We start from the raw sequence: 55,054 nt of genomic DNA, 5'->3' as shown, positions 1-55,054 counted from the left end.
GCGTCCTCGGCGGAGGAGCCCCGCACAGTGACGTCGCACTCCACCGGCATCTTCCAACAGATGTCCGAGGAGGCCCGTGAGGTCGCGGCCGAGGAGCTCCAGCCCGGTGACGAGTCCCGGATGTTCTACAGCCAGGCCACCTGGAAGAAGATCATCGTGATGCTCGGCGGCCCGGCGATGAACGGGCTGCTGGCCCTGTTCCTCACCGCCGGGACGGTCTCTCTGCACGGCATGAACGAGACGGTGCCGCGTGTGGTGGAGGTCTACGAGTGCGTGGCGGCCTCCCAGGAGCTCGCTGAGGAGCAGGGGGACGAGTGCGCCGCCGATGACCCGCCGGGCCCCGCCTACGAGGCCGGGCTGCGGCCCGGGGACGAGATCGTCGAGTTCGGCGGCCAGCCGGTGGAGGACTGGGACCAGCTCACGCTGCTCATCCGGGAGGCAGCGGGTGAGGACACCTCGCTGGTCTACGAGCGGGACGGTGAGACCCACTCCACCGCCATCACCCCCATCGAGACCGAACGGCCCGTCTACGATCAGCTCAACCGGCCTGAGCGGGATGAGAACGATGAGCTCATCACCGAGCAGGCCGGATTCATCGGCATGGGGGCGGACCAGGAGCTCGTCCGCCAGCCGCCCTGGGAGGCCGGGCCGATCGTCTGGGAGCAGACCAAGGCGATCAGCCAGGTCGTGGTGACCCTGCCGGTGCGGCTGTACGACGTCGCCGTCACCACCTTCACCGACGCCGAGCGCGACCCCGACGGGCCCATGTCCGTGGTGGGCGTGGGCCGGATCGCCGGTGAGATCTCCGCGCAGGAGCAGATCCCGTGGGAGTCCCGGTTCGCCACCCTGATGTCTCTGGTGGCCGGGGTGAACGTGGCCCTGATGGTGTTCAACCTCATCCCGCTGCTGCCGCTGGACGGCGGGCACGTGGCCGGTGCCCTCTACGAGTCGCTGCGTCGCCGCCTGGCCAAGCTCTTCGGCCGCCCGGACCCGGGTCCATTCGACATCTCCAAGCTGCTGCCGCTGACCTATATCGTCGCGCTCTGCATCATCGCGATGGGCGCCATGCTGATCTTCGCCGACATCGTCGATCCGATCAGACTCTTCCCCGACGAGTAGGAGAGGCGCGACGTCGGGAGGCTGGCTTCCGGCGTCGTACCATGGATGCGATGACTGCTATCAATCTCGGCATGCCCGCCGCACCCCCGCCGGTGCTGGCGCCTCGCAGGAAAACCCGGAACTTCCAGGTCGGCGACGTCGGCGTCGGCAGCGACCACCCCATCTCGGTGCAGTCGATGACCACCACCAAGACCCACGACATCAACGCGACCCTGCAGCAGATCGCCGAGCTGACGGCCTCGGGCTGCGACATCGTCCGGGTGGCATGCCCCACCGACAAGGACGCCGAGGCGCTGCCGATCATCGCGAAGAAGTCCCAGATCCCGGTGATCGCAGACATCCACTTCCAGCCCAAGTACGTCTACGCGGCCATCGAGGCCGGCTGCGGCGCGGTGCGGGTGAACCCCGGGAACATCCGGAAGTTCGACGACCAGGTCGGTGAGATCTCCAAGATGGCAGCCGACCACGGGGTCAGCCTCCGCATCGGTGTGAACGCCGGCTCCCTGGACAAGCGTCAGATGGAGAAGTACGGCAAAGCCACCCCGGAGGCGCTCGTTGAGTCCGCCGTGTGGGAGGCCAGCCTGTTCGAGGAGCACGGCTTCCACGACTTCAAGATCAGCGTGAAGCACTCCGACCCGGTCATCATGACCCAGGCATACCAGCTGCTCGCCGAGCGCGGAGACTGGCCCCTGCACCTGGGCGTCACCGAGGCGGGCCCCGCCTTCCAGGGCACCATCAAATCTGCCACCGCCTTCGGGGCCCTGCTGTCCCAGGGCCTCGGCGACACCATCCGCGTGTCCCTCTCCGCCCCGCCGGCGGAGGAGGTCAAGGTCGGCAATCAGATCCTGGAGTCGCTGAACCTGCGCCCCCGCAAGCTCGAGATCGTCTCCTGCCCGTCCTGCGGCCGCGCCCAGGTGGACGTCTACACCCTGGCAGACGAGGTCACCGCCGGCCTGGAGGGCATGGAGGTGCCGCTGCGCGTGGCCGTGATGGGCTGCGTGGTCAACGGGCCGGGCGAGGCGCGCGACGCGGACCTCGGTGTGGCCTCCGGCAACGGCAAGGGCCAGATCTTCGTCAAGGGCGAGGTCATCAAGACCGTTCCCGAGGACCAGATCGTCGAGACCCTCATCGAGGAGGCCAACCGGATCGCCGAGGACATGGGGCTCGAAGCCGAGGGAGAGGACGCCGGCCCCGGTGCCCCTGTGGTCTCCGTCAGCTGACCCGGCAGCGAAGATCGCCCGCGCCACCGGCGGCGCGGTCCGCCTCCTCCACGCCTCAGACACTCCTGCGCTCCACGCGCTGCTCTCCCAGGACCCGGTGGGCAGCGTCTCGGCGTCCGCGGCGGTGCGGCAGCGAGGAGGCGCGGCCCCCTCGAAGAGCCGCACAGGCGCCCTGGTGGTCGGCATCGACGGGCCTGATGGCCGGGGGCCCCGCAGGGGCGGGCTGGGGGCTGCCTGTTGGCTGGGGTCCAACATCATCCCGATCAGCGCCGACCCCGAGTCCGCGGGGCTGTTCGGACAGGCGGCAGCGGCGCTGAAGCGCAGGGTCTCCTCGATCTACGGGCGCGCCGAGGCCGCCCTGCCCCTGTTTGAGGCCACCGGGTGGGCGAACCAGCGGGAGGTCCGTCCGAACCAGCCGCTGATGTCCATCTCCGGTCCGCCCGCCGTCGACCCGCTGCCGGGTGTGCGGCCCTCCCGGGTCGAGGAGTTCCGGGCGGTGGAGAAGGCCTGTGCGGCGATGTTCGCCGAGGAGCTGGGCTTCAGCCCCTACACCCAGGGAATCAGCCAGTACCGGGAACGGATCCGCGGGCTCATCCGGGCGGGCCACTCCCTGATCGCAGTGGACCCGCAGACGCGGCAGATCATCTTCAAGGCTGAGTTCGGCGCGGTCACCGACCAGGTGGTCCAGGTGCAGGGCGTCTGGGTCCCGCCCTCGCGGCGCGGTGAGGGCCTGGCCGGCCCGGGCATGGCCGCCGTCGTCGAGTACGGGCTGACGCTGGCCCCCACGGTGAGCCTCTACGTCAATGACTACAACACCCCCGCCGTCCGCGCCTACGAACGCGTCGGGTTCACGCAGGTGGGCGCATACGCCACAGTCCTGTTCTAGCTCGGGGGCGGCGCGTCCCACCGCCCCTCTCGGCCAGCCGCAGAGGTGGTAGCCTTCGCGTTCGAAGCCTTCGATAGTGTGGCCCGTATGGAGGAGCTGCAGGCGGCGCTGAGTGCTGGGGACTTCACCGCTGCGCGCCGGCTGGCCGCAGAGGCTGTTGAGTCGGGGGAGTACGACGACGCTCTGGCGGCCCTCGCAGCCCAGGCCAAGGAGGATCAGGCCGCGGCGGAGGTGCTGATCGAGGCGCTGGACTCCTCCGGCGTCGTGCGCCGGTTTGCCGGTGCGGCCCTGCTGGACCAGACGGCGGTGGACGACGTCGCCCAGGACTCGCTGATCAGCATCGCCGGCTCCATCAGCTCCTACGACGGCCGCGGCAAGGTGACCACGTGGGTGCACAGCATCGTGCGGCGCCGCGTGGTGGATCATCTGCGCCGGCAGCGTCAGGAGGTCCCGCTGGAGGACGACGCGGGCCCGGCCGCCCGGATCAGCTCGATGATCGCGACCCGCACCACCGTCCGCGACGCGCTGGCGGCGCTCCCGGAGCTCTACCGGAACCCTGTGGTCCACCGGGACATCGAGGGGCTGAGCTACAGGGAGATCGCGCAGCGGCTCGGCCGTGCCGAGGGAACCGTGAAGGCCCAGATCAGCCGGGGCCGGGCGATGGTGGCCGCCCAGCTGAAGGAGGGTGCCCAGGATGGGTGAGCGGGTGGGCCGCTACCGGCTCGAGGAAGTCATCGGTGTGGGGTCCTTCGCCACCGTGCACCGGGCCTCCGATGACCTGCTGGGCGACACCGTGGTGGTCAAGCTGCTCGCGGAGAACCACAGCCTCAACCCGGAGATCCGGGAACGCTTCATCGCGGAGGGACGCTCCCTGCGGAAGATCCACAGCCCCGCAGTCGTCACTGTTCATGACATGGGGGAGTCCCCGCGCCAGCAGCCGTACCTGGTGCTGGAGTTTGCGGACCGCGGCACGCTCGCGGACCGGGTGCGGAAGCTGTGGGCGGAGGGCTGGCGAGCCACTCGTGAGGACATGCTGGCCTTTGCGCGGCCCCTGGCTGAGGCGCTGGAGGCGGTGCACCGCGCCAAGCTGGTGCACCGCGATCTGAGTCCCGGCAACCTTCTGCTGGCTACGGCTCCCGGTGCTGAGGGGATCTCCGGGGCGGGGAGCACGAGGCTTCTGGGGTCGGACGAGCGGCTGCTGCTCGCGGACCTGGGCATGTGCAAGGACTTGGCGGTGAATTCTGGGCTGACCGTCTCCGGCGGCACGGCCGGCTTCCGGCCCCCGGAGCAGAACGGGCCTGGGCTGGTGGATACGCGGGCGGACATCTGGTCAATGTCCGCGGTGCTGAAGTGGCTTGCTCAGCAGTCGGATCTGCCGCAGACCTTCTACGAGGTGCTGGGCCGCGGGATGCGGACCGATCCGAGCCATCGGCTGCAGGATGCCGGGGCCTGGCTGGCTGAGGTGGAGCGGGCGCTTGCTCCGCCGGAGCCTGTCCCGCAGGCGCTCGCAGCGGATGAGAGCGACGACGCTGAGCCTCCCGTGACCACGGGCCCGTACTATCCGCCGTACACCTCGGATCAGCCTACCCAGATGATCTCCCCGCAGAGGCCTCTGCCCACCACGGACGGCGGCACGGGCAGAAAGTCCAAGCGGCGCCGTCCGCTGCGCAGCGCCCTGGCGGTGTGCGCCGTCGTCGCGCTGGCAGCGGTGGTCGGACTGGGCGCGGGGTGGTTCCTGCGCGGCCCGGGCGGGCTGCCGGCGGAGACCGAGAACGCAGCCCTGTCCATCAGCGGACCCGAGGAGGTCCAGGTGGGGGAGACCGCCACCTTTGAGGTCCGGGAGAGCCAGGTGGAGGACTGGGTCTGGCTGCTGCCCACCGGCACCTACCAGACGGCGGAGGAGGTCTCCGTGACGCCGACGGCACCGGGCTGGGCGGAAGTGGTCCTGCGCGGCCGGGCAGCGGACGGGACAGAGCTGGAGGCCCGCCGCACCATCCGAGTGGTGGAGTGACGGACCTCCAGGTCAGCTGAGCAGCGGCGGGGTTCAGTCCACCTTCACGACGTCGCCGGAAGCGACGTCCACGTAGACCTCCACGTCGTTGACGAACTCGATCTCCCAGACGACCACGCCGTCCTCGGTGTCGAGCTCGGCCTCGTCGAAGGTCGGGTCCTCGCCGGCCTCGCCCTCAGCGGTGTCGAGGGCGTCGAGGAAGCTGATCTCCACGGCTTCCGCCTTCTGCTGATCGTCGCTGTCGAGGGTCTCCTCATCGTAGTCCCACATCTCGAAGGTCTCAGGGTCGATGTCGAACTCGTACTCGGTGCCGCTGCCGAGGTCGAAGATCTCGACCTCGAAGTAGCCGCCCTCGTCCTCGATCTCACCGATCTCACCGTCGGGGTACTCCTCGGCGAGGAACTCGGCGACGGCGCGGACCTCGTCCTCGGCGGCCTCAGCCTCGTCTGCCTCAGGCTCCTCGGCAGTAGTGGGCTCGCCCTCGCCGTCCTGAGCCTCAGTGCCGGCGTCGTCGCTGTCTGTCTCGCCGTTGTCCTGGGCCTCGTCCTCAGTGCCGGCGGTCTCGGCCGCGTCATCGTTCTCCTCGAACTCGGCGTCGTCGGGGGAGCAGGCGGTCACGCCCAGGGCGACGACGGCGAAGGCGGCGGCGGACTTGGTGAACAGGCTGGTCTGGATGCTCATCGGAATCTCCTTCGGATGCTGCGGAATGTGTTGGCACCAGTAAGTCGCAGCTCGGTGCAGGAAAGTTGCATGGACTGGGAAACTCTCTTCGGGCGGGCTCCCATGCCTGCCATGACGGGGCTCTGCTCCTGCTAGCCCTGGACTGCTGCACATATCACGTGTCACGATCGCTGCAGCCTAAGGGCCTGGAACGATGTCGCGAACATGGCTGCAACTTTCTTGCACCCCCTTACGACTTACAGGTGTCCGAGTACAAAAGAATCATGAAGGAGAGCACCATGACGCCCCGCAGAACTCTCGCCCGCTCGGTGACGGCGTTCGCCGCCGCGGCAGCCCTGACCCTCACAGCATGCGGCCCGGAGGACGACGCCGAGTTCGAGGAGAGCGGCAACGGCGAAGACGCCGAGCAGACCTCCGAGACGGAAGAGACCGACGGCGGCACCGATGCCGACGACGAGGACGATGCAGCCGGGGATGAGGATGCTGAGGAAGACGGCGGCACCGACGCTGGTGCCGATTCAGGGCCGGTGGACCCGGAGGATGCGGTGGAGACCGTCACCTACAGCATTCCGAACCCGGACATCGACGGTGAGATCACAGTCGGCTTCCACCACCTGCGGACCCGCGAAGACACCATGGAGCTGCTGCTGACCATCACCCCGGAATTCGGTGAGCACGAGGCTTACAGCCTCTACAACCTGCATGACGGTCGCTTCAGCCCGCCTCGGCTGAGCGACCGGGAGAACCTGAAGCAGTACACGGTCCTCGGGGCCCAGCACGGGTCTCCGGGGTGGGCGACGGACGGCACTCCCAGCGGGGCCGACATCAATGACGGGGCCTCGCTGACCTACTGGGCGAACTACCCGCTGCCTGAGGATGACATCGATACGATCAGCGTCTCTGTCCACGAGGCTGCCCCGGAGTTCGAGGACATCGAGATTGACTGGCAGGACGCTGAGCCTGCTGACCACGGCGGCGACGGATCCGACCCGGAGGCTGATGGGAATGGCGATGACACCGAGGACGAGGAGTGATCATGCGTCGGTCGCTTGCCGTACTGCTGGCTGCGGGCGCGCTGAGCATCGGCCTCGTGCCAGCGGCTTCCGCTGACGAGGACGACCTTCACGAGCAGCCTGAGGAGCCTGACCTCAGCAGCAGCGATTTCGCTGACGCAGTGATCCGCTATAACCCAGCGGATTCTCTGATCACCTATGACCGGGAAGTTTCGATCGATGACCTGGGCGGGGGAGAGCCCGAGGAGCAGAACGTGATTTCTCTTGAGACAGACATCCTCTTCTCGCCCATGGAATGGGAGCTTCCTGGCAATGCCGGTGCTCGCATCGCTGATCTGGTTGAGGAGGTGCCCGACGGCGCCGCAGTGGATGTTCACGGCCACACTGACTCGAACCCAGTGCCGGATGAGTACGACTTCGACAACGACGAGCTCTCCGAGAACCGAGCCCAGGCGGTGGCGGACGTGCTGGAGGATGAGCGCCCGGACCTGACCCTGAACGTCGAGGGCTTCGGCGACTCCCAGCCGGCTGAGGCGGAGGACCCGGAAGATCCTTCAACGTTCGCGGCCAACCGCCGCGTCGAGATCCGCCACGGGAGCTGAGGCTCACCGGCGTCGTGCTTCATCTCACGTGCTGTCCCCCGGCGCGTACGCACCGCCGAGGGACGCCTCTGCCGGGATACTTGAAGGAATGCGAACACCGGCCGCCCTCATCCCCGCGCTGACCGCGGCACTGCTGCTCGCCTCCTGCGCCGAGGAGCCCGCAGGGCAGGACGGGGAAGCAGGGGCAGGCCTACCCGACGGAGCCCCCACCGGGCAGGCCGAACAGACTCTGGCCACCGCGCCCGACCCCACCGGCGAGCAGCTCGACCACGAGGAGATGCGCGAAGCCCTCGACACGCACGTCTCCGGCAGCATCACGGACACCGATGACTACTGGGAGCGCATCCGCGACCTCAACACCGAGCTGCAGCGGCTCGCCGTGGACCCCAACGACTGCAAGCCCTACGTGACCGCCTCCGCCCTGCCCGTGCCCTCGTCAGCGCTCGCCGCCTTCGCCGAGGACGACCAGCAGCACACCGCGATCTACACCTTCCCCGACGCCGATGCCGCCCAGGCCTACATGGACAATGAGCAGCGGGGCGCCGGGCAGTGCGGCGAGCACACCGTCACCCGGGAGCTCGACAGCGCCCAGATCGAAGCCACCACCGAGATCGACGAGGTCGAGGTGCTCTCCGCCGCCGACGCATCCCTCGGAGTGCGGCAGGAAGTCAGCGACGCCGACGGCGCCGAGCACGCCATCGGCGTCGTCCTGCGCCACCAGGCGCAGGTGGTCGCCGTCAGCCGTTCCCTCAGCGAGCCCCTGGACGGGGAGGAGGCGGAGGAGTCAGCGGTCGAGCTGGAGGCTGAGGCTGCCGCCATCCTCGAAGATCTCACCGGTGCTGACCTTGAGCCCCCGGAGCCCGAGCCGGAGGAGGACGATGACGAGGACGAGGGCGAAGAGGGCGAGTGACGATGACGGTCGGCATTAGCCGGGCGGCGTCGTCGTGCTTACACTGGCATGTTGACGCCTGAACTGATCTGACTGGAGACACCAGCTGTGCCGACTCTGCTCGAGAAAGTCCTCAAGACTGGGGAGAAGAAGATCCTCAAGCGGCTGCACGGGTATGCCGACGCCGTGAACCTGTTGGAGGACGAGTTCCGCGACCTCACTGATGCGGAGCTGCGCGAGGAGACCGAGCGCTTCAGGGAGCGGGTCGCCGACGGCGAGTCCCTGGACTCCCTGCTGCCGGAGGCGTTCGCCGCCGTGCGCGAGGCTGCTGACCGGACCCTGGGCCTGAGGCACTTCGACGTGCAGATCATGGGCGGGGCCGCCCTGCACCTGGGCAACATCGCTGAGATGGGAACCGGCGAGGGCAAGACCCTCGTCGCCACCGCCCCCGCCTACCTCAACGCCTTGACGGGCGAGGGTGTGCACGTCATCACCGTCAACGACTACCTCGCCAAGTACCAGGCTGATCTGATGGGCCGTGTCTACCGGTTCCTGGGCATGAGCACCGGCACCATCACCAACAACATGAAGCCCGCCGCCCGGCGCGAGGCCTACGCCGCTGACATCACCTACGGCACCAACAACGAGTTCGGCTTCGACTTCCTCCGGGACAACATGGCCCAGTCCCTGGACGATCTGGTCCAGCGCGAGCGCCACTACGCCATCATCGATGAGATCGACTCCATCCTCATCGACGAGGCCCGCACCCCGCTGATCATCTCCGGCACGGCCAGCGGCGACATCTCCCGCTGGTACACCGACTTCGCGAAGCTGGTGCAGCACCTCAAGCTCGACGAGGACTACGAGGTCGACGAGAAGAAGCGCACCGTGGGCGTGCTCGAGTCCGGCATCGACAAGGTCGAGGACTACCTGGGCATCGAAAATCTCTACGAGACCCAGAACACCACGCTGATCCAATACCTCAACAACGGGCTCCGCGCCAAGGAGCTCTACAAGAAGGACACCGACTACGTCGTCGTCGACGGCGAGGTGCACATCGTGGACGAGCACACCGGCCGCATCCTCAAGGGCCGCCGGTACAACGAGGGGCTCCACCAGGCCATCGAGGCCAAGGAGGGCGTGAGGATCAAGCCCGAGAACCAGACTCGGGCCACTGTCACCCTGCAGAACTACTTCCGCGGCTATGCGAAGATCTCCGGCATGACCGGCACCGCCGAGACTGAGGCGGGCGAATTCATGTCCACCTACAAGCTCGGCGTCGTCCCGATCCCGCCGAACCGCCCTCGCCAGCGCACCGACCACAACGACCTCGTCTACAAGAACGAGATCGTGAAGTTCGACGCCGTGGTGAGGGACATTGTGGAGCGTCACGAGGCGGGCCAGCCGATGCTGGTGGGCACGGAGTCCGTGGAGAAGTCCGAGTACCTCTCCAAGCAGCTCGCCAAGCGCGGCATCCGCCACGAGGTCCTCAACGCGAAGAACCACGAGCGGGAGGCCGCCATCGTTGCCCAGGCCGGGCGCAAGGGCGCAGTCACCGTGGCCACCAACATGGCCGGCCGAGGCACCGACATCATCCTCGGCGGCAACGCCGAGTTCAACGCTGTGCAGCAGATGCAGCAGCTGGGCCTTGACCCGGAGGAGGACGCCGAGGAGTACGAGGCCAGGTGGAACGAGGTCTTCGACGCCGCCAAAGCAGCCACCAAGGCTGAGGCTGAGGAGGTCCGCGCGTTCGGCGGACTCTACGTGCTGGGCACCGAGCGGCATCAGTCCCGCCGCATCGACAACCAGCTGCGCGGCCGTTCGGGCCGTCAGGGCGACCCTGGCGAGTCCCGGTTCTACATCTCCCTGACCGATGACCTGATGCGCCTGTTCAACCAGGCCGCCGCTCAGCGGATCATGAGCTCTCCCGCCATGGACGAGGAGACCCCGGTGGAGCACAAGATGGTCTCCTCGGCGATCGCAAACGCCCAGCAGCAGCGGGAGTCGCAGAACACTGAGCAGCGCAAGAACGTGCTCAAGTACGACGATGTGATGAACCGTCAGCGCGAGGCGATCTACTCCGACCGCCGCCGCATCCTCGAGGGCGATGATGTCCACGAGAAGGTCCAGCACTTCATCGAGGACGCCGTGGGCCTGATGATCGATGAGAAGACCGTTGCCTCATCCCCGGAGGATTGGGACCTTGAGAGCCTGTGGGAGGAGCTCGGCGGCCTGTACCCGGTCTCCCTGGAGATCGAGGACCTGATCGAGGATGCCGGGGGCGTGGACCAGCTCAGCGCCAAGCAGCTCAAGCGCGAGATCACCTCCGATGCCAAGATCGCCTACGAGCAGAAGGAGGACGAGGTCGGCTCCGAGGCGCTGCGCGCCCTCGAGCGCCGGGTGATGCTCTCCGTCATCGACGAGAAGTGGCAGGAGCACCTCTACGAGATGGACTACCTGAAGTCCGGCATCGGCCTGCGCTCCATGGCCCAGCGCGACCCGCTGGTGGAGTACCAGCGGGAGGGCTACCTGCTCTTCCAGGGCATGGCGGACCAGATCCGGGAGGAGGCTGTCCGCAAGCTCTTCGCCGCCGAGGTCACTGCCGTCGCGCCCCGAGCGGCGAACGTCAGCCTGCCGGGGGTCAAGGACGGCCGGATCGCAGCCGCCGGCACCCAGATCAAGATTCCCGGCGTCCGTGACGCCAAAGGGCAGCGATAGCCCGCGCTTCAGGCGGGAATGCCGCTGCTCCGGCCGGCTCAGCCCATCTCCATCGCGACCACCTGCCAGCGGCGGCGATGCGCTTTGAGGCGGAGTGCGCAGGCCCGCACGCGTCGGGCGTCGGCGAATACCACGGAGACCTCCCACACGCCTTGACGGACTCTGCAGGGCCGGACTGAGCGAAAGTGGAGCCGTGCGGCCCTGGTTCCGGGGTTCGGCTGCAGATGCGCCACCAGCTCGGCCCGCTCCACGATCTTCTCGTGCACCGCGGGAGCCAGCCATCGCTCCATCTGGTGGGCCGGCCGCAGTCCGGCGAACGTCTCCACCGCCGCCTGGCAGACCACCTTCGCCATCGCCTGGATCTGGCGTCCCTCCTCCGCCTCCGCGGCAAGCTCCACCGGCCGGCGTCCGTCGGCCGCCCCCTCAGCGGTGACAGCGACATCCGTGTGTCCCATGGCTCGCAGCAGCCGGGGCACATCGGCCTCTCTGCGCAGCCGGAACCGGCCGGGACTTCGCATCGTCTGCGGTGCGGCAGGGGGTGCGGCGGGGGCTTGAGCAGTCATGGCAGTGGTCATTCTCCGTCTCCGTTCCTTCAGGTCTTCAGGTCTTCGGGCTCTGCGGCGGGGCCGGCCGTCACTCGGTCCCCGCCGGATGATGATCGACGATCTCCTCAGCGATTCGGAGCCGGCGGGCGCAGCAGCGTCCCCGGCAGCAGCATCCCCGGGTCCGGGCCGATCCGGTCCCGGTTGTCCCGGTACCAGCGGGGCCACTCAGCGGCGATCTCCCAGGCTGCGGCCCGGCTGCCCAGGTGGGCCGCAGCGATGCTCCACAGTGAGTCGCCCGGCCTGACCACCACCTCTGCGGCGTCCTCCGTGCGGCTGGGCACCCCCTGATGCCGTGCCGAGGCGGAGTTGGGCTGATTGGGCGTAAAGCGTCTCTGCATCGTCCCCTCACAATCTGTTCATTTGATCGCGTTTGGTGCGTGATGAACTCTTCAGATCATACATAGGATCGGTTGAGGTGCGAACGGCGTGCTAGCTTCATGACATTCGAGGGCAGGAGAGGTCTATGCGATGGGATGCGCTGTTCGATGACCTGGAGGCGCAATTGGAGTTCCAGCGCCACCAGCGGCTGGCAGCAGAGGCGGAGGAGGAGTCGGAGCTCCAGCGGCGGCGGATGACCCTGGCCCAGCGCCTGCGAGCCCACCGCGGGTCGCAGGCGCGGGTGCGTCTGTCGGGGCTGGGAAGTGTGGAGCTCACCGTCGGGGCGGTGGGAGAGGGCTGGTTCGCAGGGCTGGCGGGAGCGCAGAGCTGCCTGGTGCTCTCCTCAGCTGTCGTGGCCGTCGAGGGGCTGAGCCTGAGGGGTCGGCCCGAGGAGGGGCGGGCGAGAGCCTCCCTGGGGCTGAGCGCCGCACTGGTCGGCCTGGCCCGTGATCGCGCGGAGATCAGTGTGCACACCTCCGAGGGGGAGGCGGCCAGGGGAGTCCTGGGGGCAGTCGGGGCTGATCACATCGATGTGCTGGTCCGGGAGACGGGTGCGGGAGGCGCGCTGCGGCGCACGGTGCCTCTGGATGCTGTGCTGATGCTGCGCAGTGCGGCCGCGGACTTCGTGGAAGGCTGAGCGGTCCCTACCGGGTCTCGGCGGTGCGGCGGCGCTGCTGCTCGCCCTGCCGCGCCTGCCGCTGCAGCTCGTACTGGCGGTCGATGTACTCGTCGAGCTTGGTCTCCTCGATCCGCCACTGTCCGCGCCCGCCGATCTGGATGCCCTCAATGTCACCGCTGCGGATCAGGGCACGGGTCTGGGACATGGAGATGTTCAGCGCCTCTGCCACATCGGGCAGGGTGAGAAACTTGCGCACAGACGATCTCCTGACGTCGCATTTGGTGATGTTTCGTCACAGTCTGGCATCTTCGGCGGCTCTGGACTAGTGTTCTGCTCGCCTGGCGTGCTGACGGAGCCGCCGGGGAGCAGGGCTGACGGCCTGCGGAACGGATCTTTCATTCTCTGCGCGGAGGGGCGCCATGACTTTGCACACCCACACGCCTGCGTCCGAACACCTGGACTCGGCTCCTGCGGCACGGCTGCGTCCGCCGTCCTGGCGGGACCCGCGCCTCATCCTCGGCCTGATCATCGTGCTCGTCTCCGCTGCCGGCGTCGTCGCGCTGGTGGCCAGCCAGGATCGTACGACGCCGGTCTATGCGGCAGACCGGACCCTCAGCGTGGGGGAGAGGCTCACTGAGGAGTCGCTGCGCACGGTGGACGTCCAGCTCGGAGAGGGTGCTGAGGGGTATCTGGTGCCGGGCGAGGCCTTGGAAGAGGCACTGATGGTCAGCCGGGTGGAGGAGGGCGAGCTGGTGCCGATGCGCGTCCTGGGCGAGCAGGACCCAAGGGGCAGGCAGCCGATCACTGTGGAGATCGATCACGAGCTGTCCCGAGCCGTGGTCCCGGGGGCGGCCGTGGACGTCTGGGCCTCAGCGCCTGCGGAGTACGGGGCCGACGGCGACGTCTCCCGCCTGGTTCCCTCCGCGGAGCTCGCCGATGTCCGGGAGCGGGAGTCGGCGTTCGGCACCCAGGCGGCTGTCACTGTGGAGCTGCTCATCGGTCACGATGACGTGGCAGGCATCCTGCGCGCGGTCAGCGAGGGCCGGGCGATCTCGGTGCTGCCCGCTCAGCCGGAGCCTGATGAGCCCCGTGAGGAGAGCGCCCCCGAGCCCCCGGGCGAAGCCGGCGAGGAGCAGCCGGGCGCGGAGGACGAGCAGTGAGGCACCGATGCTCGGTGGTGACCACTGGGCGCCTCGAGACTGACCACATCGCTGCTCTGGAAGCGCTGCAGGGGCCGGTCACAGTGGATCGCCGCTGCGAGACTCCGGCAGAGCTGCTGGCCGTGGCCCGCCACTCTCATGCGGATGCCGTCCTGATCATCGGGCATCCGGAGATCCTCACCGATTCCCTCGCTGCACAGATGCACGCCCAGGGCCTGACCGTCGTCGCCGTCACAGATCTGCCGGCCGAGCGGGAGCGGCTGCGACGGATCGGCGTTCTCGGCCTGCCGGATGACACCCCGGCGAGCGTCCTCGCCCAGGCGCTGCAGGGAGCGGCGGGGGACAGCGGCGAGCAGCCGGGCGCCGGCTCCGTGTTATCGCAGCTGGCCGGTCGGGATCTCATCGCTGAGGATGCGCAGTTCGCCGCGGTCGAGGGCGATCCGATGCCCCAGCTCCCCCCGCCGCCCCGGCGTGAGAGCGACAGTGCCCCGGGCTCAGAGGCGAGTCTCGTGCCTGAGGGAGTAACCGTGGTGTGGGGCCCGCACGGAGCTCCCGGCCGTACCACTGTGGCCATCACCCTGGCCTCCGAGCTGGCGCTCCGCGGGGCGGCGGTCCTGCTCGTCGACGCCGACAGCTGGGCCGCCTCGGCGGCCACGCACCTTGGGCTGCTGGAGGAGTCCGCGGGGCTCGCCCAAGCCTGCCGGGCTGCTGAGCGAGGAGGCCTCGACGTCGTGCAGCTGGCCCGGCTGGCACAGACGGTCCGGACTGCCGGCGGCAGCTGGGATGTGCTGACGGGGCTGCCTCGGCCTGACCGATGGGCGGAGCTGCGCAGCCGGGCCGTGGAAAGGGTGCTCAGCCTTGCCGCGGAGCACTACACCCACGTCATCGTCGACGTCGCCGCGCCCATCGAGCTGGATGAGGAGCTCAGCTTCGACACGGCAGCGCCGCAGCGGAGCTCAGCGACCGTGGCCAGCCTTGAGGCCGCAGACCAGGTGCTCCTGCTCGGCGGCGCCGACCCGCTCAGCTTCTCCCGGCTTGTCCGGGCCGCTGCGGACTACCCCGAGAGGATCCCGGGCGCAGCGGTCCCCACTGTGGTGGTCAACCAGCTGCGCAGCGACGTCGTCGGCCGCTCCCCGCAGCGCCAGCTGGCGGAAGCATGGGCCCGGTATGCGGGAGGAGGTGCGGTCGCCGGCAGCATCGCGGCCTGCCTGCCGTATGACCGTGAGGCCTGTGACACCGCCCTGCGCCGGGGAGAGGTGCTGGCAGAGTGCGCCCCGGAGTCGGAGCTGCGCCGGGCGGTCGCGGCGCTGGTCGGCGTCACCCTCCCGCGGCGACGCCGCTGGGGCCGGAAGAAGTGAGATAGTGAGCGGTATGGACCTGCACCAGCTGCTGCGCCCGTACTACTCGCACATTGCCGAGGAGGACCTCGCCCCCATCCCGGAGCAGGAGCGGCTTGAGCGTCTGCGGTCCCATGTCGAGACCGCTCAGAGCTTCGCCGAGGGCGAGCCCGCGCTGGCGGTGCGGACCATCGGCACGCGCAGCATCGTTCAGCTGGTCACCCGAGACATGCCCTACCTGGTGGACTCCGTGACGGTGGAGATCGCCCGGGCGGGCCATGCCATCGCCCTGGTGGTCCACCCGATCCTCCTCACCGAGCGCGACGACGCCGGCCAGCTGCTCGACGCCCGGGAGATCCCGTCCCAAGGGCGGTCGCTCTCCTCCGGGGATACCCAGACGATGCCGTCCCTGGCCGCGGTCACCGCCGGCAGCGGGAAGGCGTCGGTGGAGTCCTGGATCGCCGTCGAGCTGGACGCTGTCCTGTCGGACGAGGCAGCCGAGCAGCTGCTGGCCGGCATCCGCGCGGTGCTCGAGGATGTGGAGGCCGCCCATCGGGACGCTGAGGCGATGCGGCTCCAGGCCCACCAGGCTGCCGCTCAGCTGCGCCAGCAGGACCGCATCACTGAGCGCACCGAGTCCGCCGAGCTGCTGGACTGGATGGCGCAGGGGCACTTCCTGTTCCTCGGGTACCGGGAGTACAGCCTCACCGAGTCCGGCCTGGAGCCGATCACCGGCACCGGTCTGGGCATCTTGGCCGACATCGACGGCCGGCCGCGCCCGAAGCGCAGCTCTGAGCTCGCCTCCTCCGGACCCAGCCAGGAGAAGGCGCTGGTCATCACCAAGGCCGATGCCCGGTCCACAGTCCGGCGCCGCACCTACATGGACTACATCGCGGTGAAGACCTACGAGTACGACGGCACCGTGCTCAACCTCACCGGTGAGCGCCGCTTCCTCGGCCTGTTCAGCCAGCGGGCCTACACCAGCTCGATCACCACCATCCCGCTGCTGCGCTCCCGGGCCAAGCAGCTGCTGGCCCGCACAGGGTTCAGCCCGGAGTCGCACTCCGGGTCGGATCTGATGCAGATCCTCGAGACCTATCCGCGCAACGAGCTGCTGCAGATGGACATCGACGAGGTCGAGGAGACGGCTTGGCAGATTCTGCAGCTGCAGGAGCGTCGCCGGGTGCGCCTCTTCCTGCGCGAAGACCATTACGGCCGGTTCATGACAGCCCTGGTTTTCCTGCCGCGCGACCGGTACAACACCGGGGTGCGCCGCCGCTTGGAGGCGGTGCTCGCCGAGCACATCGACGCCGCCTCCATCGACTTCACGGTGCGCCTCTCCGACTCGGTGCTGTTCCGGATCCGGCTCAACGAGGAGCCCGAGGCGCTTGATGTCAGCACCCAGCAGCTGCAGGAGGAGCTGGCCCGTGCTGTGCGCTCCTGGAGCGAGAGCCTGGCGGCTGAGGCGGCGGCCCGGTACGGCCGCCGCCAGGCTGACCGGATCGCGCAGCGCTGGGCGGAGGCGTTCCCGGAGGACTACCGGGTCATCTATGAGGTCACTGACGCGCTCGACGATGCCGCTGAGTTCGAGACCCTCGAGGCAGAAAGCCGGGCCGGGCCCCGCCTGGCCTTCGCTCCTCCCCAAGAGGCGGACCCTGCGGATCTGCGGCTGAAGATCTATCTCGCCGAGCCGAAGACGCTCACCGACACCCTGCCGATCATCGATGACTTCGGCCTCGCGGTCCTCGACGAGCGGGCCTACACGGTGACCACCGCTGACGGTACGAGTCTGCACCTCTACGACCTGGGGCTGCGCTATCCGGACGGAGTGGACCCGCAGGCGACCCTGCCGCTGTTCAAGGAGGCCTACCGGAAGGTGCTCACCGGGCAGGCGGAGTCCGACGTCTTCTCCCGGCTTGTGCTGACCCTGGGCCTGAGCATCCTCCAGGTCACCGTCCTGCGCGCCTACGCGAAGTACATGCGGCAGCTCGGGAGCGTGCACTCCTACGACTTCCTCGCTGAGGCGCTCGATGACCACCCGGAGGCCGCCCGGGCGCTGATGTCCTACTTCACCGCCCGATTCGACCCAGACCTCTCCGGCCCCCGCGACCACGCCGAGCAGGCCTGCCGGGCCACGGTGCTGAACGCCTTGGAGGAGGTGAGCACACTGGACGCGGACCGGGTCCTGTCCGGGTTCCTGAACCTGATCGAGGCCACTGACCGCACCAGCCTCTACCAGGGGCACGAGCGGGTCAGCTTCAAGCTGCGGCCCCAAGACATCACCGCTGCCCCGCATCCCCGTCCGGCCCACGAGATCTGGGTGTACTCCACCCAGGTGGAGGGATCGCATCTGCGCTACGACGCGATCTCCCGCGGCGGGCTGCGCTGGTCCGACCGTGCTGAAGACTTTCGCACCGAGGTGCTCGGTCTGGTCAAGGCCCAGATGGCCAAGAACGCCGTCATCGTGCCCTCCGGGGCCAAAGGGGCGTTCTATCCGAAGCAGCTGCCGGAGTCCGCTGCCCGTGAAGAGATCTTCGAAGCAGGGCGCGAGGCCTACAGGACGTTCATCCGTGCCCTGCTGGACATCACCGACAATCAGAAGGAGGGCGACGACGGCACCCGGGTCCTGCCTCCGGAGCGGGTTGTCCGTCAGGACGGGGATGACCCCTACCTGGTGGTCGCCGCGGACAAGGGGACGGCGACCTTCTCCGACACCGCCAACGAGATCAGCGCCGAGTATGGGCACTGGCTGGGGGACGCCTTCGCCTCCGGAGGCTCCGCGGGCTACGACCACAAGGCGATGGGGATCACCGCCCGGGGCGCATGGGAGTCCGTGAAGGCTCACTTCGCCACCCTCGGCCACGACACCCAGTCCCAGGACTTCACAGTCATCGGGATCGGGGACATGGGCGGGGACGTCTTCGGCAACGGGATGCTGCTCTCCGAGCACATTCGGCTCACGGCGGTGTTCAACCACCTGCACATCTTCATCGACCCGGACCCGGACCCCGCGGCCAGCTTCGCCGAGCGCCAGCGGCTCCTCACCGCGGAGAAGCGCGGCTGGGACGCCTATGACGCCTCCCTGATCTCTGAGGGCGGGGGCGTGTTCTCCCGGCAGGCGCGCAGCATCGGGATCACCCCGCAGATGCGGGATCGCTTCGGGATCGCTGAGGATGTGGAGGCCCTCACCCCGCCCGAGCTCGTCCGAGCCCTGCTGACCGCCCCCGCTGACCTGCTCTACAACGGCGGGATCGGCACCTACGTGAAGGCGGTGCATGAGACCCACGAGCAGGTCGGGGACCGCGCCAACAACCTCATCCGCGTGGACGGGGTCGAGCTGCGGGCCCGGGTCGTCGCCGAGGGAGGAAACCTGGGCCTGACCCAGGCAGGGCGCATCGAGGCGGCCCAGCACGGGGTCCTGCTGAACAACGATGCCGTGGACAACTCCGCCGGCGTCGACTGCTCCGACCATGAGGTCAACATCAAGATCCTGCTGGATCGGCTGGTCGCCTCCGGGCACCTCCAGGAGCGGGAGCGGAGCCCGCTGCTGCAGGAGATGACTGATGAAGTCGCCGAACTGGTGCTCGCCACCAACCGGGACCAGAACGTGCTGCTGCTGATCGACCGTCAGCGCATCGCCGACTGGTCTCCCAGCTTCGGCCGGCTGATCGGGTGGCTCGAGGAGACCGTCGGACTGGACCGGCAGCTGGAGGAGATCCCCGCCGCCGCTGCGATGGAGGAGCGGGCCGATGCCGGTGTCCCGCCGCTGACCGCCCCTGAGCTCTCCGTGCTCCAGGCCTACACCAAGATTCAGCTGAAGCAGGCGCTCGCCGCGTCCGAGCTGCCCGCCGACCCCTGGTTCGAGGAGACGCTGGCCGCCTATTTCCCCGCCCGCATCAGAGAACGGTTCGGCGAGCAGCTGATCCGCCATCCACTGGCGCACCGCATGATCGCCACCATCCTTGCCAATGATGCGGTGAACATGGGCGGATCCACCTTCGTCTTCCGCACCATGGAGGAGACCTTCGCGCCCGAGGACCAGGTGCTGCGGGCCTTCGTGACAGTCCGGGAGCTCTTCGGCCTCGATGAGTACGACGCCGCCCTGCGCCGGATGCAGGTCTCCCTGCCGACCGGCCAGTTCACCCGGCTCTATATGGATATGCGCCGGTTCGTGGACCGTGCCGTCCGCTGGTTCCTCGCCCGACCCCAGACCGGACGCCCGATCGCCGAGGAGATCGAGGCGTACAAGGGCTGCATCTCGCCCCTCTACCAGCACCTCACCGACTACCTGGGCAGCCCCGATGTGGAGCGGCTCGCCGCCGAGCGGACCGAGCTGATCAGCCTCGGGCTGGACGCGGATCTGGCGGCCTGGACCGCTGAGCTGTTCGAGTCCTTCCCGCTGCTCGACGTCGCGACCCTCACCCAGGAGGCCGGCGCCCAGCCGCAGGAGGCCGCGGCGGTCTACTACCGGGTCTACACCGAGTTTGAGGTGGAGGCGGTGCTGCGCCGCATCAGCAGCCTCCCGCGTCAGGACAAGTGGCAGGCTCTGGCCCGAGGCGCGCAGCGCGACGAGCTCTACTCCGCGATCCGGGAGATCGCCGAGGCCGTGCTCACCACCACTGATCCCTCCCAGGCCGAGGATCCGGCCGCCGACGCAGCAGAGCGGCTCCGCACCTGGAAGCAGGCCCACCGCAACCAGCTTGAGCGGGCGCAGCGGCTCATGGCGGACCTGCAGGACGGCGAGGACTCTCTGGCCTCCATCACCGTGCTGCTGCGGCACCTGCGCGGACTGGTGAGCAGCTGATGAGCCACTTCGACGACCATCTGCGCCACCACCCCCACCTCAGCGACAGCGACGTCGAATGGCTCCACGCCCTCGTGGGCGACTGGCAGGTCATCGCCGACCTCTCCTACTCCGACCTGGTCCTCTGGGGGCCCCACACCCCGGAGGGATACCTCTCCGCGGCGGGCCGCTCCTACGTGGCGCTCTCCCAGGCGCGGCCGTCGACGACCCAGACCATCATCCACCGCGATGTCGTCGGTGACCGGATTCGGGCCGACCTCAAACCTATGGTGGAGCGGGCCTGGACCTACCAGGTGGAGACCAACTCCTCAGACCAGGGCCAGCCCTTCCCGTCAAAGACCCGCGTCAGCGCGGTCCCGCTGGTCCGCCGCGACGCCGCCGGACAGCGCCGCACCGTCGGGGTCATCACCCTGCACTTCGCGGTCTCCGCGCTGCGCTCGCCGTCGCGGATGGAGCTGACCTACCGCCGCTGCGCCACCGAGATGCTCGAGATGGTCTCAGCCGGCGCCTGGCCGGACCCCTCCCAGGAGTACACCGGCTACTCGGGGGCCCCGCGTGTGGGGGATGGGCTGCTGCGGCTGGACGCGGAGGGGAAAGTCACCTTCGCCAGCCCCAACGCGGTCTCCGCCCTGCTGCGCCTGGGAGTCAACGAAACGCTGGAAGGCCGGTCCCTGGCAGGGATCGGCGCGGAGCTGCAGCGGGCCACCGGGGTTGCGGTGGACGAGTCGCAGCCGATGATGCTCACCGGCCGACGCGCCCAGCGCAGCGAGCTGGAGGCTCACGGGGCCGCCGTCACGCTGCGCACCATCCCGCTCAGCCGGGGGCTGGTGCGCGGGCAGGGGGAGCGGTTCGCCGCCCTGGTGCTCTGCCGGGACGTCACCGAGCTGCGCCGCCGCGAGAAGCAGCTGATGAGCAAGGACGCCACCATCAAGGAGATTCACCACCGGGTGAAGAACAATCTCCAGACCGTGGCGGCCCTGCTGCGCATGCAGTCACGCCGCATGGACTCCCCGGAGGGCAGGGAGGGGCTGGACCGAGCGATGCGCAGGGTCCAGACCATCGCCGTGGTGCACGACTCTCTTTCTCAGGGCCTCGAGGAGAGCGTCGACGTGGACGAGCTGATGCGGCGGCAGCTGCGGCTCGCCGCCGAGATGGCACAGTCCGAGAAGCACGCGGCCACCCGGCTGGAGGGCAGCTTCGGGCAGCTGCCCGCAGATATGGTCACCCCCCTGGCGCTGGTGGTCACCGAGGTGGTCGCCAACTCGGTTGAGCACGGCTTCGCGGAGGGTCAGACCGAGCTGACCGTAGTGATGAGCGTGCATCGGCACACTGATGCCGCCGGCAGGGAGCGTCTCGATGCGGAGATCGCTGACGATGGCGTGGGCCTGCCGGAGCAGGACTGGGAGCCGGGCCTGGGCCTGCAGATCGTCAAAACTCTCGTGAGGGGAGAGCTCTCCGGCTCCATCGAATGGCAGCCTGCAGACACAGGAAGGGGCACGAAGGTAGTCCTCCGTGCCCCGATCCTGGGATAAGTCTCAGCTCGCGCGGCGGGCGCGGGCGGCGCGGCGCTTCAGAGCGCGGCGCTCGTCCTCGCTCATGCCGCCCCACACGCCGGAGTCCTGGCCTGTGTCCAGGGCCCACTGCAGGCAGGTGTCCATCACCGGGCAGCGGCGGCAGACGCTTTTGGCCTCCTCGATCTGCAGGAGGGCAGGGCCGGTGTTGCCGACGGGGAAGAAGAGTTCGGGGTCCTTGTCGAGACAGGCTGCTCGGCTGCGCCAATCCATGGCGATCACTGCTCCTTGGGGGCCGCCGCGGCGGGCGGGGCCGGATGCTCGGGTGCGTTGCGGGTGATGCAGACGTCTTCCCGGCCTCTTCATCAGGTGCGTGCATAAGTGGTGAAGCGAGGTCGGCAGAATGCTCATGCCGAGGGGAAGAAATCCATTACCCGCCTGGGTACGCATTCCAGGCTGACATGTTATACGGAGGTAAACAAGACCTATCAGAGGATCAATTTTCGCCGTATGGGGTGATTCTTATCACACTGGTGCGGGTGGGAGGTTCAGCGGCAATCCGCTCTCCAGCGCCGGATCGGCGGCGATGGGCGCCCTGACAGCAGCAATTGCCCTGGTGCTCGAAGATGAGACGTCAAAGAGGCACGGATGAGAGAGTTCTCAGCCTTCCGGCGGTGATTCAATGGAAGCATGTCTGAGACCTCAAAGCCGCGCCGGCCGCTGCCGGTGCTGTTCATCTACCTGATCCTCTTCCTGCAGGGCGGGTTCATCATCGTCGGGGCCGTCGCTGAGGTGGTTCTCAGCGAAGCCGCCGTGCTCGATGCCGCGGGCGTCGTTGCGCTGCTGGTGCTGATGGTGCTCACCGGGGTGATCCTGATCCTGCTGGGCTTCCAGATCTTCCGGGGGTCCGCAGCCGCTCGTGCCCCCGCTATGGTCCTGCAGCTGATGATCGTGATCCTCTCCGCGTCGCTGATGTTCAGCGGAGGCCTCGGCGTGGGCGCCTCCGGCCTGGCGCTGGTTCCTGCCGCGGCGGCTCTGATCCTGCTGTTCATCCGCCCCACCCAGGAATGGCTGGAGGGTACGGCCGAGCCCGACCCCAAGGACGCATGAGCTCATAGAGCCTTGCGCAGTCGGCCTGCGACGCCTGCCTTCTGGGGCGGAGGGCGCCGGACGGAGGCAGCTGAGGGAGGCGGAGGAGAAGCTCTCGACCTTCCGCTCTCATGAACTTCTCATGGAACGTGAGAGGCGCCCCTGCCCGGAGTCGGGAGGGGCGCCTCTCACCAGCGAAGTGCGTCTGCGCTCAGGCGGCAGCCTTCGGCGCGTTCACGTCTGAGGGGAGGCCGTTGCGGGCGGTCTCGACGAGGGCCTCAAAGGTCTTGGCGTCGGAGACGGCCAGCTCGGCGAGCATACGGCGGTCAACCTCAACGCCTGCGGCCTTCAGGCCCTGGATGAAGCGGTTGTACGTCATGCCGTTGGCGCGGGCCGCAGCGTTGATCCGCTGGATCCAGAGGCGGCGGAAGTCGCCCTTGCGCTTCTTGCGGTGCTGGTAGTTGTAGGTGTAGCTGTGGAGCAGCTGCTCCTTGGCCTTGCGGTACAGGCGGGAGCGCTGTCCCCGGTAGCCGGAGGCCCGGTCAAGGACCTTGCGGCGCTTCTTGTGCGCATTCAGTGCGCGCTTCACACGTGCCATGTCGTCGTTCTCCTGAAGTTCTTAAGAAAAAGTCTTATGCCGGTGCCGGCTGGTCTCAGCCGAGCATCTTCTTGATCCGCCGCTCGTCACCCTTGGTGGTGACGATCTGGTCCTTGGCCAGGCGGCGGGTCAGGCGGGAGGACTTGTGCTCCAGGTAGTGGCGGCGGTTGGCCTGCTGGCGCTTGATCTTGCCGGAGCCGGTGAGCTTGAAGCGCTTCTTGGCCCCGGAGTGGGTCTTGTTCTTCGGCATAGTGCCGTACTCCTTACATCGATCGGACCTGCAGCACCTGTGCAGCGGCGTGAAAGTCCGCGGCGGCGGTGCAGAGGTGGATCAGCCCGCCCAACGGGTGGCCGGCGATCCCTTTTCATGCGGGCGCTCACTGTGCTTGCCCCTCAGGGCGCAGGGGTGAGCAGACCCAGCGATTCAGTCTACGGGAGCACAGGACAGATCGCTAAATTCCGCTGACGCAGGGCGACTCAGAGGTTCTTCAGCTCGTCCGGGAGGTAGTCGGCCATGGAGTTGGAGAGAGGCTTGGCGTCCTCAGGCTCGGTGGAGACCTTCTCCTGGCGCTGCTGGGTCTTGCGGGCGCGGCCTTCCTTCTTGGCGCGGGCCTGCGCCTTGTTCTCCTCGTTGTCGGAGGGGGAGTCGGAGTCCTGCTGCTTGGCCTGCTGGGCCTTGGTGCGCAGGGGGCCGACCACCATCACCATGTGGCGGCCGTCCTGCCGGGGGCTGGACTCCACCTGGCCGAGGTCGGCGACATCCTCGCTGAAGCGCTCAAGCAGACGAACACCCATCTGGGGGCGCTGCTGCTCACGGCCGCGGAACTGGATCATGGCTTTGACCTTGTCCCCAGCCTCCAGGAAGCGACGGGCGTGGCCGACCTTGGTCTCGTAGTCGTGGTCGTCGATCTTCAGGCGGAAGCGCACCTCTTTGAGGGCGGTGGTGGCCTGGTTCTTCCGGGACTCACGGGCCTTGACGGCGGACTCGTACTTGAACTTGCCGTAGTCCATGAGTTTGCACACCGGCGGCTTGGCCTGCGGCGCGACTTCCACCAGATCCAGATCAGCCTCCGCGGCCAGCCTCAGGGCATCGTCGATCTTGACGATGCCGACCTGTTCTCCATTGGGTCCGACAAGCCGGACCTCGGGCACGCGGATGCGGGTATTGATACGTGGTTCGCTGATCTGTCCTGCTCCTGCTTCGGGTTCACAATAAAATACGCTGCGCGGCCAGCACTATTCGCCGACCCCGCTCAGACTGTGAGAATCTTACCAGCATGGACACGCCCGAAAATAGCCCCGCCTCCGCCTCCCCCAGCCCTGAGGCGGAGCGCCTTGCCGCCGCCGTCGGAGGCCAGGCCCGCGACATCTCTGATGTGCCCGCCGTCGAGCTCATCAACACCGTCTCCGTGCACCTGATGAGCGCCGCCGCCGTGAAGGTCGGCCTGGCTGAGGGGCCCGACGCCGCCGGCCTGAAGGACCTGGACGAGGCCCGCAAGCTGATCACCGCCCTGGCCGGGCTTGTCACCGCGGCCGCCCCGGAGGTCGGATCCACCCACGCCGCTCCGCTGCGCGACGGCCTGCGCTCCCTGCAGCTGGCTTTCCGCGAGGAGTCCGCCATTCCCGACGCCCCGGGCAAGGGCCCCGGCGAAAAGTGGACCGGAGCAGTGAACTGAGCGATGGCCGATGATGATGTGCTGAGCAGCCCGAAGTCCGAACGCGTCCGCAAGGCTGCGTCCCTCGCCTCCGCCAAGGGACGCCGGCGGGCCGGGCTGTTCCTCGCGGAAGGCCCCCAGCCAGTCCGGGAAGCGCTCAGAGCCTGGCTGGCCGCGCATGAGACGAGCGGTGAGGCGGGGTCGGACATGCCCGCGGGCCGGAGCGGCCCCGGTGAGAGCCCGCCGTCCATGTGGATTCCCCAGCTGGACGCTCTGTACTTCGATCCGGAGGCCCTCGAGCGGCACCGGGATGTGCAGACGCTGCTGGACCGAGTCCGCGGCGTGCTCTTCGATCCGCAGGCCGACCTGCCGCAGGGCGCGCGCATCTTTCTGCGCGAAGCCACTCCCGAGGTGCTCACCGCCATGGGCGACGCCGAGACCTCGCAGGGCATCATCGCGGTCTGCCGGATCCCTCAGCCGCAGGAGCTCCCCGAGGGCGCCGCCCTCGCCGCCGCGCTGCTGCGCGTTCAGGACCCGGGCAATGCGGGCACCATCATCCGAGTCGCCGACGCCGCGGGCGCCGACGCCGTCCTGCTCACCCCCGGAAGCGTGGACCCCTGGGCGCCCAAAGTGGTCCGCAGCGCGGCGGGCTCCCACTTCCACCTGCCCCTCATCACCGGCATGGAGGCCGGGCCGGCCACAGCCGACGCAGCACGCCGCGGCATGCAGGTGCTCGCCGCCGACGCCGCAGGGGAAACCTCCCTGGACCAGCTGCGCGGCACCCCGAGCGAGCCGGGGGAGGGCACCATCGGCGGCGTGCCTCCGCTCGAGCTCGAGGACACGGTGAAAGGCTCCGCGCCCACCATGTGGCTCTTCGGCAACGAGGTGCAGGGGCTCGCCGCCCAGGAGCGCGAGCTCGCCGACGTCGTCGTCTCCATCCCCCTCTACGGACAGGCCGAGTCGCTGAACGTCGCCACCGCCGCGGCCCTCTGCCTCTACACCACGGCGATGGCTCAGCACTGACCCGCGCATCGATGGGCAGCTACGCGCCGAGCTCCCGCAGGGCCGAGAACACAGGCTTCGCCTGCGTGCACTGCGGGCAGTCGATCCCCGCCCACCCGGCAGGCTCCTACCGAAACCACTGCCCCCGCTGCCTGTGGTCCCGTCACGTCGACCTCGTGCCGGGCGACCGGGCGGCCGACTGCCGAGCCCCCATGGAGCCGGTGGGCGTGGACCACTCCGGGAAGAAGGGATACATCCTCATCCACCGGTGCACCGCCTGCAGCGCCCAGGACCGCAACAAGCTCGCCCCGGACGATGACTTCGACATCGTCGTCCAGCTGCAGAAGCCCGCCCTATGAGCGGCTGTCCCGCACGAATGGGATCGCCCAGTAGCTGAAGCGGCGGCGCTGATAGGCACGTACAGCGCCGATGATGGACAGCACGATGTTCACAATCGCCATCACGAGGAGACCCAGCCAGAGCCCGGCGTAGGCCGCAAAGAAGGTCGCCCCGGGCCCCTCCCCGGCTGGGCCGCTGAGCCCCACCCCGAGCATGATCGCGACGATCGCCCCGATCCAGACCACCCCCAGCAGGATCAGGGTGATCTCCCAGTTCAGCGCGCTGCGGCCATGATCCTGGATCAGGCGGCTGCGGCGTCGGAAGATCAGCCAGATCACCAGCGGGACGATGATGGACAGGCCGAAACCGCCCAGCAGAAACCTGCCCAGGTGGATCGCCACGCCCCAGCCCTGCTCCTCGCCCGGCCGCAGCGGCGGCTCCGGCTGCTGAGCGAACTGCGGGTCCATCGCGTAGTCGCCGGACGGGGCATGGTGCGGCGGCTGCTGAGGTCCCTGCGGCGGCTGATCCGGGGCCCATCCCTGTTCTGCGCTCATAGAGCCAGAGTACCCACTGTCAGCACCTGGAGGCATGACTCGCCCTGACGCGATACAGTGCCGCGGTGACACTTTGGGAAGCCGTGCTCCTGGGGGCTATCCAGGGCCTGTTCATGTTCGTTCCGGTGAGCTCCTCGTCCCACCTGGTCATCGCTGAGCACTGGCTCACTGACCAGGGCTCTCCGCTCCCCGGGCCCGACAGCCCGGAGATGATCTTCTTCAACCTCGTGGTCCACCTGGGCACCATGGTCTCGGTGGCGGTGGTGATGTGGGCGCCGCTGCGCCGTCTGATCACCGGGACCGTCCGTGAGCTTGGCCTGCTGGCACGACGCCGCACCCTGCGTCACCTCATCCACATCCGGCTCATGCTTCTCGGCGTGGTCACCGTCGGCATCACCGGCAGCCTCGGGCTCATCGTCCGCGAATTCGGCACCGGCCTCTTCGCCGTGCCGTGGGTGGTGGCCGCCTTCCTGTTCATCACCGGCGGGATCCTCTGGTGGACCGACAGCGTGAAGGGAACCTGGCGCGGAGCCGGGCAGATGACTCTTTGGGTCGCCGTCGTCATCGGCCTCGCCCAAGCCGTCGCCCTGTTCCCCGGGATCTCCCGGTCGGGCATCACCATCGCCGCCGCCCTGGCCCTGGGAATGCACCGCAGGATGGCCGCGCAGTACAGCTTCTTCGTCGCGATCCCCACCATCGTCGCCGCCACCGGCGTGCAGTCCATCAGCCTGCTCGGCCATGAGGGCGGGCTCACCATCGGTGCGGAGGCGTACTGGGCCGCGTTCGTCGTCTCCGCGGCGGTCGGCGCGGCGGCCCTCTGGGCCGTGCTGAAGCTGCTCTACCGCGCACGCTTCCGGGTCTTCGCGGTCTATGTGGTCCTCTTCGGCGTCTTCATCCTGATCTTCCAGCCCGATCTCTCCGACCCGCCCGCCGTTGACGAGATCCCCGTCGAGGAGGAGCAGATGGACCTGCAGGAGCACACGGACCTCTACGAGCAGCTCGAGCCGATGCCCCCGGAGGTCCTGGACCAGTAGTCTGGCCCCATGATGTGGCTCTACTTGGCAGCCTTGGCTCTCATCGGCGTGATCATCGTGGTGCTCGTCGGCAGCTGGAAGGGCGCCCATCCTCCTGCTGAGGAGACGCCGGGCACGCCTGACGACGTCGAGGAGCTCCTCTCGAGGGCCTCCGAGGAGGGCCGCCGGCTCACCGCCGAGGACCTCGGCGCCGTGAGGCTGCGGCCCGCCGTCCGCGGATACCGGATGGACCAGGTCGACCGGCTCATCGATGCTCTCCAGGCGCAGCTCGAGCAGGCCCAGCGGCCTTAGCGTGACACGTTCGCCGTGTGAGGTGGATAATAGAGGACGTCAGCAACGGACGACTCTGAGAGGGAAGCAACTCGATGGCTGCTATGAAACCGCGTACTGGCGACGGTCCGATGGAGGTCACCCGGGAAGGCCGCAGCCTGATCATGCGCGTGCCCATCGACGGCGGCGGTCGTCTGGTCCTCGAGATCAACAAAGAGGAAGCCGAGTCCCTGAAGCAGTGCCTCATCGAGGCTGTGGGCGAGTAGGGGGTCGTCTCCGCCGCGGCGCTGCCTGCGGGGAGCCCTGGGGGGCTCTCCTCCTCGCTGCGGCTCAGTCAGTCAGCCCGCTCTGACGGCTGCGAGGAGGCCGGTTCCGGTGGGGATGAGGGCTGAGAGCAGCCGCTCATCCTCCTGGATCCGGCGTTCCGCGGCCCGCATCTGCTGAGTCCTGTCCGCGCGGACTGCGGGCTTGGGCGTGCGGTCCGCGTCGAGAGCGTCGCTGATCAGCAGCATCCCGCCGGCGCGCAGCATCCGCACCGCTTCATCCAAGCACAGCCCCAGCGTCTCGGCCGGGGCGTGGAAATGCACGACATCATAGGAGGCGGACGCCAGCCGGGGCAGCACATCCTCCGCCCGGCCCGGAATGAAGCGTGTCCTCGCCTGCCGGGGCGCCGCCTGGGCGCACAGGGTCCGGGCGGCCGTCAGGCACTCCGGGTCCGGCTCGATTCCCGTGAGCACCGCGCTGCTCCCGGCGCCCGAGGCTTCCGCCCCGCGAAGCAGAGCGTGCGCCGCCAGCCCCACCCCGCTGCCCACATCCACCAGGGTCCGGGCCCGGCCCGCTGCGGCCAGCACTGTCAGTGCGGCCGCGGTGCCGGGGGTCACCGGCTCAACACCCAGCTCCGCTGCCAGCAGGCGCGCCTGAGCGGCCGCCGCGGGCTCTTCAGCGTGCTCCTCGGCGTAGGCCCAGCTGGTGTGCTTGCTGCTGGGGGACCCGGCGGTCATGACCCCACCCCTTCAGGCTTCAATATTCTCAGAAAAATTTCAGGTTCTTTCCAGGCAGTGCAAGCATACTGTCGCCGATGCCACGTGACGACGGCGAGAAGCAGGCCGCACCGCACACCCTGAACGGTGACTCTACTCCCACCGCTGGGGTCCTGCGCCCCCCGGGGCGCCGCCGCCTCTCGTTGGGCAGAGTCGCCCTGATCTTCACCGGATGCCTGACTGCCGTCGCGGCCGCCGCCGTCTTCGCCGCCTGGATCCTCGGTGGCCGTGCCGCCGGTCCGCCCCAGGACGTCCAGGCCCTCATCCCTCCGCCGGAGCCCGCCCCGGAGACCACCGCGGCCTTCGAGTTCGTGGAGGCGCAGCCCGGGGAGGGCGAGGCGGCCTCCGACGCCCCGGTCAAGGGCGAGGTCGCCGCGGTGCTGCCGGGGGCGCGCCACTCCGCAGATATCTCCGAGATCCCCGTCGACAGCCTCACCCACCTGAAATCCATGGGGTGGGCCGTGCCCTACATGGAGCGCACCGATCTGTCCGCGGAGTACGCAGAGACCGGCGTCGTCGAAGGCGTTCGCACCATCCGGCTGCATCTGTCCAACGGCGAGCACTGGATCAACGTCTCCGAGACCCGCTCCGAGGAGGAGGGCAGGGATCTTGCGCCCATGAAGGAGAAGGTCGCCGCCGTCGTCGACTTCGACGCCGTCGAGCAGCGGGAGCTTCCGCTGAGCACAGGCCAGACAGGCAGGCTCTTCCTCGGTGAGGACTCCTGGACCTCCGGGGTGGAGCAGCCCGAGGTGCAGTATGTGATCAGCTCCGACTTCCCCGAGGAGCGAGCCGCGGAGATCACCTCCTGGGTGCTGACCACTGACCGCTCCCGCCTCCAGGTGATGCCGTACGACCCCGGCGCGGGGGACCGGCTCGAGCGCGGATTCGATGAGCTGGTGTCGTGGTTCGGCGACTGAGAGGCACTCCCGGAGCCAGCCTGACCGCGCGAGCCGGATAGGGTAGCCCCGTGCCCGGGATCAACGCCTACGAATTCCTCGTCCTCCTGCTCCTGGCAGTCATTCTGCTGGGGCCGGACCGGCTGCCCCAGTCCGCCCGGAAGCTCGGCGAATGGGTCCGGCAGGGGCGGCGCATGGCTGAGGAGGCCAAAGTCCGCTTCCGGGAGGAGACCGGCACCGATTTCGACCAGGTCGACTGGGAGAAGTACGACCCGCGCCAGTATGACCCCCGCCGCATCATCAGGGAGGCCCTGGCCGAGGAGACCGAAGAGCTGACCAGCGCCGGCCGGGAACTCCAGAGGGCTGCGGACCCGCGCGCCGTGTTCGGCCCTGGGGCGAAGAGCCCCGCGGCCAAGAAGACCGGCGGTGCGATGGCCGCGGGGATGGCCGGAGCCGCCACCGCCGGCGCCGCCTCCGAGCCGCAGGCCCAGCACGCGGACGTCGACCCGCTGGAGTCCGATCCGGCTCCGTTCGACGTCGACGCGACCTGACCAGTCCTGGAGCTAGACGCTCAGGGGGAGCGACCTTCCGCTCAGTCCGCGGCCTCGGGCGGCGAGCTCGGCGGCGATGCTTCGAAGCGCAGACCCGGCGGGAGAGCCTGGGCTCGAGACGGCCACGGGTGCGCCGTCGTCGCCGGCCTGCCGCAGGCCGGTGTCCAGCGGGACGGAGCCCAGCAGCGGCACTTCAGCGCCCAGCTGCTTGCTGAGGCGGTCGGCGACGACCTGCCCGCCCCCGGAGCCGAAGAGCTCCAGCACGGACCCGTCCGGCATCGTCATCGGCCCCATGTTCTCGATGACTCCGGCGACCTTCTGCTCCGTCTGGGTGCTCAGCGCTCCGGCGCGCTCGGCGATGTCGGCGGCGGCGGCCTGCGGGGTGGTCACCACCAGCAGCTCGGAGTCCGGCAGCAGCTGCGCCACGGAGATGGCGATGTCGCCGGTGCCGGGCGGCAGGTCAAGCAGCAGCACGTCGATGTCCCCGAAGTAGACATCGTTGAGGAACTGCTCCACCGCTCGGTGCAGCATCGGTCCGCGCCATGCCACTGCCTGGTTGCCGTCCACGAACATCCCGATGCTGATGGTCTTCACGCCGTAGGCGACCGGCGGCAGGATCATCTCGTCCAGCCGGGTTGGCTTGGCGGTGATCCCCATGAGTCCGGGCACGGAGAAGCCGTGCACGTCAGCGTCGACGACGCCGACCTTCAGCCCCTGCTCCGCGAGTGCGCAGGCCAGGTTCACCGTGACCGAGGACTTCCCGACGCCGCCCTTCCCCGAGGCGACCGCGTACACCTTGGTCAGCGAATCGGGCTGGGAGAACGGGTTGGTCTTCCCGCCGCCGGCACGCAGCTGCTCCTTCAGGGCGGCTCGCTCCTCCGGGCTCATCACGTGCAGGTCCACCTCCGCTGTGGTGACCCCCTCGGCCCGGACCGCGGCTGCGGTGACGTCCTGAACGATGCGGCTGCGCATGGGGCAGGCCTCGATGGTGAGCTTGACCTGCACCTCGGCGGCGCCGCCCTCATCCACGCTGATGTCGCCCACCATGCCGATCTGGGTGATGGGGAGGCGCAGCTCCGGGTCGATGACCTCATCCAGGCGGCGGCGGATGCGATCGATCACCGGTGATGAAGTCTCAGACATGGCACCCATTGTCTCAGCCGGTGCGAATCCGGGGCGCCGAACCTGAAACAATGGGCCGCATGAGTGTTCAGCCCACCCCGGCCGGTGCTTCCGGCGGCCTGCCCACCGGAGAGCTGCTCGGCCGGTACCGCACCTATGAGGACGCCCAGAAGGTGGTGGACCATCTGGCCTCCGCCGACGGGTTCGACATCAAATCGCTGAGCATCGTCGGCAATGACCTGCGCAGCGTGGAGCACATCCGTACCCGGCTCTCCTACCCGCGGGTGGCGCTGGGCGGGGCGGCTCAGGGTGCGATCTTCGGCGGCTTCATCGCGATGATCTTCTACCTCTTCACTCCGGAGACCCCGCTGGCGGAACTGGTCTCGATCGTTCTGCTGGGTGCCGGAGTGTGGATGATCGCCGGCACCATCGGCTACGCGGTGCGGAAGGGGCGCCGCGATTTCGCCTCCGTCTCGCAGCTGACGGCCACCACCTACGACGTCGTGTGCGACTTCTCCGTGGCAGGCCGAGCCCGTCAGCTGGTCAAGGAGTCGGGGACGGTGAGCCTGAACGCGCACAACGACCCCACCGGCCGCTCCGGAAACCTCGGCGGGGAGCGCACGACGGCGCCGCAGCAGTCCGCCTCGCCCTCCCGCAGCCGGCCCGGCGCCCAGAGCGACCATGCCTCGCCGGAGTCCTCATCCCAGGAGCAGGCCCGGCAGCGGGCCGCACAGTGGGAGACCGAGGACGGGCGCCCCCGATACGGGGTGCGGCGGGAGGAGGCTGAGCCTGCCGGGGGAGGCTCTGATGAGTCCGAAGAGACGGAGGCTGCTGAGCCCGAGGGCGACTCCCGCTCGTAGCGGGAGAATGGAGGGGTTTCCCAGCGCCTCAGGGCAGGCATCCCCTCCAATCTTGCGTTGAGCCCGGCTGCGAGCCCGGTGGCGCACCTTTCAAGGGGCACTATTGCCCGGTGCGCAGACGCGGCCCCTCGAAAGGTGCGCGCGGCTCAGTCCCTCAGCCCGCGGACCCATCCCTCGATGGCGTCAGGGGTGCGGGGCAGGGCCGCTGAGAGATTCTCGCACCCGTCCTGCGTGACGAGGACATCGTCCTCGATCCGCACACCGATGCCCCGATACTCCTCGGGCACGGCGAGGTCCTCATTCTTGAAGTAGAGGCCGGGCTCGATGGTGAAGACCATGCCCGGCTGCAGCTCCCCATCGAGGTAGAGCTCCCGCTTGGCCGCCGCGCAGTCGTGGACGTCGAGGCCCAAGTGGTGGCTGGTGCCGTGCGGCATCCAGCGACGGTGGTGCTGGCCCTCGGGGGAGAGGGCCTCCTCAAGGCTGACGGGCAGCAGGCCCCACTCGTGGAGGTGCTCGGCAAGGACCCGCACCGCGGCGGTGTGGATGTCCCGGAACTTCGCGCCTGGCCGCACCACCTCGAAGGCGGCGTCGGCGGCGGCGAGGACTGCCTCGTACACGCGCCGCTGCACGGGGCTGAACGTGCCGGAGACGGGGACGGTGCGGGTGATGTCGGCGGTGTAGAGCGAGTCGACCTCCACCCCGGCGTCGAGCAGCAGCAGCTCCCCGGGGTTCACCGCGCCGGTGTTGCGGATCCAGTGGAGGACGGTGGCGTTGTTCCCTGAGGCGGCGATCGTGTCGTAGCCGAGATCATTTCCCTCCAGCCGGGCCCGGGCGAAGAAGGTGCCCTCCACAATCCGCTCTCCCCGGGCGTGCTCCAGCGCCTCGGGCAGCGCGCGCACCACATCCTCGAAGCCGCTGATCGTCGCGGCTGCGGATTCGCGCAGCTGGCCGGCCTCGTAGTCGTCCTTGACCAGCCGCATCTCTGAGAGGAACTGGGTGAGCGTCGAATCCTGCTGGGCAGTCTGCTCGGCATCGACGCCGTGCTCGGAGCGGGCGGCGTCGATCAGCGCATCCACCTGCGGGTCAGCGTCGCGCAGCACCCGGATTCCCACGGTGCCGGCGTCCTTGCCTGCCGCGGCCGTGAACTCGTCGAGATCGCGGGCGGTGATCCCCAGGCGGGCCTGGAACTCCGCCAAGGTGGGGCGGGGGCCGATCCAGAACTCGCCGTGCTTGGCGCTGGCGTAGAACTCCTCGGTGTCCCGGCCGGCCATCGGCTTGAAGTAGAGCACAGCCTCGTGCTCAGCGTCCTCAATCGGCTCGAGGACGAGCACGGCGCCGGGCTCATGGTCCACGCCCAGCCCGGTCAGGTGCGCGAACGCCGAATGCGGCCGGAACCGGTAGTCGGTGTCGTTCGACCGGGTCTTCAGCGGTCCGGCCGGCACGATCACCCGCTGCCCGGCGAACGCCTCAGACACACGACGACGCCGCTGCTCGGCGTACGCGGCTGCCGGGTCCGGCCCCGGCAGCTCGCCGGAGGCGGGCGCCCAGCTCGAGCCCATGAAGTCCTTGAAGGCCGATGATGCTGGCCGCTGGGATCGGGAGGAAGTCTGCTGCACGTCGTCGTCGCTCATGCTCACCACAGTAGGGTAAGAGGCATGTTCGACCTGCACGTGCACTCTGACGCTTCGGACGGCACCGAGCCGCCGGCGCAGGTGGTGGCCGCCGCGGCCGCCGCGGGTCTGAAGGGCCTGGCGCTGACCGACCACGACACCACCGCCGGCTGGCAGGAGGCCTCTGCCGCGGCACGTGAGCATGGTCTGATGCTGATCCCCGGGGCGGAGGTCACCGCTCAGATGGGCCCGGTGAGCGTGCACATCCTCAGCTATCTGCATGATCCTGGCTGCCCGGGCCTTTCCGAGATGTTCCGCACGGCCCGGTCCGGCAGGCTCGAACGAGCCCGGCAGATCGCCGCGAACCTGGGGGAGGACTTCGACCTCAGCTGGGCGGACGTGCTCGCCCATGTGGCTCCCGAGGCCACCGTGGGCCGCCCGCACATCGCCGATGCGCTGGTGAGCGTGGGCGTGGTGGCCGACCGCACCGAGGCCTTCGCCCGGCTCCTGCACAAAGGCACCAAGTACTACGTCCCCCAGCAGAGCCCCACCCCGGCCGAGGCGGTCGCGCAGATCCGCGACGCCGGGGGAGTCCCGGTCATCGCCCACGCCATGGCCTCGGCCCGGGGCGCCACCCTGAGCACCGACCAGCTGGAGGCGATGGTCGAGGCCGGCATGCTCGGAGTGGAGATCCACCACCGCGACAACACAGAGACCGGCAAGCGCCTGCTGGCCGAGCTTGCGCACCGACACGGGCTGATCGTCACCGGTTCCTCCGACTATCACGGCACCGGCAAGCCCAACCGGCTGGGGGAGAACACCACCGCCCCGCAGATGGTCGAGCGGATCATTGAGGCAGGCACCGGGGCCCAGGTCATCGGCGAGGTGAGCCTGTGAGCTCCCTGCCCGCCCCCAAGCGCCGGCTGCCCCGGGCCCAGCGGCGGCTGCAGCTGCTCGACCGTGCCCAGCAGGTCTTCGTCGCCAAGGGCTTCCATGCTGCCTCCATGGACGACATCGCTGAAGCGGCCGCCGTCTCCAAGCCTGTCCTCTACCAGCACTTCCCCGGCAAGCACGAGCTCTTCCTGGACGTGCTGGAGACCCACCTGGCCCAGCTCACCGAGGAGCTGACCGCTGCGCTCGCTGGGGAGAAGGACAACCGGGAGCGAGTGCAGGACACCGTCACGGCCTTCTTCGCGTTCATCGCGCGGGAGGATGAGGCCTACCGGCTGGTCTTCACCGCGGGCATGGACCACGACGACGCCGTGGCCGAGCGGCTCTCCCGGTTCCACTCCCGGATGGCCGCAGCGATTGCGGAGCTGATCGTGGAGGACACCGGCCAGCCCATGGCGGAGGCCACCATGCTCGGCCACGGACTGATCGGGATGGCGACCCAGTCGGCCCGGCACTGGATCCGGCTCTCGGAGCGTCCCCCGATGGAAGTTTCTGCGCAGCTTGCGGGCCGGCTGGCGTGGAAGGGCATCAGCGGGTTCCCGCGGGAGGAGGACGCCGCGGTGCAGGGTGCTGAGGCTCCGACCCCGGAGGACTGATGCCGGTGATTTGCGCCTGAGCGTTATTATCGGGGGAGCATACGCACAGGTTCAGCGTGCCTGCACGCCTGGCGCGCCCGTTGAAGGAAGTGGCATGGAAGTACGCATCGGAGTCCAGAACGTCGCCCGCGAGATCGTCGTCGAGACCGAGTCCACGCATGAAGAGGTCGAGAAGACCATCGCCGAGGCCATCGAGTCCGACAAGCCGCTGTTCACCCTGACTGACCGCCGCGAGAAGCGGATCGTGGTCCCCACCGCTTCCATCGGCTATGTGGAGATCGGATCCGACACCAAGAAGAGCGTCGGCTTCGCGGCGCTCGCCGAATGAAAGAACGCATGACAGACACAGAGCAGGCCCCCGCAGCAGCGGAGAAGACCACCACCTTCGCGGACTTCGACGTCCGCCCCGAGATCGTCGGCGCCCTCTCGGAGAAGGGGATCATCCAGCCCTTCCCGATCCAGGCCGAGACCCTGCCGATCGCCCTTGCCGGCAGTGACATCATCGGCCAGGCCAAGACCGGCACCGGCAAGACCCTCGGCTTCGGCATTCCCGCCCTGCAGCGGGTCACCGCGCCCGGTGACGAGGGCTATGACCAGCTCTCTGCCCCGGGTGCGCCCCAGGCCCTGATCGTGGCCCCCACCCGTGAGCTGGCCGTCCAAGTGGCCGGTGACATCATCACAGCCGGCGCGAAGCTCGGCGTGCGCATCGCCACGATCTACGGGGGCCGCGCCTACGAGCCCCAGATCGAGGAGCTCGAGCGAGGTGTGGAGATCGTGGTCGGCACTCCCGGTCGTCTGATCGACCTGCACCGCCAGAAGCACCTGAGCCTGAAGAACGTCCGCATCGTGATCCTCGATGAGGCCGATGAGATGCTCGACCTGGGCTTCCTCCCGGATGTGGAGAAGCTGCTCTCCCACGTGCCGGAGGTCCGACAGACCATGCTCTTCTCCGCGACCATGCCAGGGCCGGTGGTCTCCATGGCACGGCGCTTCATGACCAAGCCGACCCACATCCATGCCGCTGACCCCGAGGACGACGGCGTCACCAAGAAGGACATCCGGCAGGTCGTCTACCGGGCCCACTCGCTGGACAAGGACGAGATGATCGCCCGCATCCTGCAGGCTGAGGGCCGCGGACGCACCATCATCTTCACCCGCACCAAGCGGCAGGCCGACAAGCTCTCCGACGAGCTGATCTCCCGCGGGTTCGCCGCCGGCGCCATCCACGGCGACCTCGGCCAGGGCGCCCGCGAGCAGGCCCTGCGGGCCTTTCGCAACGACAAGGTGGACGTGCTGGTCGCCACTGACGTGGCCGCCCGCGGCATCGACGTCACCGACATCACCCACGTCATCAACCTGACATGCCCGGAGGACGATTCCACCTACCTTCACCGCATCGGCCGCACCGGCCGTGCCGGCAAGAAGGGGACCGCGGTGACCTTCGTGGACTGGGAGGACATCCACCGCTGGAGCCTCATCAACAAGGCGATCGGCCTGGACATCCCTGAGCCGGTCGAGACCTACTCCTCATCCCCCCACCTGTTCGAGGACCTGGACATCCCCCAGGGGACCAAAGGCCGCCTCCCCCGCCACAAACGGTCCAAGGCCGGGCTGGACGCTGAGAAGCTCGAGGACCTCGGCGGCCCGGACGGTGATCGCGGCAGCCGCTCAGAGGGCGGACGCGGAGGTCGTTCAGGCGGCGGACGCAGCCGGGACCGGCGCGGCCAGGCGCCCGCCGGCCAGGAGAAGGCGCAGAACGGCGGCCCGAAGGCCGAGGGCGGAAAATCCGGCGACCAGCGGCGTCGTCGCCGTCGTCGTCGCAGCGGAAGCTCATCCGAGAGCTGAGACGCGCGGCCATGGCTGAGCAGTTCTCGATCCTGGCGGTGTGCACCGGCAACATCTGCCGTTCGCCTGCTATGGAGCGGCTCCTGGCGCATATGTTCGCCGCGGATGAGGATGTCGAGGTGGCCTCCGGTGGCACCTTCGCCCACAGCGGGTGGGACATGCAGCCCGGCACCAGGGAGCGCCTCCGGGCAGCGGGGGCGGAGACCGACGGATTCGTGGCCGAGCAGACAACCCCTCGAATGCTGCGTGAGGCGGACCTCATCCTCGGGGCCACCCGGGAGCACGTCCGCGACATGCTCACCGACGCGCCCGAGGCCGGACCGCGGACCTTCACCGTTCGGCACTTCGGCCGCATCCTCGCCCACATTGAGGAGGGTGAGCTGCCTGAGGGCTCCTCCGCCGAGCGGCTCAAGGCCCTGGTCGCCCTGGCGGACCAGCGGCGGGACCGCACCGGCTCCCTGCGGGGCGAGGACGACGTCGTCGACCCCTATATGCTTCCCGAGGATGTCTACGACCAGGCCTTCGACGAGATCTGCGAGCCTCTTGAGGCCCTCGCTGCCAAGCTGGGCACCCCATCTCCGCCCGGGGCGGGCTTCCGCGCATGATGGATTAGCACTGTGCTTGATCGAGTGCTAATCGAGTCATATAGTTTGGGTTAGCACTCATCGTCACTGAGTGCTAAAGCCGAAGGATGAGCCGCCGGCACCCGCGACGACGGTCGGTCACTCCTGAGGCGTGCAGCAGTCCAAGCATTCACACCATGTGCAAAGGAGAGAGCTGAGAATGTCAGTCTCTATCAAGCCCCTCGAGGATCGTATTGTTGTCCGCCCCCTGGAGGCCGAGCAGACCACCGCTTCCGGCCTGGTGATCCCGGACACCGCCAAGGAGAAGCCCCAGGAGGGCGAGGTCGTAGCAGTCGGCCCCGGCAAGTTCGACGACAAGGGCGGCCGTCTGCCCGTGGACGTGGCCGAGGGCGACGTCGTCATCTACTCGAAGTTCGGCGGCACCGAGGTCAAGGCCGGCGGCGAGGAGCTTCTGGTGCTCAACGCCCGCGACGTGCTGGCCAAGGTCGAGAAGTAAACCCCTTACCCGCTCGACTCTTCTAGAGGAGTACATCCATGGCAAAGCAGCTGCTTTTCGGCGATGATGCCCGCAAGGCCCTCGAGGCCGGCATCGACAAGCTCGCCGACACCGTCAAGGTCACCCTGGGGCCCAAGGGCCGCAACGTGGTCCTGGACAAGTCCTGGGGCGCCCCCACCATCACCAACGACGGCGTGACCATCGCCCGCGACATCGAGGTCACCGACTCCTACGAGAACCTCGGCGCCCAGTTGGCCAAAGAGGTCGCCACCAAGACCAATGACGTCGCCGGCGACGGCACCACCACCGCGACCGTGCTGGCTCAGGCCCTGGTCAAGGAGGGCCTGCGCAACGTGGCCGCAGGCGCGGCTCCGGGCGAGATCAAGCGCGGCATCGAGGTCTCGGTGGACGCCGTGACCCGACGCCTGCGGGAGAACGCCCGCGAGGTCGAAGGTCAGCAGACCGCCAACGTCGCTGCCATCTCCGCCCAGAACGACGAGGTCGGCGAGCTCATCGCCCGTGCGTTCGAGGCGGTCGGCACCGACGGCGTCATCACCATTGAGGAAGGCTCGACCACCAGTACCGAGCTGGACATCACCGAGGGGATGCAGTTCGACAAGGGCTTCCTCTCTCCGCACTTCGTCACTGATGCTGAGCGTCAAGAGGCCGTGCTGGAGGACCCCTACATCCTGATCCACCAGGGCAAGATCTCCAACATGCAGGAGTTCCTGCCGGTGCTGGAGAAGGTCCTGCAGACCAAGAAGCCGCTGTTCATCATCGCGGAGGATGTTGAGGGCGAGGCCCTGTCCACCATGGTGGTCAACAAGCTCCGCGGCACCCTCTCCGCCGTTGCGGTGAAGGCTCCCGGCTTCGGCGACCGCCGCAAGGCCATGCTGGAGGACATCGCGATCCTCACCGGCGGCACGGTGATCACCGAGGACCTGGGCCTGAAGCTGGACCAGGTCGGCCTCGAGGATCTCGGCACCGCCCGCCGCGTGACCGTCACCAAGGACGAGACCACCATCGTCGACGGCGCCGGCTCCAAGGAGGACGTCGACGGCCGCGTCCAGCTCATCAAGGGCCAGGTCGAGGCCACCGACTCCGAATGGGACCGTGAGAAGCTGCAGGAGCGGCTGGCCAAGCTCGCCGGCGGCATCGGCGTCATCAAGGTCGGCGCCGCCACCGAGGTGGAGCTGAAGGAGCGCAAGCACCGCATCGAGGATGCTGTCTCCTCCACCCGCGCGGCCCTGGAGGAGGGCATCGTCGCCGGCGGCGGCACCGCGCTCATCAACGCGCTGTCCGTCCTCGACGAGGACCCCGAGGTCACTGATCTGCAGGGCGACGCCGCCGCTGCGGTGGGCATCGTGCGCCGCGCTCTGGTGCAGCCCCTGCGCTGGATCGCCCAGAACGCCGGCCAGGACGGCTTCGTGATCACCTCCAAGGTCGCTGAGCTGGAGGCCAACCACGGCTTCAACGCCAAGACCGGCGAGTACGGCGACCTGATCGCCGCCGGTGTGATCGACCCGGTGAAGGTGACGCGCTCTGCCCTGCAGAACGCCTCATCCATCGCAGCACTGGTGCTGACCACCGAGACTCTCGTGGTGGAGAAGCCCGAGGAGGACGACGCCTGATCGTCTGATCTCCTCTCTGCAGAGGGCCGGTCCGGAGCGCATCCGGGCCGGCCCTCTGCGTGTGCGGTTCTCGCGCGGAATGGCGGGGCCATTAGACTTGTTGCGCTGATGCCTGAATCCACGCCCGAGACGTTTTGGGAGACACTTTGACCGATACTCCAGCCGAGGGTCACGATCCCTTCGCCCTGACCGGCCTGACCTATGACGACGTGCTCCTGATGCCGGGTGAGACGGACATCATCCCCTCCGAGGCGGATACCTCCACCCGGTTCTCCAAGCGGATCACGCTGAACTCCCCGGTGGCCTCCGCGGCCATGGACACCGTCACTGAGGCGCCGATGGCGATCGCCCTGGCACGGCTGGGCGGCATCGGCATCATCCACCGCAACCTCTCCATCGAGGACCAGGCCAAGCAGGTGGACCAGGTCAAGCGGTCCGAGTCCGGCATGATCAGCGACCCGGTGACCATTTCTCAGGACGCCACCATCGCCGAGCTGGACGACCTCTGCGGCCACTACCGGATTTCGGGGCTCCCCGTAGTGGATGAGCAGGGAACCCTGCAGGGCATCATCACCAACCGAGACATCCGCTTTCTGGCTGACGACGCCTATGCCACCACCAAAGTCTCCGAGAAGATGACCCCCGCCCCGCTGATCACCGCCCGGGAGGGCGTGACGCGTGAGGAGGTGATCCGGCTCTTCAGCAGGAACCGCATCGAGAAGCTGCCCCTGGTGGACGAGGCTGGACGGCTCACGGGGCTGATCACCATCAAGGACTTCGACAAGGCGGACAAGTACCCGCAGGCCACCAAGGACGAGGAGGGCCGGCTGCGCGTGGGCGCTGCGGTGGGCTTCTTCGGCGATGGGTGGGAGCGGGCCATGCGGCTCGTCGAAGCCGGCGCGGACGTGCTCGTGGTCGATACTGCCAATGGGCACACCCGCGGAGTGCTGGAGATGATCGCTGCCCTGAAGAAGGAGCCGGCCGCCGCGCACGTGGACGTCATCGGCGGCCAGGCGGCGACCCGCGCCGGCGCACAGGCGCTGGTGGACGCGGGCGCTGACGCGATCAAGGTCGGCGTCGGGCCGGGCTCCATCTGCACCACCCGCGTGGTGGCGGGGGTGGGCGTCCCGCAGATCACGGCCATCCACGAGTCCTCCAAGGCCGCCGGCCCCGCCGGTGTGCCGCTGATCGCCGACGGCGGTCTCCAGCATCCCGGCGACATCGGCAAGGCTGTGGTGGCCGGCGCGAACTCCGTGATGCTCGGCTCCCTGCTGGCCGGTGCGGCCGAGTCTCCCGGGGACCTTGTCTTCTACAACGGCAAGCAGTTCAAGGCATACCGAGGCATGGGATCCCTGGGCGCCATGCAGACCCGCGGGAAGAACACGAGCTTCTCCAAGGATCGCTACTTCCAGGCAGATGTTCCGGATGATGAGAAGCTCATCCCTGAGGGCATCGAAGGCCAGGTGCCCTACCGGGGTCCGCTCTCCGCCGTGCTGCACCAGCTCACCGGCGGTCTGCGCCAGACCATGTTCTACGTCGGCGCGCACACCGTCGATGAGCTGAAGAGCAAGGGACAGTTCGTCCGCATCACCTCAGCGGGGCTGAAGGAGTCCCACCCGCATGACGTGATGATGACGGTCGAAGCCCCCAACTACAGGACCAAGTGATGAGCACCGAGATTCCCATCGGACTGGCCAAGAACGGCCGCCGCGCCTGGGCGCTGGACGATGTCAACGTTGTCCCCACCCGCCGGACCCGTGCCCCCCAGGACGTTGACCTGTCCTGGCAGATCGACGCCTTCACCTTCGACGCGCCCGTGGTGGCTGCCCCTATGGACTCGGTGATGTCTCCGGCCACCGCCATCGCGCTGGGCCGCCTGGGCGGTCTCGGAGTGCTGAACCTGGAGGGCCTCTGGACCCGGTACGAGAACCCGGAGCCGGTCCTGGATGAGATCGCGGCCCTGGAGGCGAAGGAGGTCTCCCCGGAGAACACTCGCCGGCTTCAGGAGCTGTACTCCGAGCCGATCAAGTCCGAGCTGATCTCCGCCCGGCTGGCGGAGATCCGGGAGGCCGGCGTCGTCGTCTCCGGGTCGCTGACTCCTCAGCGGACCCAGGAGTTCTACCGCACGGTGATCGATGCCGGGGTGGACATGTTCGTCATCCGCGGCACCACCGTCTCGGCGGAGCACGTCTCCACGCAGACGGATCCGCTGAACCTCAAGGAGTTCATCTACGAGCTCGACGTTCCGGTGATTGTGGGCGGTGCGGCCGGCTACACCCCGGCCCTGCACCTGATGCGCACCGGTGCCGCCGGCGTGCTGGTGGGCTTCGGCGGAAGCTCCGCCTCCACGACCCGCCGGGCCCTTGGCATCCGTGTGCCGATGGCGACGGCGATCAGCGACATCGCCGCGGCCCGGCGGGACTATCTGGACGAGTCGGGCGGCAGGTATGTGCACGTGATAGCCGACGGCGGCCTGGGCACTTCGGGCGACGTCGTGAAGGCCCTGGGCATGGGCGCCGACGCGGTCATGCTGGGTGCCACCCTGGCGCGGGCTGAGGAGGCTCCCGGCCGCGGGTGGCACTGGGGCCTCGAGGCGGTCCACCAGGAGTTCCCGCGCGGGCACCGCACCAAGGTGGGCACGGTGGCGCCGCTGGAGGAGCTGCTGTGGGGCCCAGGTCACCACACCGACGGCACCTCAAACCTGATGGGCGGGCTGCGCCACGCGATGGCGGCCACCGGCTACGTGGACCTGAAGTCCTTCCAGCGGGTCGAGGCCACGGTGAGCCCGCGCGCCGCCGAGCAGTAGCTCTCCCCTCCTGCCCCTGCAGAGCATCTCCTCTTCCTGATGTTCGGGAGGGGAGCTGCTCTGTGCTTCAGCCGTGGGGGCCTCGGAGCCCTGTCTGTCCCGGGACGTCAGTTTGGTGAGTGACGCAGCCCTTCCATGAAGACCGCGACCATCCGCTGGTTGTAGTCTGCGCCGATGTCGGCAGCCGGGACGGGCTGGCCGAGCAGGCCGATGGCGTAGAGCAGCTCGCGCGCGTCCAGTCCGGCAACCATCTCGTCTGCGTCAAGCGCGTCCGCGATGAGCTCGGTGACCACGGGCTCCAGGCGTTCGGCGACGTCATCGCGCAGGCCGGCGAAGGCCTGATCGTCCGAGTGCAGAGCCTCGGCGAGTCCGCGTTTGGTGCCCACCAGTTCCACGTAGCGGGAAACCCACTGACGCAGTGCCTCGTAGGGAGTGTGCTCGGCGCGCATTGCCGCGGCTGCCTCGGCGCATGCGTCAATCTCATGCCGCAGGACGGCGACCACCAGATCTGCCCGCCGCGGGAAGTGGCGGTACAGCGTTCCCACGCCCAGTCCGGCGTTGTCAGTGATCTCCTTGGCCGGGGCATGGACGCCTGAGGCGGCGAAGACGGCCTTGGCCGCATCCAGGAGCGCGCTCAGGTTGCGTTCGGCGTCGGCGCGTCTGCGGCGGGCCCGGCCCTCCGCGGGCGGCTGCGCGGCCGTGCTGTCGATCGGTGTCACGGCACCAGTATGCCTTGTGCCCTTGCGAAGCGGAAAATCATTCCGTATTGTTCCGGAAAGGCGTTCCGCTTAGGCGTCTTCTCTGCACCCTCCATCCTCACCAAGGAGATCCATGAAATACCGCACTCTCGGCCAGACAGGCATCCAGGTCAGTCCCTACGCCCTGGGCACACTGATGTTCGCCACCGCCATGGGCAACGAGCCCGAAGAATCCGGACGGATCATCAACAAGGCGCTGGATGCCGGCGTCAACCTCGTCGACTGTGCCGACCGGTACGGCGACGCCGAAGACGTCCTCGGCAAGGCGATCAAGGGCCGCCGCGACGAGGTGGTCCTTGCCACCAAGGTCGGCATGCCGATGGGGGAGGACCCCAACCGCCAGGGCGGGTCACGGCGCTGGATCACCACCGCCGTCGAGGACTCCCTGCGACGACTGGGCACCGACTACATCGACATCTACCAGCTCCACCGGCCTGACCCGAACACCGATCTGGAGGAGACCCTCTCAGCGCTCACCGACCTGGTCCAGGCTGGCAAGATCCGGGCCATCGGCTCCTCGACGACGCCATCCTCGATGATGGTGGAGGCCCAGTGGGTGGCCGAGCGGCGTGGGCTGCAGCGCTTCCGAACCGAGCAGCCCCCCTACTCCATCCTCAACCGCGGCGTGGAACGAGAGGTCCTGCCCGTGGCTCAGCAGTACGGGATGGGAACGCTGGTATGGGGCCCATTCGGCCAGGGCCTGCTCACCGGGCGCGTCCGCAAGGGCGGCACCAACGACCTCAAGCGCGCACAGTTCTCCCGGCACCTCACCGACGAGCGGCGCCTCGACGTGGTGGAGCAGCTCATCCCCATCGCGGAAGAAGCCGGATTGCCCATGACACACCTGGCCATGGCGTTCACCATCGCTCATCCCGGGGTCACCAGCGCGCTGCTGGGCCCGCGCACCATGGCCCACCTGGACGACCTGCTGGCGGGGGCCGACGTCGTGCTCTCGGACGAGGTTCTCGACAAGATCGATCAGATTGTGCCGCCCGGCACCGACGTCAGCGCCCTCGATCAGGAATACCAGCCCCCGGCCATCCAGACACCCCATCTGCGCCGGCGCCCGGCCGCCGAGCGCTCCGCGGCCTGACCTAGGAGGCCGCGCCCGCCGCAGATGCGGTGCGCACGCGGCAGGCATCCCCGCGAGCAGCCCGCTGAGTTCCTCTCCGGTGAACAACTCAGCGGGCTGCTCTGTGCGTCGGCTCCGTGCCTTGCCCGCAGTAGTGGAACCTCCTGCGCCTCCGGCATCTGCGGGACACCGGGAAGCACCCGGACGATCCTGTACTGGGCGCCCTGGTGGGGGAGCCGTCCATCCATAGCCCGGAGTTTCGGAAGCTGTGGGCGCGCAACCGTGTGCGGCAGCGCACCACGGGCATCAAGAGCTATCACCATCCACTGGTGGGTGACCTCACCATCACCTACCAGGCGCTCCCCCCGGCCGACGATGACGATCAGATTCTGTTCATCTACGATGCCGACACCGGGTCGGACTCCGTCGATGCGCTGAGACTGTTGGCCACTGGGGAGGCGAACGGTGCGCCGCCGGCCGGAATCAGTCGAAGAGCTCGAGGTCCTCGCGTGCGCGGAGGGCGATGAGGGCTGCTCCGGCGCCGAGGAGGACGAGGGCGGCGAGGAGGATGCCGCCGATGGTGAAGCCGGTGCGGGCGAGGCTTCCGGTCTGCTGCTCGGTCTGGGGACCGCTGTCGGAGGCACCGGGGGGGGCAGGTGAGGCTTCGGTGACGGTCAGCTCCGCGGAGCCGGTGATGCCTGATTCCTGTCCCGTCACCTCCACGGTGTAGGTCCCCGGTGCGACCTCCTCGGGGATGGTGATCTGCGCTTCGGCGGTGCCGCTCTCGTCGGTGCTCGCTTCGCTGAGGGCGGGGTTGAAGACGATGAGGAGCTCCTCATCGGCTCCGAAGCCCTCAGCGGTGACGGTGATGGAGTCGCCGGCCGCTGCCGTGTCGGGGGAGAGGCTGACGCTGCCGGTGCTCAGCTCGTCCTCGTCCTCCTCGTCGGGCGAGTCACCCGGTGTCGCGGTCTCAGTGGGGGACGGGGAGGGCCCGGCGCCGCTCTCCGGCTCTTCGCTGAGGGTGATGTCGGCGATGATCGGCTCGTGGTCGGAGGAGCGCCAGGGGTCGAGGCGGAAGAGGTCCGAGGCGCTGGAGTTGTATCGGCTGTACTCCAGGGCGATGGGCTCGACGGCGTTGATCTGCCAGATCTGCGTCCGCTCGACCGTCTCGGCGGCGCTGGAGGAGGAGATGAGGTGGTCCAGGGAGCCGACCTCGGCGTCGAACATGTAGGAGTGGTGGCCGGTCTCGGCGGAGAGGTTGGTGTAGCCCTGGTCGAAGAAGACCTGCAGCGGGTCCTCCCGCTCATAGGAGTTGAAGTCGCCCATCAGGTGGACGTTCTCCACCCCGGTGTGCTCGCTGAGCGCGTCGGCGAAGGCCTGCACGCCCTCGGCCTGGTGGATGCGGTCGTAGTTCCAGGGAGATTGGCCGTCGCCCTGGTCCGCGTTGGGGGAGTCCTCGGAGACGCCGGATGCGCCCTTGGACTTGAAGTGGTTCACGATGGCGAGGAACTGGTCCTCCTCGCCCCCTTCAGCGGGCTGGAACTGGACGGCGAAGGGCTCGCGGGCGTTGGAGTAGATGTCCGCGAGGTCGCGGTCCAGGCTCTCGAAGTGCTCGCCGTCGAGCTCTTCGATCCCCTCATCGAAGAGGATCCAGGAGTCCACCACCTCAAGGGCCTCGGGCTTGTAGATGTAGCCGTTGCGGATCACGTCCTCCTCGCCCAGAGGCGGGACGGCGTCGGGTTCGGCGACGTAGTCCCAGGCCTCGTAGCCGAGGTCTTCGTTGAGGGCCTCCACCAGGCGGGCGTGGGCGTAGTCGCGGTCGCCGTCGGGGCTGAAGTGACCGGAGTTCTCGACCTCCTGCAGGGCGACCATATCGGCGTCCATGGCATTGATCGCGGAGACGATCTTGCCCTGCTGGCGCTCGAAGGACTCGCTGCTCCAGGCGCCGCGGACGTCGCACCAGTCAGCGGTGGTCGGGCTGCCCTCGCGGTCCTCGTAGTAGTCGCAGCCGGGCTCATCCTCGCCGAGATGCACGAAGTAGTTCAGCACGTTGAATCCGGCGATGCGCAGATCAGCAGCTCGGGGTGCGGGAGCCTCACTGCCCTCCCGGGTGTTCTCGAAGCTGGCGGGGGTGGCCTCGTCCTCGGGGCCGTCGAGCCGATCTGTGGGCTGCAGGCGGTACTCGCCGAAGTCGTAGTCGACGATGACCGGCTGCTCCCAGGTCACCTCAGCGCCCACTCGCACGGGGCTCTCGGCGGTGATGTAGGGCAGCTCCAGGTCGCTGTTCTGCAGGTTCGCGGTGGAGCCGTCGTCGAGGTAGAACAGGCGTTCGCTGTTATGGGCGCCCCGGGCCTCGGCCTCGGCGCCGGGGGAGACCACGCTGGTGGGGTTGTAGAGGGGGTGCTCGCCGGCGACGATGCCGATCTCCCCGTACTGGTGCAGGGTGTAGTGGTCGGTGACTGTGTAGGTGCCCTGCGGCTCGATGAGCATGCCCATGATCGCGTCCCGCTCCTCGGATGACTCGGGGAACGCGATCTCGGCAGGGGTGACCTCCCCGGGAGCGTCCTCGATGACGGCCAGCTCGTGATGCGGGGTGTCCTCGGAGCCGGGGAAGAGGCTGATCTGGGGCTGGTCGTTGTAGGTGCCGGCGTCGCCGGTGATCTCCACGTAGTCCCCGGCCTGAACGTCGCCGTCGACGCTCCAGGGGGAGTAGACGAAGATCGCCTCAGAGTAGTCCTGCTCAGCGGGGTCCAGGTCTTCGCCGGTGCCGGCGGCCTGGATGTAGAAGCCGCCGAAGCTGCGCTCCTCCGGATAGACCGCAGTCACCACGCCGGAGGTGGTCACGGCCTCATCCTCAGCGCCGCCGTCGATCAGCTCATTGACCTCCGGGATGGGTGTGCGCCCGGGGTCGTTCTCGGTGGGCTCGGGGTCGTCCGTCCCGGTCGGGTCCGGGGGCTCCGACTCTGTGCTGCTGGGGGAGGGAGACTCGTCGTCGTCCGTCCCTTCGGAGCTGGCAGGCGAGGAGGTTCCGTCTGCTGGCTCAGTGGTCTCCGTCTCTGTGGCTGCGGGGGCGGCAGGGGTAGGGGACGGGTCTTCTGTCTCCTCGGCCGATGCGGGGGCCGTGCCGAGCAGGGCGGCTGCCAGGGCGGAGGCCGTCAGGCCGGAGAGGAGACGCGAGCGCATAGGGTCAAGAGTACCCAGTGCGGTGCGAAGTTCGGGGAGCCTCGGCGGAACCTGCACAAGTATGACCTGGGGCGCAGAAAGAGGGGCTCCGGGCACTAAAGAGCCCCACGCGCACCTGCCAGAGCCCGCCTACCCTTGCTACCTTCCGGTCCTGGGGGAGTTCGGCAGGATGGCACCACGCGTGGGGCCAGGATCAATCGTACCTGCCGCGGATGGGGTGAGGCGAACCTGATCCGCCGATAAGATGTGCAGCGATGCTTGAGAACCTTGCTGCCGCGTCCGTGCCCGAGACCGCCCAGCCCCTGGTCAATATTCGTGACCTGGGCGGGATCAAGGTCGACGACGGCGTGGTGCGGCCGGGCTGGCTGTGGCGCTCCGACGACCCCACCCTCTCTCCCCAGGACGAGATCCGCTCCCTGGCCGACCAGGGAGTCACCGCCGTGCTGGACCTCCGCTCCACCCCGGAGTCGCAGGCCTCGCCCCATGCCGCTGCTGAGGCGCTGGGAATGCGCGCCCACCACCTGCCCCTGGCTGAGGCCGCGGTGAACCCGATGGCCCTGGTGAAGGCCGCTCCGAGCATGAAATCGCCCCGGGATGTGGGCCGCTGGTACGCCTCCCTGGTGCGCAGCCACTCTCAGGAGGTTGTCCAGGGGCTGAGCGTGATGGCGGGCAACGACGGCGGCACCCTCTTCCACTGCGCCGCCGGCAAGGACCGCACCGGCATCCTCGCCGGGGTGGTGCTGACCCTGCTGGGAGCCCCCCGGGACGTCGTCGTGGAGGACTACTCCCGCACGGAGCAGAACCTGACGGCCATCTTCGCCCGGCTGGCGGAAGCCGCATACATCAAGGGGCGGGCCTCAGCGGCTGAGATCAGCGAGGATGAGCGGAAGGCCCAGGAGTTCTTCGCCTCGGACCACCCGCTGCTGGGGGCTACCCCGGAGTCGATGGATGCGATGCTCACCGAGCTCGGCGGGCAGTCCGGGCTGATGGAGCTGGTGGGGGCCCACCGGCAGGCTGACCCGCTGGCGGAGCGGCTGCACGCCAAGCTGGTGCAGTGAGCCTCAGTGCGCACTCCGCCGACGCAGCTGCGGATGTGCGTTCGCCCGGTGCTTTCGTATAGGATGTATTTCGCTCTTGATCCGGTCCGTCCGGTTCGGGGCGCAGCTGAATCAGGGTGACGTGTCCGAGCGGCCGAAGGAGCAACGCTGGAATCGTTGTGTAGGGCAACCCCCTACCGTGGGTTCAAATCCCACCGTCACCGCCGATGGAGGAAGCCCCCGCTGCAGCAGATGCGGCGGGGGCTTCCTCTGTGCCGGGGTGACCTCGGAGGGTCGAGTTCTACAGCCCGTAGAAGTAGACTGGTGGCTATGACTTCGACCGTGAACGCCAAGAGCCCGATGCCCCGACTGACCTTCATCACCGGAGGACTGCTCGTCGTCGTCGGTGTGGCCGGCTACCTGCTCTCCATGCTGAACGACACCCAGCACTTCACTGCGCTGATCCCCTCAGTGGTCGGCCTGCTGCTGCTTGCCTCCGGCGCGCTGGCGCTGAAGAGCCTGATGGCAGGCATTCACATCGCCCTCGTGGTGGCGCTGCTGGGCGCACTGTCCATGATCATGCCGCTCATGAGCCTGGGCGACCTCTTCGCCGGCGAGGCGGAGCGGCCCGGCGCGGTCATCTCCGCCCTCATCACCCTGGTGGCGCTGATCGTGTACCTGGTCCTCGGGGTGCGCAGCTTCATCTCCGCGCGCCGGTGGAAGAAGGAGAACGCCGCCTAGGGGTAGTCCGGAACCTCAGGCTCACAGGGAAGGCCGTCGGCAAACATTCCGTTGCCGGCGGCCTTCGCCTCTTCCCAGGCGTCTTCGATCACGGCCAAGAAGCGGTCATTGGGCTCGTAGTATGCCGGCGCCCCGTAGCCGTCCTTCGCCATCTGCTCGTTGACGAAGAGGTCGCCGGCATAGAGGCCGGCGAGAAGGCGGTCGTAATGGTCGCGGACGTCCAGGTCGAACTCCAGGATCAGCTCGTCGCCGGGGCTGATCAGCTGGCTGATCCGTTCGCTGGCCTCCGGGCCGAGACACTCCACGGGCTGGTCCGGGTGAACCGACTCCGGCGTGTCGATGTTCAGCAGCCGTACTCGTTCCTCCGTCCCGTCGAGATCCACGACGACCGTGTCTCCGTCGACAACCCGCTCCAGCACTGCGGTCTGCCCGTTCGGGTAGTCTTCGCTGCTGCCCAGCTGCTTGCGTTCGCTGTGCTGGAGCCAGCTCAGCGATGCGGCGGCGGCGATCACCAGGAGCAGCACCCCGAGCCAGACCCAGACTGCCTGTCCGGCACGACTGCGCGCATGGTGGCTGCCGCCGGTGCGCTGGTGTGTTCGAATGCCGCGGCGAACTGCCTCGTCGGCATCACGACGGCTGGATCGCTGCATGCGGCTTCTGGACGGCATGCGATTCAGCCTATCCGCGTCGGGGAGGGCGCTGGCCGCTGTCCACAGGCCCCATGCGAATGTGGTTCGAGTCACTCGGACCACAGTTTCTTTCGGATTGCGAAGATGTGCGGATCTTTTTCCGGAATCCGCGGTGCACCGGGTCGCGGAGTGGGCAGACTGGTCTCACCAGGCGGCGAGGAGGTCGCACCGGCTTCGGCTCAACGGCGAGCTGAGGGCGGGACACAGCAGAAGCAGGACATTTCGATTCGTTGACAAAGGAGTCAGCCATGAGCACCAAGATCACTATCACCGCTGAGCGGGCCCCCCGGCAGGATGAGGTCTTCACGGAGGACCTGCTGCAGTTCCTGGGGCAGCTGCACGAGGAGTTCGGCCCTCGCATCGCCAGCCTCCGGGCTGCGGGGGAGGCCAGCGTGGATGCTCGCGGCGAGGCCGAGGACTTCGCGGCCTCATGGTCGGCGCTGGTGGGCAAGCATCTGGCGGAGCCGCCCTGCACCTTCATCACCCCGCGAGGCCTGGCGCGTGCTGAGGCCAGGATTCAGTCCGACGGCGAGGCATCTTCGGCAGGAGTCGTGGACTTCGGTCTGCACCTGCACCGCAACGGCCGCCGTCTGCTGGATGAGGGCCGCGCCCCGTTCATCTCACTGCTGGGCCTGGAGTCGGAGGATGAGCTGCGGCTCTGGCAGGACCTGTTCCAGCGGGCTGAGCAGCTGCTGGACCTGCCCGGGGGAACCATCCGTGCAATCTGCTTCAGTGCCGCCGATGCGGAGGAGGAGCAGGAGACCGCAGCGGTCCTGGCTGCCTGACACTCCAGCAGTGGGACTGGCCAGAGGCGGGTAGTCCTATCTCACTGCGCCTTCCGGCGGCGCAGGATCAACGCGACGATCGTGGCACCCGCCAGGGCGCCCAGGGCGAGTCCGCCCGCGCCCCAGGCCAGGCCGACTTGGTTCGCTTCCGTGCCGGAGGCAGCCTCGGGGGCGTCGTCAGCATCTCCGTCCTCAGCGACAGTGCCGTAGCCAGAAACCCGGGTCTCGGAGTAGTCCGGAATGTTCTCAGGGTCGCCGTACTCTCCGGCGCGCTCCAGGCTGTTACCGTCAGGCCAGCCGCCGCCCACGTCGCAGTGGAAACGGTCCCGGGCGGCCTCCTCGCCCCTCAGCTCCATGGGCTGGGAGCGGGCTGAGGCGGTGGTGCCCTCCTCAATCTCCACTTCAGGCTCGTGCAGACCGCCGTCCTCGCGGGAGGCGAGCAGCGCCTGGTCGAGGAGGCGGTTGCCCAGAGCCAGCCCCTGCAGCGCCCGGTGGTAGGAGTAGTCCGTGAGCACTTCGGAGGGGTCATCGGCCCCAGAGGCCTCCTCGATTACGCTTTCCCAATCCTGCAGGGACTCAGCGTCGAACCCTTCAAATGCCGCGGTGACATCGACCAGGTGGTCCTCCGGCCGGGAGCAGGCGGCATACATAAGTCGCTTGTACGTCTGCGTGGCGTACTCGGTGGCCTCCTGCTCGGCGAATTCAGGGTCCAGGAACGTCGCAGCGGCCCCTGAGGTGAGGTACCGGTGCTGGGTGTACTCCACCGGCAGTTCCTCGGTGCCGATCGCGACGGGGATGTAGGGAGCGGTGGCGGCGGCGGTCGGGGCGACCCACAGAGTGGCCAGGTCCGGATCCTCGAGGTCATCGCGCAGCTCGGCGACTTGTCCATACCCGGCACGGTCGTCTGACCAGCGGGGGTCACGGTTGAGCCGTTGCATGTCCTCCAGGGTGACCCCGTCGAACTCGAGCAGCTCCTCCTCCAGAGAGATGGGGTTGCGGTAGGGAGCCGGGTCGTCCGGGTCAGCGGTCTCGTTGACCGCAAACTCATCGGCGGGGAACGGCTGCCCGTAGACGTCCTGGAGGTTGAAGTCCTCATCCTCGTGCGGGTCGTACCAGCCCTGCTCCTCGGCAAACTCAACCAGGTTCTCGGAGCCCATAAAATCCGGGTGGTCCTCCTCCACGGCCTCGACTGGGAACTCGTGGATGTAGCCGGGGTAGGAGACCCGCACGTCCTCGGGGCCGAGCCGCTCCGCCGCCCAAAGGCCCTCGCCGCCGGCGAACTGGACGAACACCCAGCCCTCCTCCTCGTCCGCGAACATGTGGGAGTTTCGGCCGTAGGTGGTGTAGCCGTGCTCATCGATGAGCGTCCCGATCACCTCTACCGCCTCCCGTGCGCTGGCGGCCCGCTCCATGGCGAACCGGGAGAGGTCCGAGTACTGAGGGCCGGTCTGGCCCTCCGGGGTCATGTCCCAAAGTTCTTCGCGGGAGTTGGACCACACGTCGCGACCAGCCACGTTGTGCTCGTTGAGCCCGCCGTTCATCAGCGGGGCCGGGAACCCGGCGAATTCGGAGTAGTTGGAGGTGATATAGCGGTAGGTGTGATCGACCTGGGGGATTTCAGTCAGCTCGCCAGGCATATCGGCGTCCTCGGTGGCGCCGACCTCCACTGTTGCGCCCTCAGGATGGTCCTGGGCGGGAACGATCTCCAGCCAATGGCTGGAAGGCTCGTGGCCGAAGCCGCCCAGCAGGGTGTGGCCAGCTTCGGTGAGATTCTTGCCGACGTAGAACGCGATGGACTTGTCTGGGTCGTCGAGTTCCGAGGAGACGCGGGTGTTCCCGACCTCGGGCTGCTCCTGCTCGGCTGAGGCGGGGGCAGCGATGCTGAGGGCCAGGCCGGCTGCGGTGAGCCCAGCAAGGGCTCGGGCTGTGATGCCCTGAACCATAAGCTGCGTACTTCCTTTTCGGTTGTGCAGGACTTCTGCGATGTACCTGTGCGGTCACAGAGAAGCCCCGGGGAGACGGTGCTCCCCGGGGCCCATGCTAAGCCGCGTATGACGCGGTGGAGGCTGTAAGCCGACGGATCAGTCGGTCAGGCCATCCACGTAGTCACGGTTCTCATCGACCCACTCCTCGACCAGGTCACGGGGCTCGCCGTCCTCATCGCCGCCGAAGGTGTGGCTCAGGAGATCGTTGAGCATTTCGGTCTCCATCTCGAAGTTCTCGAGCCACTCAGCCACCTCAGGGTGATCCTCGGAGAAGCCGTCGCGTGCCACCACGTTGACGCCCTCCTCATCACCGAGGGTGCCCTCCGGGTCCTCAAGGTCGCGGATGTCGTACTCGCCGTAGGTCCAGTGCGGACGCCACAGGGTGACGACGACGTTCTCGCCGTCGTCCATGTGGCTGTCCAGCTCGGCGATCATCGCGGAGGTGGAGGAGGTGACGAAGTCCATGTCCTCCAGCTCGTAGGTGGGGATGACCTCATCCTCGGTGGCTTCGGTCAGGCCCGCACCGGGCTCGATGCCGTAGATGGTGTTGCCGAACTCGTCAGCGTTGTCAGCCAGCTCCTCGAGGGACTCGATGGGAGCGTCGTCGTTGACGGCGAGGGTCAGGTACACCTCGTCGTTCCAGGCGCCGAAGTCCTCCAGGTCGTCGCCGTACTCGTCCCAGTAGGACTCGTGGGTGACGGGCAGCCAGGCGTCGAGGTTGATGTCGTAGTCCTCGTTGGCCAGGCCTGCGTAGGCGACCCCGGGCTCGGACTCCTCGATGGTGACGTCATAGCCCTCCTCCTCCAGGACGATCTCCCAGAGGTGGGTCGCGACGATGCCCTCTTCCCAGCCGGCGAACATGGAGATGGTGATCTCCCCGCCCTCATCGGCCTCGGCGCCGTTGTCCTCGGTTTCGCCGTTGTCGTCGGCGCATGCGCTCAGGGCCAGGCCGAGCACGGAGAGCACTGCGGCTGACTTGATGAACTTCGAAGTTGCGAGTGTCATCTTTCGATCCTTTCTTCCTTTGTTCCTATTCGGGTGCGGACAGGTCTGTCGGTGCCGGACACGCTCAGTGATTGCTGCCGGTGCGGCCGGAGTAGGCGGTGATGCGGTCCAGGAACATGGCCAGGACGACCACGCAGATGCCGGCTTCGACGCCGAGCGCCAGGTTGTTGCTGGCGAGTGCTCGGGTCACCTCGCCGCCCAGGGCGCCCGCGCCGACCATGCCGGCGATGACGACCATGGACAGGCCCAGCATGATGACCTGGTTGATGCCGGCCATGATGGTCGGCACCGCGAGCGGCAGCTGGACCTGGCGGAGGATGCGCGGGGTGCCGGCTCCGAAGGCCTCGGCGGCCTCCACCACCTCGGAGTCCACGCCGCGGATGCCCAGCTCGGTGAGTCGGGCCGAGGGCGCCATGGAGAACAGGATGGTCGCAACCATGCCGGGGACCACGCCGACGCTGAAGAACGCGATGGCCGGGATCAGGTAGACCATCGGCGGCATGGTCTGGAGGAAGTCCAGGATCGGCCGCAGGATGGTGGAGAACGTCTTGGAGTAGGCGGCGGCGATGCCCAAGGGGACGCCGACCACCACGGAGATCAGGGTGGCGACGGTGACCAGGCCGAGGGTGTCCATGGCCTCTTCCCAGAGGTCCACTCCGAAGATCAGGACCATGCCGGCCAAGGTGCCCAGCGCCAGCTTCCAGGATTTCGCGAGCC

The 55,054-nt window shown here is 68.3% G+C and carries 56 protein-coding genes, 1 tRNA gene and 1 other RNA gene (2 of these 58 cut by a window edge); 39 read left to right on the top strand and 19 right to left on the bottom strand.

Annotated features, from left to right (window positions below):
* From FWJ47_RS11685 to FWJ47_RS11665, 5 genes are all read left to right on the top strand, one after another.
* Positions 1–1,119, top strand: partial view of a M50 family metallopeptidase gene (locus tag FWJ47_RS11685; protein WP_425466011.1) — the 3' portion only. The gene continues 312 nt to the left of window position 1, outside the view; only the last 1,119 of its 1,431 coding nucleotides appear in the window; its start codon lies off the left edge, out of view; its stop codon occupies positions 1,117–1,119.
* 50 nt (positions 1,120–1,169) lie between these two features.
* Positions 1,170–2,339 (top strand): flavodoxin-dependent (E)-4-hydroxy-3-methylbut-2-enyl-diphosphate synthase, encoded by a 1,170-nt coding sequence (gene ispG / locus FWJ47_RS11680; RefSeq protein WP_147108515.1) that lies wholly within the window; start codon positions 1,170–1,172, stop codon positions 2,337–2,339.
* Positions 2,314–3,225: a GNAT family N-acetyltransferase gene (locus FWJ47_RS11675; RefSeq protein ID WP_147108512.1), complete on the top strand. Its 912-nt coding sequence runs from the start codon at positions 2,314–2,316 to the stop codon at positions 3,223–3,225. Before ispG ends, FWJ47_RS11675 begins: the two co-directional genes overlap by 26 nt.
* Before the next feature lie 87 nt (positions 3,226–3,312).
* Positions 3,313–3,927 (top strand): RNA polymerase sigma factor, encoded by a 615-nt coding sequence (locus FWJ47_RS11670; RefSeq protein ID WP_147108509.1) that lies wholly within the window; start codon positions 3,313–3,315, stop codon positions 3,925–3,927.
* Positions 3,920–5,236: a serine/threonine-protein kinase gene (locus FWJ47_RS11665; protein WP_147108506.1), complete on the top strand. Its 1,317-nt coding sequence runs from the start codon at positions 3,920–3,922 to the stop codon at positions 5,234–5,236. Before FWJ47_RS11670 ends, FWJ47_RS11665 begins: the two co-directional genes overlap by 8 nt.
* A 33-nt stretch (positions 5,237–5,269) precedes the next feature.
* Here the strand turns inward: FWJ47_RS11665 and FWJ47_RS12170 are convergent, their stop codons facing one another.
* Positions 5,270–5,917 (bottom strand): PepSY domain-containing protein, encoded by a 648-nt coding sequence (locus FWJ47_RS12170; protein ID WP_211359007.1) that lies wholly within the window; start codon positions 5,915–5,917, stop codon positions 5,270–5,272.
* A 263-nt stretch (positions 5,918–6,180) separates the two neighbouring features.
* On the opposite strand from FWJ47_RS12170, the gene FWJ47_RS11655 reads away from it, so the two are divergent.
* The 4 genes from FWJ47_RS11655 to secA all read left to right on the top strand — a co-directional run bounded on the left by FWJ47_RS11655 (position 6,181) and on the right by secA (position 11,139).
* Positions 6,181–6,951, top strand: a complete 771-nt coding sequence (locus FWJ47_RS11655; protein WP_147108503.1) for a hypothetical protein — start codon at positions 6,181–6,183, stop codon at positions 6,949–6,951.
* A gap of 2 nt (positions 6,952–6,953) precedes the next feature.
* Positions 6,954–7,532, top strand: coding sequence for an OmpA family protein (locus FWJ47_RS11650; RefSeq protein ID WP_147108500.1), 579 nt, complete (start codon positions 6,954–6,956; stop codon positions 7,530–7,532).
* Positions 7,533–7,620: 88 nt separating this feature from the next.
* Positions 7,621–8,442 (top strand): hypothetical protein, encoded by an 822-nt coding sequence (locus FWJ47_RS11645; protein ID WP_147108497.1) that lies wholly within the window; start codon positions 7,621–7,623, stop codon positions 8,440–8,442.
* An 87-nt stretch (positions 8,443–8,529) separates the two neighbouring features.
* Positions 8,530–11,139, top strand: coding sequence for a preprotein translocase subunit SecA (gene secA, locus FWJ47_RS11640; RefSeq protein WP_147108494.1), 2,610 nt, complete (start codon positions 8,530–8,532; stop codon positions 11,137–11,139).
* Between the two features lie 38 nt (positions 11,140–11,177).
* Here secA and FWJ47_RS11635 read toward each other — a convergent pair whose 3' ends face one another.
* A complete protein-coding gene (locus FWJ47_RS11635; protein WP_147108491.1) occupies positions 11,178–11,702 on the bottom strand; it encodes an Rv3235 family protein in 525 nt (174 codons plus the stop codon).
* Between the two features lie 107 nt (positions 11,703–11,809).
* Positions 11,810–12,082, bottom strand: coding sequence for a LysM peptidoglycan-binding domain-containing protein (locus FWJ47_RS11630; protein WP_147108489.1), 273 nt, complete (start codon positions 12,080–12,082; stop codon positions 11,810–11,812).
* Between the two features lie 125 nt (positions 12,083–12,207).
* On the opposite strand from FWJ47_RS11630, the gene FWJ47_RS11625 reads away from it, so the two are divergent.
* Entirely contained in the window at positions 12,208–12,759 is a 552-nt protein-coding gene (locus FWJ47_RS11625; protein WP_147108486.1) for a hypothetical protein, read from the top strand.
* 7 nt (positions 12,760–12,766) lie between these two features.
* Here the strand turns inward: FWJ47_RS11625 and FWJ47_RS11620 are convergent, their stop codons facing one another.
* Positions 12,767–12,997 (bottom strand): helix-turn-helix domain-containing protein, encoded by a 231-nt coding sequence (locus FWJ47_RS11620; protein ID WP_170228574.1) that lies wholly within the window; start codon positions 12,995–12,997, stop codon positions 12,767–12,769.
* A 163-nt stretch (positions 12,998–13,160) separates the two neighbouring features.
* Here FWJ47_RS11620 and FWJ47_RS11615 point away from each other — a divergent pair, with 163 nt between their 5' ends.
* The 4 genes from FWJ47_RS11615 to FWJ47_RS11600 are packed head-to-tail and all read left to right on the top strand — an operon-like array spanning position 13,161 to position 21,574.
* Entirely contained in the window at positions 13,161–13,901 is a 741-nt protein-coding gene (locus FWJ47_RS11615; protein ID WP_147108483.1) for a hypothetical protein, read from the top strand.
* A complete protein-coding gene (locus FWJ47_RS11610; protein ID WP_147108480.1) occupies positions 13,898–15,259 on the top strand; it encodes a CpaE/TadZ family protein in 1,362 nt (453 codons plus the stop codon). The genes FWJ47_RS11615 and FWJ47_RS11610 overlap by 4 nt, the downstream gene beginning before the upstream one ends.
* Positions 15,260–15,272: 13 nt before the next feature.
* A complete protein-coding gene (locus FWJ47_RS11605) occupies positions 15,273–20,042 on the top strand; it encodes an NAD-glutamate dehydrogenase (protein WP_147109414.1) in 4,770 nt (1,589 codons plus the stop codon).
* The gene (locus FWJ47_RS11600; protein WP_147108476.1) at positions 20,042–21,574 is read left to right on the top strand and encodes a sensor histidine kinase; all 1,533 of its coding nucleotides are present in this window, start codon (positions 20,042–20,044) and stop codon (positions 21,572–21,574) included. The genes FWJ47_RS11605 and FWJ47_RS11600 overlap by 1 nt, the downstream gene beginning before the upstream one ends.
* A gap of 3 nt (positions 21,575–21,577) precedes the next feature.
* On the opposite strand, the gene FWJ47_RS11595 is transcribed toward FWJ47_RS11600, so the two are convergent.
* Positions 21,578–21,826, bottom strand: coding sequence for a WhiB family transcriptional regulator (locus FWJ47_RS11595; protein ID WP_146341967.1), 249 nt, complete (start codon positions 21,824–21,826; stop codon positions 21,578–21,580).
* A gap of 417 nt (positions 21,827–22,243) precedes the next feature.
* Between FWJ47_RS11595 and FWJ47_RS11590 the strand changes: the two genes are divergently transcribed.
* A complete protein-coding gene (locus tag FWJ47_RS11590; protein ID WP_147108473.1) occupies positions 22,244–22,663 on the top strand; it encodes a hypothetical protein in 420 nt (139 codons plus the stop codon).
* 190 nt (positions 22,664–22,853) lie between these two features.
* On the opposite strand, the gene rplT is transcribed toward FWJ47_RS11590, so the two are convergent.
* The 3 genes from rplT to infC form a co-directional block, all read right to left on the bottom strand.
* Positions 22,854–23,240: a 50S ribosomal protein L20 gene (gene rplT, locus FWJ47_RS11585; protein WP_147108470.1), complete on the bottom strand. Its 387-nt coding sequence runs from the start codon at positions 23,238–23,240 to the stop codon at positions 22,854–22,856.
* 55 nt (positions 23,241–23,295) lie between these two features.
* Positions 23,296–23,490, bottom strand: a complete 195-nt coding sequence (rpmI, locus tag FWJ47_RS11580; protein ID WP_147108467.1) for a 50S ribosomal protein L35 — start codon at positions 23,488–23,490, stop codon at positions 23,296–23,298.
* Between the two features lie 227 nt (positions 23,491–23,717).
* The gene (gene infC / locus FWJ47_RS11575) at positions 23,718–24,392 is read right to left on the bottom strand and encodes a translation initiation factor IF-3 (protein WP_246126290.1); all 675 of its coding nucleotides are present in this window, start codon (positions 24,390–24,392) and stop codon (positions 23,718–23,720) included.
* A gap of 125 nt (positions 24,393–24,517) precedes the next feature.
* Between infC and FWJ47_RS11570 the strand changes: the two genes are divergently transcribed.
* Genes FWJ47_RS11570 through FWJ47_RS11560 form a run of 3 tightly spaced genes read left to right on the top strand, consistent with a single transcriptional unit; the run spans position 24,518 to position 26,256 of the window.
* The gene (locus FWJ47_RS11570; protein WP_147108461.1) at positions 24,518–24,916 is read left to right on the top strand and encodes a DUF1844 domain-containing protein; all 399 of its coding nucleotides are present in this window, start codon (positions 24,518–24,520) and stop codon (positions 24,914–24,916) included.
* A gap of 3 nt (positions 24,917–24,919) precedes the next feature.
* A complete protein-coding gene (locus FWJ47_RS11565; protein ID WP_147108457.1) occupies positions 24,920–25,918 on the top strand; it encodes a TrmH family RNA methyltransferase in 999 nt (332 codons plus the stop codon).
* A gap of 11 nt (positions 25,919–25,929) precedes the next feature.
* The gene (locus FWJ47_RS11560) at positions 25,930–26,256 is read left to right on the top strand and encodes an RNHCP domain-containing protein (protein ID WP_147108454.1); all 327 of its coding nucleotides are present in this window, start codon (positions 25,930–25,932) and stop codon (positions 26,254–26,256) included.
* Here FWJ47_RS11560 and FWJ47_RS11555 read toward each other — a convergent pair.
* Complete coding sequence (locus FWJ47_RS11555) at positions 26,251–26,790, bottom strand: DUF4870 domain-containing protein (protein ID WP_170228573.1); 540 nt, start codon at positions 26,788–26,790, stop codon at positions 26,251–26,253. The genes FWJ47_RS11560 and FWJ47_RS11555 overlap by 6 nt on opposite strands.
* 65 nt (positions 26,791–26,855) lie before the next feature.
* Between FWJ47_RS11555 and FWJ47_RS11550 the strand changes: the two genes are divergently transcribed.
* The 3 genes from FWJ47_RS11550 (at position 26,856) to FWJ47_RS11540 (ending at position 28,360) form a co-directional block, all read left to right on the top strand.
* On the top strand, positions 26,856–27,824 hold the full coding sequence (locus FWJ47_RS11550) for an undecaprenyl-diphosphate phosphatase (protein ID WP_147108448.1): 969 nt from the start codon (positions 26,856–26,858) through the stop codon (positions 27,822–27,824).
* 9 nt (positions 27,825–27,833) lie between these two features.
* Positions 27,834–28,115 (top strand): DivIVA domain-containing protein, encoded by a 282-nt coding sequence (locus FWJ47_RS11545; RefSeq protein WP_211359006.1) that lies wholly within the window; start codon positions 27,834–27,836, stop codon positions 28,113–28,115.
* A gap of 74 nt (positions 28,116–28,189) precedes the next feature.
* A complete protein-coding gene (locus FWJ47_RS11540) occupies positions 28,190–28,360 on the top strand; it encodes a DUF3117 domain-containing protein (RefSeq protein WP_147108443.1) in 171 nt (56 codons plus the stop codon).
* Positions 28,361–28,432: 72 nt separating this feature from the next.
* Here FWJ47_RS11540 and FWJ47_RS11535 read toward each other — a convergent pair whose 3' ends face one another.
* On the bottom strand, positions 28,433–29,095 hold the full coding sequence (locus FWJ47_RS11535) for an O-methyltransferase (RefSeq protein WP_147108440.1): 663 nt from the start codon (positions 29,093–29,095) through the stop codon (positions 28,433–28,435).
* A gap of 77 nt (positions 29,096–29,172) precedes the next feature.
* Between FWJ47_RS11535 and FWJ47_RS11530 the strand changes: the two genes are divergently transcribed.
* Positions 29,173–30,051: a hypothetical protein gene (locus FWJ47_RS11530; RefSeq protein ID WP_147108437.1), complete on the top strand. Its 879-nt coding sequence runs from the start codon at positions 29,173–29,175 to the stop codon at positions 30,049–30,051.
* A 50-nt stretch (positions 30,052–30,101) separates the two neighbouring features.
* Positions 30,102–30,581, top strand: a complete 480-nt coding sequence (locus FWJ47_RS11525; RefSeq protein ID WP_147108434.1) for a twin-arginine translocase TatA/TatE family subunit — start codon at positions 30,102–30,104, stop codon at positions 30,579–30,581.
* Positions 30,582–30,593: 12 nt separating this feature from the next.
* Here the strand turns inward: FWJ47_RS11525 and FWJ47_RS11520 are convergent, their stop codons facing one another.
* Positions 30,594–31,724, bottom strand: coding sequence for an Mrp/NBP35 family ATP-binding protein (locus FWJ47_RS11520; protein ID WP_147108432.1), 1,131 nt, complete (start codon positions 31,722–31,724; stop codon positions 30,594–30,596).
* Between the two features lie 59 nt (positions 31,725–31,783).
* Between FWJ47_RS11520 and FWJ47_RS11515 the strand changes: the two genes are divergently transcribed.
* Positions 31,784–32,563 (top strand): YflT domain-containing protein, encoded by a 780-nt coding sequence (locus FWJ47_RS11515; protein WP_147108429.1) that lies wholly within the window; start codon positions 31,784–31,786, stop codon positions 32,561–32,563.
* 146 nt (positions 32,564–32,709) lie between these two features.
* On the opposite strand, the gene FWJ47_RS11510 is transcribed toward FWJ47_RS11515, so the two are convergent.
* Positions 32,710–34,194 (bottom strand): aminopeptidase P family protein, encoded by a 1,485-nt coding sequence (locus FWJ47_RS11510; RefSeq protein WP_147108426.1) that lies wholly within the window; start codon positions 34,192–34,194, stop codon positions 32,710–32,712.
* A gap of 24 nt (positions 34,195–34,218) precedes the next feature.
* On the opposite strand from FWJ47_RS11510, the gene FWJ47_RS11505 reads away from it, so the two are divergent.
* From FWJ47_RS11505 to FWJ47_RS11465, 9 genes are all read left to right on the top strand, one after another.
* Positions 34,219–35,070: a PHP domain-containing protein gene (locus FWJ47_RS11505; protein WP_147108423.1), complete on the top strand. Its 852-nt coding sequence runs from the start codon at positions 34,219–34,221 to the stop codon at positions 35,068–35,070.
* The gene (locus tag FWJ47_RS11500) at positions 35,067–35,720 is read left to right on the top strand and encodes a TetR/AcrR family transcriptional regulator (RefSeq protein ID WP_147108420.1); all 654 of its coding nucleotides are present in this window, start codon (positions 35,067–35,069) and stop codon (positions 35,718–35,720) included. The genes FWJ47_RS11505 and FWJ47_RS11500 overlap by 4 nt, the downstream gene beginning before the upstream one ends.
* Before the next feature lie 94 nt (positions 35,721–35,814).
* Positions 35,815–36,048 (top strand): DUF3107 domain-containing protein, encoded by a 234-nt coding sequence (locus tag FWJ47_RS11495; RefSeq protein WP_147108417.1) that lies wholly within the window; start codon positions 35,815–35,817, stop codon positions 36,046–36,048.
* The gene (locus FWJ47_RS11490; RefSeq protein ID WP_147108413.1) at positions 36,045–37,565 is read left to right on the top strand and encodes a DEAD/DEAH box helicase; all 1,521 of its coding nucleotides are present in this window, start codon (positions 36,045–36,047) and stop codon (positions 37,563–37,565) included. Before FWJ47_RS11495 ends, FWJ47_RS11490 begins: the two co-directional genes overlap by 4 nt.
* A gap of 11 nt (positions 37,566–37,576) precedes the next feature.
* Complete coding sequence (locus FWJ47_RS11485) at positions 37,577–38,170, top strand: arsenate reductase/protein-tyrosine-phosphatase family protein (protein WP_147108410.1); 594 nt, start codon at positions 37,577–37,579, stop codon at positions 38,168–38,170.
* A gap of 178 nt (positions 38,171–38,348) precedes the next feature.
* The gene (gene groES / locus FWJ47_RS11480; RefSeq protein WP_146341224.1) at positions 38,349–38,645 is read left to right on the top strand and encodes a co-chaperone GroES; all 297 of its coding nucleotides are present in this window, start codon (positions 38,349–38,351) and stop codon (positions 38,643–38,645) included.
* A 38-nt stretch (positions 38,646–38,683) separates the two neighbouring features.
* Complete coding sequence (gene groL / locus FWJ47_RS11475) at positions 38,684–40,276, top strand: chaperonin GroEL (RefSeq protein ID WP_147108405.1); 1,593 nt, start codon at positions 38,684–38,686, stop codon at positions 40,274–40,276.
* 146 nt (positions 40,277–40,422) lie between these two features.
* Complete coding sequence (gene guaB, locus FWJ47_RS11470; protein WP_147108400.1) at positions 40,423–41,943, top strand: IMP dehydrogenase; 1,521 nt, start codon at positions 40,423–40,425, stop codon at positions 41,941–41,943.
* The gene (locus tag FWJ47_RS11465; RefSeq protein WP_147108398.1) at positions 41,943–43,082 is read left to right on the top strand and encodes a GuaB3 family IMP dehydrogenase-related protein; all 1,140 of its coding nucleotides are present in this window, start codon (positions 41,943–41,945) and stop codon (positions 43,080–43,082) included. Before guaB ends, FWJ47_RS11465 begins: the two co-directional genes overlap by 1 nt.
* Positions 43,083–43,189: 107 nt before the next feature.
* Here FWJ47_RS11465 and FWJ47_RS11460 read toward each other — a convergent pair whose 3' ends face one another.
* Entirely contained in the window at positions 43,190–43,801 is a 612-nt protein-coding gene (locus FWJ47_RS11460; RefSeq protein ID WP_246126288.1) for a TetR/AcrR family transcriptional regulator, read from the bottom strand.
* Between the two features lie 112 nt (positions 43,802–43,913).
* Between FWJ47_RS11460 and FWJ47_RS11455 the strand changes: the two genes are divergently transcribed.
* Together FWJ47_RS11455 and FWJ47_RS12465 are read left to right on the top strand one after the other, a co-directional pair.
* Positions 43,914–44,933 (top strand): aldo/keto reductase, encoded by a 1,020-nt coding sequence (locus FWJ47_RS11455; RefSeq protein WP_147108394.1) that lies wholly within the window; start codon positions 43,914–43,916, stop codon positions 44,931–44,933.
* 143 nt (positions 44,934–45,076) lie between these two features.
* The gene (locus FWJ47_RS12465) at positions 45,077–45,439 is read left to right on the top strand and encodes an MmyB family transcriptional regulator (RefSeq protein WP_170228594.1); all 363 of its coding nucleotides are present in this window, start codon (positions 45,077–45,079) and stop codon (positions 45,437–45,439) included.
* Here FWJ47_RS12465 and FWJ47_RS11450 read toward each other — a convergent pair.
* Positions 45,396–48,095, bottom strand: a complete 2,700-nt coding sequence (locus tag FWJ47_RS11450; RefSeq protein WP_147108391.1) for an ExeM/NucH family extracellular endonuclease — start codon at positions 48,093–48,095, stop codon at positions 45,396–45,398. The genes FWJ47_RS12465 and FWJ47_RS11450 overlap by 44 nt on opposite strands.
* Before the next feature lie 95 nt (positions 48,096–48,190).
* Positions 48,191–48,287: signal recognition particle sRNA small type (gene ffs / locus FWJ47_RS11445), an RNA gene on the bottom strand.
* Positions 48,288–48,349: 62 nt separating this feature from the next.
* On the opposite strand from ffs, the gene FWJ47_RS11440 reads away from it, so the two are divergent.
* From FWJ47_RS11440 to FWJ47_RS11430, 3 genes are all read left to right on the top strand, one after another.
* The gene (locus FWJ47_RS11440; protein WP_147108388.1) at positions 48,350–49,153 is read left to right on the top strand and encodes a tyrosine-protein phosphatase; all 804 of its coding nucleotides are present in this window, start codon (positions 48,350–48,352) and stop codon (positions 49,151–49,153) included.
* Positions 49,154–49,268: 115 nt separating this feature from the next.
* Positions 49,269–49,356: transfer RNA gene (locus FWJ47_RS11435), tRNA-Ser, on the top strand.
* Between the two features lie 106 nt (positions 49,357–49,462).
* Positions 49,463–49,873 (top strand): hypothetical protein, encoded by a 411-nt coding sequence (locus tag FWJ47_RS11430; protein ID WP_246126287.1) that lies wholly within the window; start codon positions 49,463–49,465, stop codon positions 49,871–49,873.
* Here FWJ47_RS11430 and FWJ47_RS11425 read toward each other — a convergent pair.
* Positions 49,870–50,541: a thermonuclease family protein gene (locus FWJ47_RS11425; protein WP_147108385.1), complete on the bottom strand. Its 672-nt coding sequence runs from the start codon at positions 50,539–50,541 to the stop codon at positions 49,870–49,872. The genes FWJ47_RS11430 and FWJ47_RS11425 overlap by 4 nt on opposite strands.
* A 269-nt stretch (positions 50,542–50,810) precedes the next feature.
* Here FWJ47_RS11425 and FWJ47_RS11420 point away from each other — a divergent pair, with 269 nt between their 5' ends.
* A complete protein-coding gene (locus FWJ47_RS11420; RefSeq protein ID WP_147108380.1) occupies positions 50,811–51,347 on the top strand; it encodes an aldolase/citrate lyase/malate synthase family protein in 537 nt (178 codons plus the stop codon).
* A gap of 41 nt (positions 51,348–51,388) precedes the next feature.
* On the opposite strand, the gene FWJ47_RS11415 is transcribed toward FWJ47_RS11420, so the two are convergent.
* The 3 genes from FWJ47_RS11415 to FWJ47_RS11405 form a co-directional block, all read right to left on the bottom strand.
* Positions 51,389–53,290, bottom strand: a complete 1,902-nt coding sequence (locus FWJ47_RS11415) for a C69 family dipeptidase (protein WP_147108377.1) — start codon at positions 53,288–53,290, stop codon at positions 51,389–51,391.
* A gap of 138 nt (positions 53,291–53,428) precedes the next feature.
* Complete coding sequence (locus tag FWJ47_RS11410; protein WP_147108374.1) at positions 53,429–54,337, bottom strand: glycine betaine ABC transporter substrate-binding protein; 909 nt, start codon at positions 54,335–54,337, stop codon at positions 53,429–53,431.
* Positions 54,338–54,401: 64 nt separating this feature from the next.
* On the bottom strand, positions 54,402–55,054 hold the 3' portion of the coding sequence (locus FWJ47_RS11405; protein WP_246126286.1) for an ABC transporter permease. The gene runs 340 nt beyond the window's last position; only the last 653 of its 993 coding nucleotides appear in the window; its start codon lies beyond the right edge, outside the window; its stop codon occupies positions 54,402–54,404.

The organism is Nesterenkonia populi (assembly GCF_007994735.1).
In the GTDB taxonomy this organism is placed as follows: Bacteria; Actinomycetota; Actinomycetes; order Actinomycetales; family Micrococcaceae; genus Nesterenkonia; species Nesterenkonia populi.
This window is presented reverse-complemented; position numbering and strand designations above follow the sequence as displayed.

Bases quoted from the DNA above. Each gene is read 5' to 3' on its own strand.
- ispG (WP_147108515.1), top strand. From the start codon at position 1,170: ATGACTGCTATCAATCTCGGCATGCCCGCCGCACCCCCGCCGGTGCTG.
- FWJ47_RS11670 (WP_147108509.1), top strand. From the start codon at position 3,313: ATGGAGGAGCTGCAGGCGGCGCTGAGTGCTGGGGACTTCACCGCTGCG.
- FWJ47_RS11665 (WP_147108506.1), top strand. From the start codon at position 3,920: ATGGGTGAGCGGGTGGGCCGCTACCGGCTCGAGGAAGTCATCGGTGTG.
- FWJ47_RS12170 (WP_211359007.1), bottom strand. From the start codon at position 5,917: ATGAGCATCCAGACCAGCCTGTTCACCAAGTCCGCCGCCGCCTTCGCC.
- FWJ47_RS11655 (WP_147108503.1), top strand. From the start codon at position 6,181: ATGAAGGAGAGCACCATGACGCCCCGCAGAACTCTCGCCCGCTCGGTG.
- FWJ47_RS11650 (WP_147108500.1), top strand. From the start codon at position 6,954: ATGCGTCGGTCGCTTGCCGTACTGCTGGCTGCGGGCGCGCTGAGCATC.
- FWJ47_RS11645 (WP_147108497.1), top strand. From the start codon at position 7,621: ATGCGAACACCGGCCGCCCTCATCCCCGCGCTGACCGCGGCACTGCTG.
- FWJ47_RS11635 (WP_147108491.1), bottom strand. From the start codon at position 11,702: ATGACTGCTCAAGCCCCCGCCGCACCCCCTGCCGCACCGCAGACGATG.
- FWJ47_RS11630 (WP_147108489.1), bottom strand. From the start codon at position 12,082: ATGCAGAGACGCTTTACGCCCAATCAGCCCAACTCCGCCTCGGCACGG.
- FWJ47_RS11625 (WP_147108486.1), top strand. From the start codon at position 12,208: ATGCGATGGGATGCGCTGTTCGATGACCTGGAGGCGCAATTGGAGTTC.
- FWJ47_RS11615 (WP_147108483.1), top strand. From the start codon at position 13,161: ATGACTTTGCACACCCACACGCCTGCGTCCGAACACCTGGACTCGGCT.
- FWJ47_RS11605 (WP_147109414.1), top strand. From the start codon at position 15,273: ATGGACCTGCACCAGCTGCTGCGCCCGTACTACTCGCACATTGCCGAG.
- FWJ47_RS11600 (WP_147108476.1), top strand. From the start codon at position 20,042: ATGAGCCACTTCGACGACCATCTGCGCCACCACCCCCACCTCAGCGAC.
- FWJ47_RS11595 (WP_146341967.1), bottom strand. From the start codon at position 21,826: ATGGATTGGCGCAGCCGAGCAGCCTGTCTCGACAAGGACCCCGAACTC.
- FWJ47_RS11590 (WP_147108473.1), top strand. From the start codon at position 22,244: ATGTCTGAGACCTCAAAGCCGCGCCGGCCGCTGCCGGTGCTGTTCATC.
- rplT (WP_147108470.1), bottom strand. From the start codon at position 23,240: ATGGCACGTGTGAAGCGCGCACTGAATGCGCACAAGAAGCGCCGCAAG.
- rpmI (WP_147108467.1), bottom strand. From the start codon at position 23,490: ATGCCGAAGAACAAGACCCACTCCGGGGCCAAGAAGCGCTTCAAGCTC.
- FWJ47_RS11570 (WP_147108461.1), top strand. From the start codon at position 24,518: ATGGACACGCCCGAAAATAGCCCCGCCTCCGCCTCCCCCAGCCCTGAG.
- FWJ47_RS11565 (WP_147108457.1), top strand. From the start codon at position 24,920: ATGGCCGATGATGATGTGCTGAGCAGCCCGAAGTCCGAACGCGTCCGC.
- FWJ47_RS11560 (WP_147108454.1), top strand. From the start codon at position 25,930: ATGGGCAGCTACGCGCCGAGCTCCCGCAGGGCCGAGAACACAGGCTTC.
- FWJ47_RS11555 (WP_170228573.1), bottom strand. From the start codon at position 26,790: ATGAGCGCAGAACAGGGATGGGCCCCGGATCAGCCGCCGCAGGGACCT.
- FWJ47_RS11545 (WP_211359006.1), top strand. From the start codon at position 27,834: ATGATGTGGCTCTACTTGGCAGCCTTGGCTCTCATCGGCGTGATCATC.
- FWJ47_RS11540 (WP_147108443.1), top strand. From the start codon at position 28,190: ATGGCTGCTATGAAACCGCGTACTGGCGACGGTCCGATGGAGGTCACC.
- FWJ47_RS11535 (WP_147108440.1), bottom strand. From the start codon at position 29,095: ATGACCGCCGGGTCCCCCAGCAGCAAGCACACCAGCTGGGCCTACGCC.
- FWJ47_RS11530 (WP_147108437.1), top strand. From the start codon at position 29,173: ATGCCACGTGACGACGGCGAGAAGCAGGCCGCACCGCACACCCTGAAC.
- FWJ47_RS11520 (WP_147108432.1), bottom strand. From the start codon at position 31,724: ATGTCTGAGACTTCATCACCGGTGATCGATCGCATCCGCCGCCGCCTG.
- FWJ47_RS11515 (WP_147108429.1), top strand. From the start codon at position 31,784: ATGAGTGTTCAGCCCACCCCGGCCGGTGCTTCCGGCGGCCTGCCCACC.
- FWJ47_RS11510 (WP_147108426.1), bottom strand. From the start codon at position 34,194: ATGAGCGACGACGACGTGCAGCAGACTTCCTCCCGATCCCAGCGGCCA.
- FWJ47_RS11505 (WP_147108423.1), top strand. From the start codon at position 34,219: ATGTTCGACCTGCACGTGCACTCTGACGCTTCGGACGGCACCGAGCCG.
- FWJ47_RS11495 (WP_147108417.1), top strand. From the start codon at position 35,815: ATGGAAGTACGCATCGGAGTCCAGAACGTCGCCCGCGAGATCGTCGTC.
- FWJ47_RS11490 (WP_147108413.1), top strand. From the start codon at position 36,045: ATGAAAGAACGCATGACAGACACAGAGCAGGCCCCCGCAGCAGCGGAG.
- FWJ47_RS11485 (WP_147108410.1), top strand. From the start codon at position 37,577: ATGGCTGAGCAGTTCTCGATCCTGGCGGTGTGCACCGGCAACATCTGC.
- groES (WP_146341224.1), top strand. From the start codon at position 38,349: ATGTCAGTCTCTATCAAGCCCCTCGAGGATCGTATTGTTGTCCGCCCC.
- groL (WP_147108405.1), top strand. From the start codon at position 38,684: ATGGCAAAGCAGCTGCTTTTCGGCGATGATGCCCGCAAGGCCCTCGAG.
- FWJ47_RS11465 (WP_147108398.1), top strand. From the start codon at position 41,943: ATGAGCACCGAGATTCCCATCGGACTGGCCAAGAACGGCCGCCGCGCC.
- FWJ47_RS11455 (WP_147108394.1), top strand. From the start codon at position 43,914: ATGAAATACCGCACTCTCGGCCAGACAGGCATCCAGGTCAGTCCCTAC.
- FWJ47_RS11450 (WP_147108391.1), bottom strand. From the start codon at position 48,095: ATGCGCTCGCGTCTCCTCTCCGGCCTGACGGCCTCCGCCCTGGCAGCC.
- FWJ47_RS11440 (WP_147108388.1), top strand. From the start codon at position 48,350: ATGCTTGAGAACCTTGCTGCCGCGTCCGTGCCCGAGACCGCCCAGCCC.
- FWJ47_RS11430 (WP_246126287.1), top strand. From the start codon at position 49,463: ATGACTTCGACCGTGAACGCCAAGAGCCCGATGCCCCGACTGACCTTC.
- FWJ47_RS11425 (WP_147108385.1), bottom strand. From the start codon at position 50,541: ATGCCGTCCAGAAGCCGCATGCAGCGATCCAGCCGTCGTGATGCCGAC.
- FWJ47_RS11420 (WP_147108380.1), top strand. From the start codon at position 50,811: ATGAGCACCAAGATCACTATCACCGCTGAGCGGGCCCCCCGGCAGGAT.
- FWJ47_RS11415 (WP_147108377.1), bottom strand. From the start codon at position 53,290: ATGGTTCAGGGCATCACAGCCCGAGCCCTTGCTGGGCTCACCGCAGCC.
- FWJ47_RS11410 (WP_147108374.1), bottom strand. From the start codon at position 54,337: ATGACACTCGCAACTTCGAAGTTCATCAAGTCAGCCGCAGTGCTCTCC.